The sequence below is a fragment of the Phreatobacter sp. genome, assembly GCF_016793595.1.
Classification (GTDB): Bacteria; Pseudomonadota; Alphaproteobacteria; order Rhizobiales; family Phreatobacteraceae; genus Phreatobacter.
In genome coordinates, this window is sequence record NZ_JAEULY010000023.1 from 55,237 (window position 1) to 110,276 (window position 55,040).

Consider the following 55,040-nt stretch of genomic DNA (forward strand, 5'->3'; position numbering starts at 1 on the left):
CTTGGAGTTCGTGGCGATCTGCTGTTCGACCTGCGAATACTGCACCAGCTGCTGGGTGAACTGGTTGGCATCCATCGGCTGGGTCGGATCCTGGTTCTTCAGCTGCGTCGTCAGCAGCTGCAGGAACGTGTCGAAATTGTTCGACAGCCGCGCCTGCGCAGTCGAAGTCGTCGCGGTGGCGGGATTGCGCGAAACAGCGGAGGTCGTGGCCATGGCTTCCCCCTAGATCCGGATGTCGATGCCGCCGCGCGCCGCGGCAAGGCGTGAATAGGTTGCGGCATTCGCCGCAAGGGTCGCGGTCGCATCGGGGTCCTCGACAGCCGCCTGCCAGGTGCGGGCCGGTCGGTCGCCCTGGCCCTGACGGTCGTTGCCGCCCTGGTCCTTCAGCGAGAATTCGATGCTGCCTTCGGTCGTCTCCAGGCCGGCCTGGGCCAGCGTGCGTTCGAGATTGCGTTGGTCGCGCTGCAAGAGGTCCAGCGTCTCCTGCTTCTCGACCACCATGCGCGACTTCACCCGCCCCTCGCGATCGAGGGTCATCTGCACCTCGATGCGGCCGAGCTCCGGCGGATCGAGCTTGATGTCGAAACGGGTCGAGCCGGTCGAGGCGCGCGCCGCGATGGTGACGGCCAGCGCATGGACCGGGACGACCGAGCCGGCGGCCTGCGTCTGCGCCGCCACCTTCTGCGCCACCTCATGGGCGAAGGAGAACGGGCTTGCCGAGGCCGGCGCCTGGGCCGGCGGCGGCGCTGTCTCCGCCGCTGGAGCTGCAGCCTGCTGCTGCGGAGCCGGCGCCTCGGGGCGCGCCTCCGCACGAACGTCGGCCCGCATCTCCGGGCGCGCCTCGGCCTTCGCCGCGGCCTTCACCTCGGGCTGTGGTTCAGGCGCGGCGGCGACGGCTTCCGGTGCGGGCGCGGTCGGCGGAGTGGCCGCCGGCGCGGTCGCCGAAGCCGAAGGCTTGGCGGTGGCCGGCTGGGCGACAGTGGCCTGCTCGGCGGCGGGAGGTGCTGCCTGCGCGTCCATCGGCTGAGCCGCCACGGGCGCCGGAGCGGCGGCAGCCGCAACGGGCTGAGGGATCTCGGCCTCGGTCGGCGCCACCGGCGTTGCCTCGGCGGTTGCCACGGCAGGCGCGGCGGTCTGGACCGGCGCCGGCGGGGCCTGTTGCGCCGCCTGCTGCACCGCCGCGGCTTGATCGCCCTCGGCGGGCTTTGTTTCCACGGGCTTTGCCGCATCCGTCGCGACACTGGCGTCCGTGGGCACCACGGGCTTGTCGGAGCCCGCCGTCGCCTCGGCCATCGCATCGTCATCGGCGACCGGCTTGTCGTCGGAGAGACGGCGCGAAACCGCGCTGTCGGTGGTGGCACTGATCGCTTCGGGCTGGGCCGTCGAGCGGCGCTGCTGCCGGCTGCGCGCGATCCGGCTGTCCTGCTCGGCCTCGCCAAGGGTGCGCTGCTGCTCGTCGAGCGCCTCCGCGAAGGCCGATGTCGCGCCGCCCTCCCGCGAGGACCGTGCACGCTGCGCGCTGTCGCCCGTGCGGACGCCCTGCGATGAACCTGTTGCCGTCGTCGACGATGCCGCCACGGTATGCCCCACCCGGCCTGAAAACATGACCGGAATGGCATCAGCAAACCCCGGGCCAGTGCAAAAACGAAGAAAAGACAAGTCATTTCAAAGGAGAGGCTCGCGATCCACGGGACGGTCGCGCGGCAGCCCCTGCCGGCGCGGCACAATTTGCCGGGTCTCATTCAAACGGTTAGACCATGGGGACGACCACGAGGATGGGGTATCGCGACATGCTTCTCGGCTGCATCGCCGACGATTTCACCGGCGCGAGCGACCTCGCCAACACCCTCGCCAAGGGCGGCATGGCGACCATGCAGTTCGTCGGCATTCCCGATGGCGCGGCGCCGCCCGACTGCGAAGCCGGCGTCGTCGCGCTGAAGAGCCGCACCATTCCGCCAGCCGAGGCCGTGGCGCAGTCGCTCGCCGCCTGCGAATGGCTGCTGGCGCAAGGGGCGCGGCAGATCCTGTTCAAATATTGCTCGACCTTCGATTCCACCAAACAGGGCAATATCGGCCCCGTGGCCGAGGCGCTGATCGAGCGGCTCGGCGCCGATGTCGCTGTCGTCTGCCCGGTTTTCCCGGCCACGGGCCGGACGCTGTTCATGGGCCATCTCTTCGTCAACGGCGTGCTGCTCAGCGAGAGCGGCATGCAGAACCATCCGCTCACCCCGATGACCGATCCCGACATCCGTCGCTGGCTTGGCCATCAGACCAGGGGCGAGGTCGGGCTGGTGCCCTTCTCGGTGGTCCGACAGGGTTTCGACGCCATCGGTCTTGCCCTTGCCGATGAGGCGAAAGCCGGCCGCCGGCTGGCCGTGATCGACGCGGTCGCCGACGACGACCTGCTCGCCATCGGCGGCGCGCTCGGCGAGGCGAAGCTGGTCACCGGCGGTTCCGGCATCGCGCTCGGCCTGCCCGAGAACTTCCGCAAGAAGGGCCTGCTGACGGGCCGCGGCACCAGCTTCACGAAAGGGCGCGGCGGCGCGGCCGTCCTGTCCGGCTCCTGCTCGAACCAGTCCCGCGCGCAGGTGAAAGCCTATACGGCGAAGCACCCCGGCCTCGCGGTCATGCCCGACGACGTCGTCAGCGGCGCGATGACGGCGAAGGCCGCCTTCGAGCATGTGATGCAGCGCATCGGCCACGCGCCGATGGTCTATTCCTCCGCCGATCCCGCCGAAGTGAGGGCGGCGCAGGAGCGTCACGGCAAGGCGGAGGTGGCCGAGGCCATCGAGGGCTTCTTCGGGGAGCTCGCGGTGATGCTCGTCGATGCCGGCGTCGCCCGTCTCGTGGTCGGCGGCGGCGAGACGTCCGGCGCCGTGGTGACCGCGCTGGAAGTCAACCGCTTCCATATCGGGCCGGAAATCGATCCGGGCGTGCCGGCGCTCGCGGCGGAAGGCCCCCGGCCGATCCGCCTCGCGCTCAAGAGCGGCAATTTCGGCGCGCTGGATTTCTACGAGAAGGCGCTCGCCGCGCTGGGCACGTCATGAATGGCGGGACCATGACCGACGAGGAAAGCCGAGCCCGCGCGGACCTCGTCCGCTGGGGCAAGTCGCTGTTCGACCGTGGGCTGACGCCGGGCTCGTCCGGCAACCTGAGCGTCCGGCTGGCGGACAGCTACCTGTTCACGCCGACCAATTCCTGCCTCGGCTTTCTCGACGCGGCACGCCTGTCGAAGCTCGACGCGGCCGGCAACCATATCGGCGGCGATCCGCCGACCAAGGAACTGCCGCTGCATTTCGCCTTCTATGAGTCGCGCCCGACCGCCCGGGCCGTGGTGCATCTCCATTCGACGCATGCCACCGCCCTCTCCTGCCTCGCCGATACCGACCCGGAGGATGCCATTCCGCCGATCACCCCCTATGTCGTGATGCGTGTCGGGAAAGTGCCGGTGGTCGCCTATACGCGACCCGGTTCGCCAGAGGTCGCGCCGCTGATCCGGGCCAGGGCGCCGCGACATCCGGCGATCCTGCTCGGCAATCACGGCCCCGTGGTCGCGGGCGCGAGCCTCGAGGCCGCCGTCTTCGCCATGGAGGAACTGGAGGAGACCGCGCGCCTCGTCATGATGACGCGCGGCATGGCGATCCGGCCGCTGGGCGCGGCCGAGATCGCGGATCTGGAGGCAACCTTCAGACTGAAGGAATAGGAAGTGGCGTCAGTCGCCCATTCCGCGGTGGTTGTCCTCGTTCTGCTGCTGGCGCGTCGGACCGGTGGAATTGCTGGAGGCGCAGCCGGCGAGCGGTACGAGCAGCAGGAGCAGAATGAGCAGCTTGTTCATGAAAGCGACCTTGATGATGTCCTTTGGCCGGCCCTTATAGACCGAACTGCCGCTTCGTTGTCATCCTGATCCGCCGCATGGCTCAATAGCTCCGCATGCCGCCGCACAGACCACGGAATCAAAAGACCAGACGAGGAAACATGCCCCGCTTCTCCGCCAATCTCGGCTTCCTCTGGCAGGGCCTGCCGCTGCTGGACCAGATCGAGGCCGCCGCGAAGGCCGGCTTCCGGGCCATCGAGATGCACTGGCCCTATGACACCGACCCCAAGGCTGTGCGTGCCGCCTGCGAGCGGCTGGGCCTCGCCATGCTCGGCGTCAACACCGTGCGCGGCGACACCGCGAAGGGCGAGAACGGCCTCGGCGCCCTGCCCGGCCGGCAGGCCGAGTTTCAGGCGGCGATCGATCAGGCGATCGCCTGGCAGGTCGCGGCCGGCGGCACGGCGATCCACGCCATGGCCGGCATCGTCAAACCCGCCGACAAGCCGGAAGCGACCGGCGTTTGGACCGAGAACCTGTCGCTCGCGGCCGACAAGGCGGCGAGGCACGGGCTGACCATCCTGCTGGAGCCGCTGAACCCGCGCGCCTCGCCCGGCTATTTCTATTCGACCCTGCGCGGTGCCGGCGAGATGATCGCCCGCGTCGGCAAGCCGAACGTCAAGATCATGTTCGACGTGCATCACGTCGGCATTGCCGAAGGCGACGTGCTGACCAATCTCGACGCGTGGTGGCCGATGATCGGCCATGTCCAGATCGCCGCCGTGCCGAGCCGCGCGGAACCCGACGAGGGCGAGATCGACTTCCGCGCCATCTTCGCAAGGCTCGACGCCAAGGGTTACGGCGGCTGGGTCGGCGCCGAATACCGCCCGCGCGGCGACATGGAGGCCGGGCTCGCCTGGGTGAAGAAGCTCGGCGTGAGTCTCTAGAGGCTCACGCCTTGGCCAGCGCCTTCGCGAAAGCATAGCTGTCGGGGTAAACCTCGTAGGCGGCGACCAACCCGCTCTCGAAGCGGAAGATGTTCGCGGCGCGCACGTGCAGCTCTTCGCCCGTCGCCTTCACCCGCCAGTGGCCCTTCAGCACGATGGCGACGCTGCCCTCCGCCTCGATCCGGTGGACGGTCTCGATGGCGAGCACGTCGAGATGTTCCGCGACGCGGCGGAAGAAAGTCAGCACCTTCGTCCGGCCCTCCCATGCGCCGGCCCAGGGCACGACCCCCGGCGGGCCGTTCCAGCGCACGGTCACGTCGTCCGTGGTGACGGCGGCAAGGGCGGAGGCATCGCCGGCGCGGATGGCGGCATACCAGCGATCGAGAATGGCGGTGCTCATCCGCCAGTGATGCCGGCTGACAGGGTTCAGCGCAAGACGCGGATGATCCGGGTGAGGTCGAGCAATGTGACCAATGCGGCCGCGACATAGGTCAACGCCGCCGCGCGCAGCACGGATTTCGCCGCCGGCAGGTCGCCGGGTGGCAGGTAGCCGCCCTGGTCGAGGATGGGCAGCGCCTTGCCGAAGCTCGCGTCGAACTCCACCGGCAGGGTGATCAGGTGCATGACGAGCCGCGAGGCCAGCAGCGCCAGCGCCACGACGATCTGAAGGATCACCAGCGGCATGGAATGGACGAAGGCGAGCACCAGCGGCGCGGTGGCGAAGAGCACGGCCGCCGCCACTTCCAGCTTTTGCGCGCCGCCCGCCATGCGGATGCGGGTGACCAGCAGCGGGTCGCCGTCGCGGTGCTGGATCGCATGACCGACCTCGTGGGCGGCGACCGCGACCGCTGTCACCGAGCGGCCGCCATGCACGTCGGGCGACAGGCGGACGACCTTGTCGATGGGGTCGTAATGGTCGCCGGCATCGGTGACCTCGACCTTCACGCCCGAGAGGCCGGCCCGATCCAGAAGATGGGTCGCCAGTTCGCCGCCCGTGCCGGGAAAGTCGGCGCGCTCAGCCGAATGCCGCTTCATCTGGGCCTTGACCCAGAATTGCGGACCGAAGATCAGCGCGAGGAAGGCCAGGATGCCGAGAATGATGAGAACGGGCATGTTGACTATGTAGAAGCGTTGGGTCCGCCTAGCCAGTAACGCTGTGGGGCAGCATCATGGTGAACCAGTATCGAACGAAAGAGTGGCTGACTTTTCGTCAGCAAATTTTTGAATCTGACGGCTGGAAGTGTGTCGATTGCGGCAAGGAAAGCAGCACTGGCAAAGGCCTACAGGTTCACCACGAGATCTACGTGAATGGACAGAAGCCGTGGGAGGCACCTGCTCAGCACTGCCGAACGCTTTGCAAAAAATGCCACGCCATGCAGCACGGAAAAATACGCCCTGACTACGGCTGGGACTTCTACTGCGATGAAGACCTCGGCGACTTGTCTGGAGAGTGTGATCGCTGCGGGAACGACATCCGCTATGTCTTCCATATAGGTCACCCAAATTGGGGGATGATGGAAGTAGGAACAGATTGCTGCGACGAACTGACCGGAACGAGAGAGGCAAGCAGCACTCGAAAAGCGGCACAACGCCTAGAACGCTTTCTGCATTCCAAGCGATGGAAGATCATTGACGGTCTTGAAACGATCAAACAAATGGGCTTCGAGATCAGAATTATCCACGATAGCGAGGGCTATGGCATTAGTGCAAACGGCACTGAGGGGGCAAAGAGATTTCTTGAAGTCAACGAGGCTAAAATTCACGCTTTCCACACGGTAGACGATGGGACGATGGAGAGGTTCTTCAAAAATAGGTCAACTAAGAAATAAGCAAATGGCAGCTACCGCCTACGCCAGCCAGCGCTTGCGCCGCTTGTAGCTCTTCACCTCTCGGAAGCTCTTCTTGTTGCCCTCCGCGACGCCGAGATAGAACTCCTTGACGTCCTCGTTCTCGCGCAGCGACGCGGCATCGCCGTCCATGACGATGCGCCCGGTCTCCATGATGTAGCCGAAGGTGGCGTATTTCAGCGCCATGTTGGTGTTCTGCTCGGCGATCAGGAAGGACACGCCCTCCCTGGAATTGATGTCGCGGACGATGTCGAAGATCTGTTCGACGATCTGCGGCGCCAGGCCCATGGAGGGCTCGTCCAGCAGGATCATTTTCGGCTTCGACATCAGCGCGCGGCCGATGGCGCACATCTGCTGCTCGCCGCCGGACGTATAGCCGGACATCGAATTGCGGCGCTCCTTGAGGCGCGGGAAATAGGCGTAGATCTTGTCGAGGTCGTCCTTGATCGCCCCGCGCCCGTCGCGGCGGGTGAAGGCGCCGGTCAGAAGGTTTTCCTCGATGGTCAGGTGGCCGAAACAGTGCCGGCCCTCCATGACCTGGATGCAGCCACGGCGCACGAGATCGTTGGGGGAGAGGCTCTGCACCTCCTCGCCCTCGAACAGGATCGAGCCCTTGGTCACCTCGCCCCGCTCGGCGTGCAAGAGGTTCGAAATGGCCTTGAGCGTCGTGGTCTTGCCGGCGCCGTTGGCGCCGAGGATGGCGACGATGCCGCCGCGCGGCACGACCAGCGACACCCCCTTCAGCACGAGAATGACGTGGTCGTAGATGACCTCGATATTGTTGACCGACAGGATCGTGTCCTTGGCGGCTTCGGCAGAAGGCGTCGGCTGGGTCTGGGCGGTCATGACGGGCCTCTGCTGCACCCTCCCCTGGAGAGGGAGGGTCGCGCCGCAAGGCGCGGGGAGGGGTGGAATGAAACCGATATCTTCAGGACAGGGCCTTCACCCCAACCCGGCTTGCTCTCGCTCACGCTCGGCAATCCGACCCTCCCCCTCGAGAGGAGGGTAAAACTTGCCGGGAGCCGCGGCGTGCCGCGGCCCCCGTTTCTCTGTCAGAGGCTCACGACCGCTGGTCGCAGGTCTCCGTGCGGCGCGGCCAGCCGGCATTGGCTTCCGCATACTTCTTCGCGGCGTCCTCGATCAGCGGGCGCACGACATCGCGGATCGGCGAGATCCAGTCGGTGTCGCGCACGTAGCGCTGGCCGTCCCAGCGGGCCACGAATACGTTGTTGTGGCCGTTATGGTCGGCGCAGTTGAGCCGCACGGGAGCCGCGAAGCCCTCCATGCCGATCTCCTTCAGCCGCGCCTCGGTGATGTTCAGGGTCTCGAAGCCGCGGCGCACGTCCTCGCCGGTGACCACCTTCTTGCCGGTGAGCTGCTGGGCGTGGCGGATCGCCTCGACCATCAGCATCGAGTTGTAGACGCCACGGTTGTAGAGGTTCTCGCCGATGCGCTCGCGATTGGCGACGCGGGAGAGATTCTTGTCCGCGACATGTCGCAGGATGTCCTGGATCACCGGGAAATTGGTGCCTGCGGCGTGGAACGACAGCGAACGGTAGCCCGCCGCCTGTGCGCCGCCGGCGCGCGCGTCGTCGTCGCCGCCGGCCCACCAGACGCCGACCACCTTGTCGATCGGGAAGTTGTTGCGGATCGCCTCGCGAACAGCGGTGGGGTTCATCGCGCCCCAGCCCTGATTGTAGATGTAGTCGGGGCGATCGCGGCGGATGTTGAGCCAGATGGCGCTCTGGTTCTGCATGTCGGCGGCGGCGACGGGATAGAGCTTCAGGGTGAAGCCGTATTTCTCGGCCATGGCCTGCAGCACCGGGATCGGCTCCTTGCCGTAGGGCGCGTCGAGATGGATGAGGCCGAGCGTCTTGCCGCGCAGCTTCTCGAAGCCGCCCTCGCGCTGGGCCATGTAGGAGACCATCACCGAGGCGCCGTCCCAGTAGGTGGCCGGCGGGTTGAAGATCCACGGGAAGATGTTGCCGTCGGCCGAGGCCGACAGGCCGTAGGCCATGGACAGCATCGGGATGCGGTCGACCGCCGCGCGCGGGATGAGCTGCAGCGTGATGCCGGTGGAATAGGGGTTCACCACCACCGGGCTGCGGCCGCGCAGCGAGTCATAGCACTCGACGCCCTTCTTGGTGTCGTAGCCGGTCTCGCATTCCTCGATGACCACCTTCACGCCGTTGATGCCGCCGTCGCGCTGGTTGATCATTTCGAGGTAGTCGCGCATGCCGTCCGCGATCGGGATGCCCGACGAGGCGAACGGGCCGGTGCGGTAGGTCAGGAGCGGAATGAAGACGGTATCCTGCGCCTGAGCCGGCATGGGCGCCGCCGCGGCGAAGCCGGCGGCAAGGGCCGCCGCGATCGTCCATTTGAAGGCTTTCATCGGTGTTCCTCCTTGGGTGGCCGGGTTGTGCCCGGAGCGATTTGTTGTCTCGTGCCCGCCTTGCCGGCGGGTCTCGTTCTGGCGCGTGACGGACCTCAATAGGGAAAAGGCCAGACCCGCAATTTCTGCTTGGCGATCTGCCACAGGCGCGCGAGGCCGTGCGGCTCGACGATCAGGAAGAAGATGATCAGCGCGCCGACCATCACGTGGGTCAGATGTTCGGCGAAGGCGCCGGTGAGCGGAATGCCGATGGCCGGCACGCCGAACTTCAGGATCGTCGGCAGGGTCGAGATGAAGAAGGCGCCGAAGAACGAGCCGATCAGGCTCCCAAGGCCGCCGATGATGACCATGAACAGCACGTTGAAGCTCTGATTGACGTTGAAGGCATCGTTCGCCTCGCCTCCGCCGTACCAGAGAAACATCATGCAGGCGCCCGCGACGCCGCAGTAGAACGAGGAAACCGCGAAGGCGAGCAGCTTGGTCGGCAGGAGCTTGATGCCCATCAGCTCGGCGGCGATGTCCATGTCGCGCACCGCCATCCAGGAGCGCCCGATGCGGCCGTGAACGAGATTGGACGCGAGCCATGCGAGCACGACGACGATGGAGAGCAGCACAAGGTAGCGCACCTCCGGCGTCGCCCGCGCGCCCGTTATGGCGATGCCGAACAGCGTGCGCTCCGGCACCTCGATCGCGCCCGAGGCATTGTAGTTGTAGAGCCAGGGAATGCGGACGAAGCACCATTGCAGGAAGAACTGCGCGGCAAGCGTCGCGACCGCCAGGTAAAAGCCCTTGATCCGGAGGCTGGGCAGGCCGAACACCACGCCGATGGCGGCGGAGAAGAAGCCGGAGACGACGATCCAGACGATGATGTTCACGCCCGGGAAGATCGTCGTCAGCTTGTAGCAGGCATAGGCGCCGACCCCCATGAAGGCGCCGGTGCCGAGCGAGATCAGGCCGGTATAGCCGGTGAGGATATTGAGCCCGATCGCGGCGAGCGCGAACACGAGGAAGGGCACCATCACCGACAGGATGATGAATTCGGACGCCAGCAGCGGCACGCCGATGAAGGCGATGGCGAGAATGGCGATGATGCCGATGCGGTCCTGCACGAGCGGGAACACCGCCATGTCGGCCTTGTAGGTCGTCTTGTACTGGCCGGCTTCACGATAGAACACGGGCTTCTCCTCAGATCCGCTCGATGATCTTGTCGCCGAACAGGCCCTGCGGCCGGAACATCAGGAAGGCGAGCGCGATGACATAGGCGAGCCAGCTCTCGATGCCGTTGCCGAACAGCGGGCCCCAGTAGAACTCGCCGATCTTCTCGCCGATGCCGATGATCAGGCCGCCGACGATGGCGCCGGGGACGGACGTGAAGCCGCCGAGGATCAGCACCGGCAGCGCCTTCAGCGCGATGGTCTGGAGGCCGAACGACACGTCCGAGCGCGCGCCCCACATGATGCCGGTGATCAGCGCCACGATGCCGGCGGTGAACCAGACGATGATCCAGATCTGGTTCAGCGAGATGCCGACCGAGAGAGCCGCCTTGTGGCTGTCGGCAACCGCGCGCAGCGCCCGCCCGATCCGTGTGTACTGGAAGAAGAAGGCGAGCATCGCGATCATCGCCACCGCGATGACGGCCGCCGCGATGTCGAGCTTCTGGAGCGTCACGCGCCCGCCGAGAATGTCGAAGTCGATGGCGCCCTTCGGCAGGCCCAGCTGGTCCGCGATCATCACCTTGGCCGAACCGCCGAAGATCGTCTCGCCGAGGCCGATCAGCAGGTAGGTGAGCCCGAACGTCGCCATGAACAGGATGATGTCCGGCTGGTTGACCAGCGGCCGCAGCACCACGCGCTCGACCGCCACCGCCAGCAGGAACATGACGCCGAGCGCGACGATGACGGCCAGATAGGCCGCGATCATGCCGGTGAAGCCGAAGCTCGCGAATTTCTCGTAGACGCCGACGAGGGTGAGGCCGGCGAAGACGACCATGATCCCCTGCGCGAAATTGAACACGCCGGACGCCTTGAAGATCAGCACGAAGCCGAGCGCGATCAGCGCATAGAGCACGCCGCCGACAAAGCCCTCCCAGATGGTCTGCACGAACAGGTCCGGCAGATCGACCATGTCGACGAAAGGCTTGATCAGCGCGCCGTGCAGCAGCGAGCCTTTCGGCATCAGCCCGGCCGCATTGGCCAGCACGATGGCGGCGACGACCGCGACGATGCTGCCCGCGGTGACGGCCCATTTCGGGATCGGCCGGGCCTGGCGGGCGGTGATGGTGGCGTCCGTCATCGTCCGCTCCCGCTCTTCTTGCTGTTCCGCACTTTCTTCACGCGAACCGCTCCCCACTTCGCTTGAAAATGCGCTAGTGCGCCACGCCGAGATAGGCGTCGATGACCCGCTGGTCGCGCTTCACCTCGTCCGGCGTGCCGTCGGCGATCTTGCGCCCGTATTCGAGCACGACCACACGATCGGACAGGTCCATCACCACGCCCATGTCGTGCTCGATCAGCGCGATGGTCGTGCCGTACTGATTCGACACGTCGAGAATGAAGCGGCACATGTCCTCCTTCTCCTCGAGGTTCATGCCGGCCATCGGCTCGTCCAGCAGCAGCACATCCGGCTGCATGGCGAGCGCCCGGCCGAGCTCGACGCGCTTCTGCAGGCCGTAGGGCAGCTTGCCGACCGGCACCTTGCGGATGTGCTGGATCTCGAGGAAGTCGATGATCTCCTCGACGAACTTGCGGTGTTCGATCTCCTCGTCCATGGCCGGGCCGTGGCGCAGGATCTGCCAGAAGAAGCTCCTGTTCATCTTCAGCGTGCGGCCGGCCATGATGTTGTCGAGCGTCGACATGCCCTTGAACAGCGCGACGTTCTGGAAGGTGCGGGCAATGCCGCCGGCCGCCGCCTCGTGCGGGCGCATCTTGGGGCGCGTCTTGCCCTTGAAGGTGATGCGCCCCTCGGTCGGGTGATAGAAGCCGTTGATGCAGTTGAGCATCGAGGTCTTGCCCGCGCCGTTCGGGCCGATGATGGCGCGCACCTCGCCCTTGCGGATGTCGAAGGAGACATCGGTCAGCGCCTTCACGCCGCCGAAGCCGAGCGAGACGTTCTCGACCGCCAGGATCACCTCGCCCGCGGCGATGTCGGTTGCCGACGGAGCCCTCATTCGGCCGCCTCCCGGAATGGTTCAGCCGCGCCATGGGCCGGCATGTCGACGATGGCGACATTGCCTTCGATCACGCCCTTGCGGCCGTCCTCGAAGGTCACCTCGGTACGGATATGGCCGCGCTTCGAGCCGTCGTAGAGCGCGGTGACCAGCGGCGCGTAGCGTTCGGCGATGAAGCCGCGCCTGACCTTCTGCGTGCGGGTCAGTTCGCCGTCGTCGGCGTCCAGTTCCTTGTGCAGGATCAGGAAGCGGCGGATCTGCGCGCCCGCCATCATCGGCTCGCCGGCGAGCGACCGGTTCACCTCGTCGACATGCGCGGTGAGGGTCTTGATGACCTCGGGGTGCCCCGCCAGTTCCTGATAGGAGCCATAGGAGACGTTGTTGCGTTCCGCCCAGGAGCCGACCGCCGTCAGGTCGATGTTGAGGAAGCAGGTGGCGAAGTCCTGATCCTGTCCGAAGGCCACGGCCTCCTTGATGTTCGGATAGAACTTCAGCTTGTTCTCGATGTATTTCGGCGCGAACAGCGCGCCCGACCTGAGCTTGCCGACATCCTTGGCCCGGTCGATGATCTTGAGGTGCCCGGTCTTCGGATCGAAGAACCCGGCATCGCCCGAGCGCACCCAGCCGTCCGGCGTCTTGGTCTCGGCGGTCTTCTCGGGGTCCTTGTAGTAGCCGAGGAAGACGCCGGGCGAGCGGTAGAGCACCTCGCCGTTCTCGGCGATCTTCACCTCGACATCGATGTTCGGCTTGCCGACGGTGTCGGCGTGGATCTCGCCGTCCGGCTGCGCGGTGATGTAGACGCTGGCTTCCGTCTGCCCGTAGAGCTGCTTCAGGTTGATGCCGAGCGAGCGGAAGAAGCGGAAGATCTCCGGTCCGATGGCCTCGCCCGCCGTATAGCCGACACGGATGCTGGTCAGGCCGAAGCGGTTCTTGAGCGGCCCGTAGACCAGCACCTCGCCGAGCGCATATTTCAGCCGGGCGACGAGCGGCACCGGCTCCTTGTTGAGGATCTTCTCGCCCCACTCCTTCGCGACGCCGAGGAAGTAGTGGAACATCTTCTTCTTGAATGGCCCGGCATCCTCCATCCGCACCATGGTCTGGGTCAGCAGGTTCTCGTAGACCCTCGGCGGCGCGAATGCGTAGGACGTGCCGACCTCGCGGCGGTCCTCGACCACTGTCGCGGCGCTTTCCGGGCAGTTCACGCAGAAGCCCAGCACATAGGACTGGCCGTAGGAGAAGATGTTGTCGCCGACCCAGGCGAGCGGCAGATAGGCGATCGTCTCCTCGTTCTCGTTCAGCCCGTCGAACAGGCCGCCGTTCCGCGCGGAGATGATGACATTGTCGTTGGACAGCATCACGCCCTTCGGCCGCCCGGTCGTGCCGGACGTGTAGAGCATGATGGCGAGGTCCGAGCCCTTGCTGGCGGCGATCTCGTCATCCAGCGCCTTCGCCTGCGCCGGATCGGACGCGGCCGCCCGGCCGTTCGCCTGAACCTGCTCGAACGAGTGCATGCGCGAATGGTCGTAGTCGCGCAGGCCCCGCTCCTCGTCATAGATGATGTGGGTCAGCTTCGGCAGCCGGTCGGAGATCGACAGCAGCTTGTCGACCTGCTCCTGATCCTCGACCACGGCGATGGAGGCCTCGGCGTGCTCCAGCACGTAGGCCATCTCGTCCGCGACCGAGTCGGCATAGACCGGCACGGGCACGCCGCCCCAGCTCTGCACCGCCGCCATCGACCAGTAGAGGCGCGGCCGGTTGCTGCCGACAATGGCGACCTTGTCGCCGCGCTTGAGGCCGAGCGCGCGCAGGCCGAGCGCGAAATGGCGGACGATGTCGCGGACCTCGCTCCAGGTCCACGAATGCCAGATGCCGAGATCCTTGTGGCGCGTCGCGGGACGCGTCCCGAACCGCTGCGCATTCAGCGCCAGCAGTTTCGGGAACGTGTCGTGAGCGCCGGAAACGGCGCGATCGTCGGCGTGGTTTGCCACGGCCGGCGTCCTCCCTGGTTACCTCGCCGGAGCCCTTGGCGGGCGCCGGTCTTCGTTCCCTCGTTCGGCCCGGTTTCCGGGCTCGCTGCGACCGTCATGCGACCGCAATCCGCCGTTGGCCGGCGAATGGGCGGATAGTTGAACGCGCGGTCGACGAAATCAAGGGGACGAAAGAGGGAGTCGGCTCGGCCCAATGGCGGATAGGTGTCGGCAGCCGGCGGCGAGGCCCGATTTCCTGCCCGGTCCGGACCGGTTCCATGCTAGAGCGTCGCCATGGATGGCGTGCCCCTGCAGCCGGAAGCAATGAGCATGATGCCGCTCGGCGAAGGCGAGACGGCGCGCTTCTTCGCGGCCAGCCGGCTCAGCGGCATCGACTGCCTGACCGCCACCTTCCGCACCCACGTCTATCCGCCGCATACCCATGAGACCTATGTCGTCGGGACCATCGAGACGGGCCGCGACATCGTCTCCGCGCGCGGCTTCCGCGGCCATGCCGGCCCCGGCGACATCATTTTCATCATGCCGCAGGACGTCCATGACGGCGCGCCGGTCGATGGCGGCTACTCCTACCGGATGAGCTATCCGGGCGAGGACTTCATGCGGATGGTGGCGGAGGCGGTGTCTGGCCGCCCGGTCGCCGCCGCGCCGTTCTTCCGCTCCCCCATGGTTCATGATCCCGAGGGCGCGCGGCTGTTCGGCGCCGCCCACCGGGCGCTCGAATCGTCAGCGGACGGGCTCGCCGGCGAAGAGTTGCTGCTGCGCGCCTATGCCCGCTGCCTCGTCCTGCATGCCGACATTCCCGAGGCTGCGCCGGGCCGCGAGGAAGGGCCGATCCGGCGCGTGCGCGCGCTGATCGAGGCGCGCTATGCAGAGGATCTCCGGCTCGACGAACTGGCCGCCACGGCCGGCTTCTCGACCCATCACCTGATCCGCGCCTTTCGCCGCGAGGTGGGGCTCACCCCGCACGCCTATGTCATCGATGCGCGCGTGCGCCGCGCGCAGGATCGGTTGCGGGCGGGCGCCGCGCCGGCGGAAGTCGCGGCCGATGTCGGCTTTGCCGACCAGGCGCATCTCACGCGTGCCTTCAAGGCGCGGGTCGGCGTCACGCCGGGAGCCTATCGGCGGGCCGTCACCGCCTGAGGCGCGCACCCCGCGCAACGCGCCGTCGATGTCGATGTCGATGTCGATGTCGATTTTGTTCAAGAGCCGGCCGGCAGGCCCTGACATGATCGCGCCATGTCCGAGATATCTACCGATTCCTGGTCCGAGTTCCGCGACGGGCTGGTCGAACTGTCGCCGGCCATGATCGCCGCCGCGCCGATCGCCCTGCTCTATGGCGCCATCGCCACGTCCAAGGGCCTGTCGCCGCTGGAGGTGGCCCTCTCCTCGGCGCTGGTCTTCGCCGGCGGCGCGCAGCTTGCGGCCATCGAACTCTGGACCAACCCGGTGCCCGTCGCCGCACTCGTGCTCTCCACCTTCCTGATCAACGCCCGCTATATCCTGATGAGCGCCTCGCTCGCCCCGAAGGTGGCCCATCTGCCGTTCTCCGCGAATCTCCTCGGCTTCCACGTATTGGCCGACGAGAACTGGGCATTGGCCGAACGACGCGCGGCCCGCAGGCGCATCACGGCCGCCTATTTCTTCGGGATGGGCGCGGTGTTCTGGCTCAACTGGGTACTGTGGTCCTGGGCCGGCACGGTGCTCGGCCCGCTGCTCGGAGACCCCAGGCGGTTCGGCGCCGATTTCGCGTTCACCGCCATTTTCATCGGCCTCGTCGCCGGCTTCGTCACGACGCGGCATCACGGCATCGTGGTGGTCGCCAGCGCGCTCGCCGCGACCGCGGCCTACGTCGCCTTCGGCTCGCCATGGCACGTCCTGGCCGGCGCTTTCGCCGGCATGGCGGCGGCGGTGATCTTCTGGCACGAGGAGAAGGCCGCATGAGCCTCGATCCGGTCACTCTCGCCGCCATTCTCGGCATGGCGCTCGCGACCTATGCCTGCCGCTTCGGCGGCCTGATGATCGGCGGGCGGCTCGCCCCCACCGGGCGCACGAAGGCGGCGGTCGATGCCATTCCGCCGGCCGTGCTGACGGCGGTCATCGCGCCGACCCTGCTGGCGACCGGCTGGCCCGAGACCATTGCCGGCGCGCTGACGATCCTCGCGGCGACGCGCCTGCCCCTGATCGGCGTCATCGGCGTCGGCGTCGCCAGTGTCGTCGCGCTGCGCTTCCTCGCCGGCGGGTGACGGGACCTCAGCCTCTGGATCGGCCGATGCCAAGCGCGACGCAGAGGCCGGACACGACCACCAGCCCCATGCCGGCAAAGGTCATGAGGTCCGGCCGCTCGCCGAAGAACGCCACGCCGAAGGTCAGCGCGAAGAACGACTTGGTATAGTTGAACGGCCCGACGTCGGCGACCGAACCGAGCCGGAACGCGAGCATCACGGCTGCCTGCCCGCCCGCGAGCAGGACCCCGGACAGGGCGAGCTGAAGCACTTCCTGCCGGGTCATCGGCACGAAGCCCTGGGCGGTTGCCACGGCGGCGGCGATGATCATCACGACGCCGACGGTCGAGAGCGTCACCGCGGTATTCGAGATGCTCAGCGGCAGGCGGCGGGCGGTCAGGTCGCGGAAAGCGAAGCAGACCAGCGTGATCAGCACGAGACCCATGGTCGGATCGAAACCGGCGGCTGTCGGCTTGGCGATCAGGAGGATGCCGAAGAAGCCGAGCAGCACCAGGCCCCACTGCGCCAGCGTGATCCGCTCCTTCAGGACGATGGCGGCCGCCGGCAGCAGCAGCAGCGGCACGGATTGCGACACCGCCGTCACGTCGCCGATGGGCAGGCGCGTGAACGCGACGATCAGGCAGAAGATGCCGAGCGCCTCCGAAAGCGAGCGCAGCGTGACGAGCGGGCTGGCAACGCCGGAAAAGGCCGATTTCGGCCGTGCGACGGCGATGAAGGCGAGCACGGCAAGGGTCGCGAACAGGCCTCTCACGGCCATGGTCTGCGCCACCGGCACGGTGACCGCCGTCGCCTTGACCAGTGCGTCGTTGGAGGCGAACAGGCCCATGGCCAGCGTCATCGACGCCATGCCGAGCCGGGCGCTGCGCCGGGCCGTTTCCTCGCTCACGCCACACCCGCGCGCAGCAGGTCGTGCACGTGCAGGATGCCGACCGGGCGGCCGTCCTCGACCGCGAAGAGCGCGGTGATCTTAGTGCGGTTGACCAGTTCCAGCACCTCGCTGGCGAGCTGATCGGGCCGCGCCGTCTTGGGCGTGCGGTTCATCACCTCGTCGACCGGTCGCCCGAGCAGGTCGGCGGCCATATGGCGGCGCAGGTCGCCGTCGGTGACGATGCCCGCGAGGCGCCCCGCCGGATCGGTGACGCCGCAGCAGCCGAAACCCTTGCGGGTCATCTCGATCAGCACGTCGGCCATCGGCGTGCCGAGGGGCTTCAGCGGCAGGGCTTCGCCGGAATGCATGACGTCGCGCACCTGCGCCAGCAGCGCGCCGAGCTTGCCGCCGGGGTGGAAGTCGCGGAAATCGGCTGCGGTGAAGCCGCGCTGCTCGAGAAGAGCGATGGCCAGCGCGTCGCCGATGGCGAGCTGCATCAGCGTCGATGTGGTGGGCGCAAGACCGTTCGGGCAGGCTTCCTCGGCGCGCGGCAGCACGAGCGCGATGTCGGCGGCCTTGCCGAGGGCGGAATCCGCCGCCGCCGTGATCGCCACGAGCCCGACGCCGAACCGGCGGGAGAAGGCGACGAGGTCGCGCAGTTCCGCCGTCTCGCCGGACCATGACAGCGCCAGCAGCACGTCGTCGGGGGTCACCATGCCAAGGTCGCCGTGGCTCGCCTCGCCGGCATGGACGAAGAAGGCGGGCGTGCCGGTGGAGGCAAGCGTCGCGGCGATCTTGCGCCCGACATGGCCGGACTTGCCCATGCCGGTGACGATGACTCGGCCCTTCGCGGCCTTCAGCCGCGCCACGGCCGCCGCGAAGGGCTCGCCGAGCCCGTTGGCAAGCCCCACCTGCAGGGCCGCGAGCCCGGCGGCCTCCACGGCGAGCGTGCGGAGCGCCGAGGCAAGGGGGCTGGACGGGCTGTTATCCGTGGACATCGAACCTAATTCGCTCGGGGGGAGGCCGTCCGTCTAACACGACCGCTCTCGCGGCGCATCCCTCGCGCTGCGGAGGTGCGATGCCGGCGTCAACCCGCTGTTAACCACGGCTCTTTACCTCTTGTTGAGAATTTCAGCAGGGGAACCGCCGATCGTGGGCCGAGCCGCCCGCCGCATTCTCGGTATCGTCGTCACCGCGCTCGTCCTTGGCTGGGCGGGTGCGTCGGCGCATGCCCAGCGGCTGCGCACGATTCCGCCGGCCCCATCCTCGGACGATACGTCTCGCACGGAAGCCTGGCAGGGCCTGCCGCAGGTCGAGCCCGAATCTCCCGCCCCGGCCGCGCAGCCGCGCACCGACGCGGAGGCGGCAGGACTGCGCACGACCCGGCCGGCGGCGCCCGCGGCAGCGCGCACTCTCGGCGCGCAGCGCGATGCCGAGCGCGCGCAGTCGCGCCGCGCGCCCTGGACCGCGACGCCCGCGCGCCCCGCCCCCCTCGCGCCGGATGCCGGCGTCGCGCCGCCGCCGCCCGACAGCGCGGCCGCCCGCCGCCCGACATCCCAGCCCGCCCCGATGGCGAGCCGCCGGACCGGGCGGATGCCACGCCGGCCGGCCGAACCGGCAGCGAGCCAGACCGGCCGCCTCGTCGGCCTGCGCACTTTCACCACCACCGCCCCTTCCGCGCGCGCGCCGAGCCAGCTGGCGCCGGGCCGCGACGACGGTCGCGCGCTCGACCGGGGTCTGCGCGGCGTCGCCGTGCCGGTCCAGCCGCGCCGTCCCGTCGACGTGCCCATCGTCACCGAGCGCAGCCAGCAGCCGGCAGGCCGGGTGCTGCCCAACGCCAATCCCCTCGGCCGCAACACGATCATCGATCCGCGCACCGGCGAGGTCATCTCCTATGATCGCCGGCCGCAACAGGAGGCCGACCCGTTCGCGCCCGCCGGCCTGCGCGTCGGCACCTTCATCGTGACGCCGACGGTCGATGCCACGCTCGGCTACGATTCCAATCCGCGCCGCCTGCCGTCCGGCGGGCAGGGCTCGCTGTTCACCCAGTCCTACGGTGAGTTGCAGGCGCGCTCGGACTGGTCGCGTCATGAGCTCACCGCCCGCATCCGCGGCACCTATTCGGCCTATTTCTCCGATCCCGGCGTCAACCGGCCCGACCTGAACGCCGTCGCCACCGGCCGGATCGACGTTTCGCGCGACACGCGGATCGAAACCGAGGCCCGCCACAACCTGACCGCGACCTCGCCGGGCTCGTCGAACCTGCCATCGTCCCCGGACGGCCTGCGCAACCTGCCGCTGATCCGCCAGTTCGGCGCCTCCGCCAGGCTCGTGCAGGACATCGGCCGCTTGCAGGTCTCGCTGCGCGGCACGTTCGACCGCTACACCCACGACGATGCCGTCACCAATGCCGGCGCGGTCATCCCGCAGGCCGAGCGCGACTACAACGCCTATGGCGGCCGGCTTCGCGTCTCCTACGAGGCGACGCCGGGGCTGCGTCCCTTCGTCGAGGCGGGAATCGAGCAGCGCCATTTCGACCGCCTCGTCTCCTCGGGCGGCACGTTGCAGGGCTCGACGGCGACCACCTACCGCATCGGCTCGACCTTCGAGCTGACGCGCCTGATCACCGGCGAGATTTCCGCCGGCTACCTGATCCGCGACAATCGCGAACCGACCTTCGGCGACATCCGCGTTCCCGTCTTCGACGCGGCGCTCACCTGGACGCCGACAGCCCTGACCACCGTGCGCCTCACCGCCAGGTCGATCATCGACGAGAGCTTCACCACCGGCGCGTCCGGCCTCCAGCGCCGCGACGTCGCGGTGGAGCTGGAGCATTCGTTCCGGCGCTGGCTGATCGGCACCGCGCGGCTCGCCTACGGGCAGGACATCTATCAGGGCACGACGCGCGTCGACCAGCGCATGGTGGCCTCGGTCAATCTCGTCTATCGCGCCTCGCGCAACATGCAGATCCGGGGCGAGGTGCGCCGCGAGGCGCTGTTCTCGAACCAGGCCGGCCAGAGCTACTCGGCCAATGTCGTGCTGCTGGGCCTGCGCCTCCAGCGCTGACGCTTCCTCCCCACCATCGCCGCCAATGACTGAATAGGAACAAAATGTGAGATATTGCCCATATTAGTGCTTTATTCAACCTTACCGTGCATAATCGTTGAATGACACGGCTTGCGACAGGCTGGCATGACCTCGGAACGCGCAACGATGGCGCGGCGGCGGTCGAGTTCGCGATCATCATCCCGGTCTTCCTGATGATCGTCTTCGGCATCATCACCTTCGGCGCCTATCTCAGCGTCGTCCACAGCGTCCAGCAGCTCGCGGCCGAAGCCGCCCGCGCCTCGATCGGGGGCTTGAGCGACGCCGAACGCGTGACCCTCGCCGAGGCGAATATCCGCAACCATGTCGGCGCCTATATCCTCATCGAGCCGGCAAGACTGGTGGTCGAACAGGCGACGACCGATTCACTGACTGCCACCTTCTCCGTTCGGCTGCGCTACGACGCCGCCGGCATGTTCATCTTCCAGCTCCCCAACTTCGTGCCGATGCCGCCGCCGCAGATCGTCCGTTCCGCGGCGATCCAGCGCGGCGGCTACTGACTGGAGGTCGCGATGCGCATGCGCCTTCGACAGTTCCGGCAGGACCGGCGCGGCTCCGTCGCCGTGATCTCGGCCGGCACCACCATCGCCATCATGGGGTTCGCGGCCCTCAGCGTCGATCTCGGCAAGGTCTCCGTCGACCGGCGGCGCGCCCAGAGCGTCACCGACCTCGCCGCGATCGCCGCCGCGAGCGACATGGCCCGTGCCGCACGCGCGGCGACCGCCACGACCGCGCGCAACGCTCTGCCCGACGGAACCACGGTGGGGGTGGAGACGGGGCTCTACACGCCGGATGCCTCGGTGCCGGCGGCACACCGCTTCCGGCCGATGACGGGGCCCGGCGCCAATGCCGCGCGGGTCACGCTCGATACCGAGAGCGAGTTCCTGTTCGCCCGCATGCTGACCGGCCAGCGGGCCATGGCCATCCGCACCACCGCCACGGCCGCGACGACCTCGTTCGCCGCCTTCGCCATCGGTTCGCGCCTGCTGGCGCTCGACGGCGGGCTGCTCAACAATCTGCTCGGCGCGCTGCTCGGCACCAGCGCCTCGCTCTCCGTCATGGACTATCAGGCTCTCGCCGACGCCCGCATCGACCTGTTCCAGTTCCTTCCCGCGCTGGCGCGCCAGACCCGCATCGAGGCCGCGACCTACGACCAGCTGCTCGCCTCCAACGTGAAGCTCGTCGATGTCGTTGGCGCCATGGCGGCGAGCACGCTGGGGCCTGCCGGCGCGCCGACCACCGCGAGCCGGGCGCTCGGCCAGATCGCGCTAGGGTTGCGCGGCACGACGACGACCATGCCGCTGTCCTCGCTGGTCAATGTCGGCCCCTACGGCGCCATCCCGGTGGGACAGGCGCCGGCGGCCGGCGTCGCGGTCTCGGCCCTGGACCTCGCGACCGCCGCGGCGCAGATCGCCAATGGCGCGCGCCAGGTGGAGGTGGCGCTCGGCGCCAACCTGCCCGGCATCGCCTCCGCGTCTCTCAAACTCGCCATCGGCGAACGGCCGGTCGGCACGAGCTGGGTGACGGTCAGCGCCATCGGCGCGAGCGTCCACACCGCGCAGACGCGCCTCATCCTCACGGCGAGGCTGCTCGGGACCGGCAACATCGCCTCCGTCAACCTGCCGCTCTACGTCGAGATCGCCTCGGCGACAGCACGGCTCACGGCCATCCAGTGCGGCTTCCCGGACGCCTCCTTCTCGACCATGACGCTCGGCGTGACGCCGGCCGTGGTCGACGCCTGGATCGGCGACGTTCCCGCCGCGCAGTTCATCAATTTCCGGACGCCGCCGACCGCAACGCCGGCCGCGCTCGTCGATACGTTGCTGCTGAAGGTGCGTGGCCGCGCCCATGCGACCGTCACCAACATGGCCCCGCAGCCGGTCACCTTCTCGATGGCCGAGATCGCGCGGCGGACGAAGAAAACAGTCGGCACGACCGACTTCACCCGCTCGCTGCTGATGCGGCTCATCGCCGATCTGTCGCTGGACGTGGAACTGCTTGGCCTGGGGCTTGGCCTGCCCGGCGCGGTCGAGGGCACGGTGGTCGGGATCGTCAACACCGCGACGCCCTCGCTCGACCAGTTGATCAACCAGGTTCTGGCCACGCTCGGCATCGGCCTCGGTCAGGCCGACGTCTGGGGTCTTGGCCTTAGATGCGACGGAGCGGTGCTGGTGCACTAGCGAGCCGAAGCGAGACTTCTCCCCGGCGACCTGTCCAGCAAGCCGGGTTGAGCGGAAGGGGGCCGGACGTCGAGCACCCGGCCCCCTTCCAAACTCTCCGGAAATCAGCCCTTCGCCAGCCGCGCGATCTCCGCCTTCAGCGGGCCGGACAGGTCGTCGCGGCGCATGGCATAGGCGAGATTGGCGGTCAGGAAGCCGAGCTTCGTGCCGGTATCGTGAATCTCGCCGTCGAAGGTGAAGCCGAAGAACGGCTGCTGGTTCTTGAGCTTCAGCATGCCGTCGGTGAGCTGGATCTCGCCGCCTGCGCCGCGCTCCTGGGTCTCGAGAATCCTGAAAATGTCCGGCTGGAGGATGTAGCGGCCGGAGATCGCGATGTTCGAGGGCGCGGTGCCCTTCGGCGGCTTCTCGACCATCTCGCCGATCTCATAGGCGCCCGCCGCGGCCGGCTTGCCCTTGCCGATGATGCCGTACTGATGCGTCTCGCTGTCCGGCACCTCGTAGCCGGCGATATAGTTGCCGCCGGTGGCGTTGTAGGCCTCGATCATCGCGGCGATGCAGCCTTTGCTGCCGGCCTTGGCGAGGTGCAGCATGTCCGGCAGCAAGAGGGCGAAGGGCTCGTCGCCAACGATGTCGCGCGCGCACCAGACCGCATGGCCGAGGCCCAGCGGCTCCTGCTGGCGGGTGAAAGAGGTCGCGCCGGCGGACGGCAGATCGCGCTTCAGCTCTTCCAGCTGCGACGTCTTGTTGCGCGCGGCCAGCGTCGTGTCGAGCTCGAAAGCCTTGTCGAAATGATCCTCGATCACCTGCTTGTTGCGGCCGGTGACGAAGACGAAATGCTCGATCCCCGCCTCGCGGGCCTCGTCCACCACGTGCTGGATCACCGGGCGGTCGACGACGGTCAGCATTTCCTTCGGGATCGCCTTCGTGGCGGGCAGGAAGCGCGTGCCGAGACCGGCGACCGGAAACACGGCCTTGCGAATGCGACGAACCATGAAGGAGACCTCGTGGACTGATATGCGCGCTCATCTAGCGCGACAAAGCTGAACGCCGGGTGAGCGGAAATGTACCGCCTCTAGCCCTGGGCCGGCAATGTCAGCAGCTTCCAGGCGCACCAGAGCACGATGGCCGCCAGCGCGACGCCGCAGAGCGCGAACCATGCCATGTTGAACCAGTACGATCCCGGCCTGTCGCCGCGCGCGACCATCTCGCGCCAGACCGCGAACTCGCCCTTTCGCCAGCCGTCGAGGACCTGCCAGAGCGTCAGGCCGGCCAGCGGCGCCGCCAGCAGGATCGCGATGACGAAGGGCGCCGCCGGGTGGCCCGACGCGGCCGCGACGCCCGCATAGAGGGCAAGACCAAGACTGCCGGACAGGACCGCGGTCATGGCGATCCGCCGGAGGATCGCGGCGAGACCGTCCGGCTCGGGCATGTCGTTCGTCATTTCTGGATCACGGCCGGCGGCAGCGGCGGCGGCGCCGCGCGGAAGGCGTTGAACACCATGTCCGGGGCGGAGGTATTGTGGCGCGAGGCGACGAGACGCCCGGCCCAGAGATCGGTCGCATTGGCCCGCCGGAACGGCATGATCGCCTCCTCGCGCCAGCCGGGCGCGTCCCTCTCGCGCACGGCGATGCGCGCGACATCGGCATTGAACTCGGTGACATACATCGAGCGCAGCGCCGCGAACGGCGCGCCGGTCACCGGCCGCGCAAAGGCGACGTCGAGGCCGATCAGCTCCTGATTGAGCGTCGAGAGCCGGACGGTCGCCGCATTGCCGTCCGGATAGGTCAGCGTGAAGGTCTTCATTGCAGGGTCGAAGGCGACGCGGCTGATCTTCACGATCGGCCGGCCCTCGACCACCACCGGACCGATCAGGAACGACGAGCCATAGGCGGTCCAGCGCAGGTTGGACGGCGGCAGCGGCCGGGCGCGCCAGTAACCATCCATCGGATAGAGGACCAGCACCTCCTCGGCGCGGTCCTGGAAGCGGTACCAGATCTGGATCAGGTGGATGTTGCGCTCGGTGCGTTCGCCCACGGTCACGGTCGTATCGGAGGCGCGCCAGAAGCCCTGCTCGCGATAGCCGACCACCTGCCACTCCACCGTCTCGTAGAGCGTGATCCGCTGCGGCATGGGCTGGGCCAGCGCCTCCTCCTTCATCGGGCACGCCGTCCAGTCGGGCGCGAAGCGGTCCACCGCGAGCGAGCCGATATAGGCGGGATGCGCCGCCTCGATGCGGAAGGCGCGGACCTCGGGATTCGTCAGATTCAGCGTGACATTGTCCTTCTCGGCGCAGAGCACCGGCTCGGACGTGTTGGTGATCTCGACCGGTAGGCCGTCGAGGGACGCGGCATGGGCGCTGGCGGCAAACAGGAGGCCGGCGGCAAGGGCGGCAAGGCGCATGAGATCAATCCCCGGCGATCACGGCATAGACATCGCCGGAATTGGCGGCGTGCGGAAGTGCGGCGAGATGCGCGGCTATCTCGTCCTTCGACACGAACCGGCCGAAAGTCAGGCTCTGGCTCTCGCCCAGCGCGACATCGAAGCGATAGGGCCCGAGCGCCGCGAGCCGGTCGAGGCAGGCGAAGGCGACATCCCGCTGGATGGTGGTGAACTCGAAGGACAGCGCGGGCAGCGCCTGCGACAGCCCCGCCAGCACGTCGGCCTCGAAGCCCTCCACGTCGATCTTCGCGAAGGCCGGCATGCCGTGGTCGGCGATCAGCCGGTCCAGCGTCAGGCACGGCACGACGATCTCGCGGTCCCAGACCTGCCCCTGCCAGCCCTCCGCGCCATCGGCCGAGGCGACGAAGGCCGCCGAGGCGGTCGTCACCGTCGGATTGGCCGTATTCACCCTCAAGGTGATCTCGCCCTCGGTCGCGCCGCAGGCCGCCTGAACCAGCCTCACCTGCCCGTCGCCCTCGAACAGGCGCGCGATGACGCCGGCCGGCCCCGGCTGCGGTTCCAGCGCCACGACACTGGCGCCGAGGCGGCGGAAGCTCGCGACACGGTCGCCGACATGGGAGCCGATGTCGAAGGCGAGATCGCCCGGTTTCACGAAACCGGCATAGAGCGCGTCCATGGCGGCGTTCTTGGCGGGGTCGCCGTGATAGGTGACGACCGACCGCGCGACGGCGACGGCTTCGGCGATGCGCTGGGCAAGATCCATGTCAGCCCCGCGCCCTTGCCGCCGCGATCTCGGCCGGCGTCTCGAACTCCTCGGGGATTCCGCAGAGTTTCCGTCGCACGAAGAACCGGCCGAGGGCGGGCGATGCGGTCAGCACCGCGAAGGGCACCGCGATCAGGAAGCCCGCCGTCAAAGGCAGCGACCAGTAGGCGGCGGCGGGCGAGGCCAGCCACAAAAGCCCGAACACCGCCCAGCCGAAGGCCATTTGCGGCCAGAAGGCGTCCCACGCCTCGCGCCATGTCAGCGCCATGGCGTCGCGCTGCTGGCCGCCCCAGGTGACCGATTTGCCCAAAGCCAGCCCGATCATGAACACGGAGATGCGGAACGAGGTCAGCGCGCCGAGCAGGAACGAGAAGACGAGCTCGATGGCCGCGGCGGTCAGGAACCGTGCCCGCCCGCCATAGCGATCCGTCGCGCCCTCGGTGATCAGGATGTCGATGAACCCGGCGATCTTCGGCATGAGGTACATCAGGAAGAAGGCGATATAGACCGTGATCGCGAAGCCGACCGGGAAGGCCGCCCGGCTCGGCCCGTGCCACGCGAGGAACGGCGAGAGCGCGATCATCAGCGTCCAGGCGGGCACGCCGACGAACATCAGGATCGCCCAGACGAGCTGGAACCGGCTGATCGGCTTCAGCCCCGGCTGATCCAGCAGCTTCAGATATTGCATGTTGCCCTGGCACCAGCGCACGTCGCGGCGCGAGAATTCGAGGATGGTCGGCGGGTTCTCCTCCCACGACCCCTCCTCCTCCGGCAGCACGCGCACCTCGTAGCCGGCGCGGCGCATGAAGGTCGCCTCGACCTGGTCGTGCGAGAGGATATGCCCGCCGAGCGGCGGCTCGCCGGGCAGCATCGGCAGGTGGCAATGCTCCATGAACGGCTTGATGCGGACGAGGGCATTGTGGCCCCAGAACGGCCCGCAATCACCAACCCACCACGCCTGCCCCATCGTATAGGAGCGCATGCCCTGCCGCATGCCGAACTGGAAGACGCGCGCGAAGGCCGACGCGGAAGGCATGCCGACCACGAGGCTCTGGAGGATGCCGAGCTTCGGATAGGCCTGCATCATCCTGACGTGCCGGACGATGGTCTGGCCCGACATCAGGCTGTCCGCGTCGAGCGGCAGCATCAGCTCGTAGCGCGCGCCCCACCGATCGAGGAAGTCGCGGACGTTGCCGGCCTTGAAGCCGGCATTGTCGGTGCGGCGGCGATAGACGACGCGGTCGCCGCCCGCCTCGGCCGCAAAAGCGGCGGCGGCGCGCTCCTCGCGCTCGGCGACGTCGGGACGGTTGGTGTCTGAAAGGATGAAATAGTCGAACTGGCCGCCCTGCCCCGTCCGGTCGATGCTGTCCTTGACGATCTTCAGGCGGTCGATCGCCCGTTCCGGGTCCTCGTTGCGCAGCGTCATGAACACGGCGGTGCGCACGGTCAGCGGCGTGTCGCTGTCGCCGGCCTTCGCGAAGGGCGCGACCTCGGCCAGCGGATCGTCGAATTCATGCAGCACCCACAGGCCGATCAGCGCGTTCCAGAAGCCGAGCACCGTCCACGGAGTCGCGATGGCGAAGCAGAGCGCGAGGACGATATCGACGATGGTCCAGCCGCCGGAACCAAGGATCGACCAGGCCGCCGCGTTCAGAAGCCACCACGTCACCACGTTCAGCGCCAGCACGATCCAGCGCCGCTTCCGCAATTCGGCCGTGGACTGGATACCCGCCGGCGTCGTAGAGCCGTTGGGCGGCAGCGTGCCGCCTTGCGCCGGAAACGGGGTGAGATCGTTCATTCGCAAACCTCCGTCGCCCGGCGGGCGGCGCAGAAAGTGGGTTCGACATGGCCTCGGCGGCACGTGCGCTCTGGTATGCCTCGCGCGGCAAGGTAGAACTGCGCGATGAAACGCTGGATGAACGCCGTCCGGCCGATGCTCTCGTCCGCATGCTCTATAGCGGCATCAGCCGGGGCACGGAACGGCTGGTGTTCAACGGCCTGATGGCTGCGCCGGAGCGGGAGCGCATGGCCTGTCCGCTTCAGGACGGCGAATTCCCCTTCCCCGTCAAATACGGCTACTGCGCCGTCGGCACGGTCGAGGACGGGCCGGAGGCGCTGGCCGGCAAGACCATCTTCACGCTCGGGCCGCATCAGGACCGCCTCCTCGTTCCCACCGACCGCGTATCGGCGGTGGAAGTACCCGCGAACGTGCCGGCCAGACGCGCCATCCTCGCGGCCAATATGGAAACGGCGCTGAACGCGGTCTGGGATTCGGGCGCCGGCCCCGGCGACCGCATCGTCGTGGTCGGCGGCGGCGTGGTCGGCCTGCTCGTCACCTACATCGTCTCGAAACTGCCCGGCGCCGATGTGACGCTGGTCGATCTCGATCCGGCCCGCCGGCATTTCGCCGAGCTCTTCGGCGTCCGCTTCTCGAAACCCCTCGATGGCCCCGGCGACTGCGACATCGCCTTCCATGCCTCCGCGACCTCGGCGGGCCTTGCCTGCGCGCTCGCCTGCTGCGGCGACGAGGCGACGGTGGTCGAGCTCTCCTGGTTCGGCGACAGCGATCCCGTCGTGCCGCTCGGCGCTGCCTTCCACGCGAAGCGGCTGAAGCTGATTTCGTCGCAGGTCGGCATGGTCGCCGCATCCAGACGGCCGCGCTGGACGTACAAGCGGAGGCTTGAAAAGGCCGTCGCGCTGCTCGCCGACGACCGGCTCGACCAGCTCATCACGGCCGAGGTCGCCTTCGCCGACCTCCCCGCCGAACTGCCACGCATCCTGACGCCGGGCGCGCCCGGCCTCATGACCGCCGTCAAATACTGACCGGAGCCGCATCCATGTATTCCGTCGAGGTCCGCGACCGCATCATGATCGCCCATTCGCTGCCCGATCCGTTCTTCGGACCGGCGCAGGGCAAGCACGGCGCGAGTTTCGTGGTCGATGTCGCCTTCTTCCGCGAGAAGCTGACCGCTGAGAATGTCGTGGTCGATATCGGCGCGGCGCTGGATGCCCTGTCGAACGCGCTGAAGCGCCTCGCCTATCAGGATCTCGACACGCTGCCGGAATTCAAGGGCAAGCTCACGACCACCGAATTCCTCTGCAAATATGTCTTCGACTGCATGATCGAGGCGGCGAAGGCCGGCGCGCTCGGCAAGGATGCCGACGGTCTCGCCAAGATCCGCGTGACCCTGCACGAGCACGATCTCGCCCGCGCCGCCTTCGAGGGCTCGCTACCGTGAAGCGCCGATGACGAGACGCCGATGATATCAGCGGCCTTCGCCATTCCCGGGGATATTGCCACCCCGACAGGCGGCTATCGCTACGACCGCGAGGTCCTGGCGAGGGTCGGTGCCCACGGCGTCGCGCTCGATCATCTCGCCCTCCCGGCCTCGTTCCCCACCCCCTCCGACGACGACCTTTTGCGCACCGCCGGCGCGCTGGTGTCGCTGCCGCCGGACCGCATTCTGCTGGCGGACGGCCTCGCCTATGGCGCCCTGCCCGAGAGCATCTGCGCCTCGATCCGCTGCCCCATCGTCGCGCTGATCCATCATCCGCTGGCGCTCGAAAGCGGCATCGGGGCCATGGCCGCGGGTCATTTGCGGCATAGCGAAACCGTTGCGCTGACCCATGCGGCAGCGGTGATCGCGACGAGCCGGGTGACGGCCCGCACGCTCGTCGACGACTACGACGTCCAGCCGGACCGGATCACCGTCGCCGAGCCCGGCACCGATCCCGCCCCCCGCGCGACGGGCTCGGGCGGCCCCGGGAAGCTGATCCTCGCCGTTGGCGCCGTGTCCCATCGCAAGGGCTACGACGTGTTGATGGACGCCCTCGGCGAGCTCGTCGACCTCCCGTGGAAACTCGTCGTCGTCGGCGCCACCGACCGCGATGCCCCGGCCTACCAGGCCGCGCGCCGGGCGATCGACCGGAACGGGCTGGCGCAGCGCATCAGCTTCGCCGGCTCGCTCTCCGACGAGGCCCTCGCCGGCCTCTATGGCCGCGCTGATCTCTTCGTCATGCCCTCCCGCTACGAGGGCTACGGCATGGTTCTGGCCGAGGCCATGGCGCGCGGCCTGCCCATCGTCGCGACCACCGGTGGGGCCGCCGCCGAGACGGTGCCCGATGCCGCGGCGCTCAAGGTTCCGCCCGGCCATGCGGCGGAACTGCGGGCGGCCATTGCCCGCGCGCTCGGCGACGACGCATTGCTGAACCGGCTCGCGGACGCTTCGTGGGCGGCGGGTCGGAAACTGCCCCATTGGGACGACACGGCGCGGATCGTTGCCGCCGTCCTCACGCGGATCGGCGCCGGCCGGCCCGGCAAAGGCTCTCACAAGGGACAGGTCGCATGAGCTTCTCGCCGGAATGGCTGGCCCTGCGCGAGCCGGCCGATCACGCCGCGCGCTCGCAGGAACTGCTCGCGAAGCTCGCCGCGCATTTCGCCGGCCGCACGGCGATCAGCGTGGTCGATTTCGGCTGTGGCGCGGGGTCGAACCTGCGCGGCACCTGGGCCGCGCTGCCCGACAGCCAGAACTGGCGTCTCGTCGACTACGACCCGAACCTGCTCGCCGCCGCCCGCGACCGGCTGGCGGCATGGGCGGATTCGAGCCGCGCGGACGGCGAGGCGCTGCACCTGTCGAAAAGGGGCAAGTCGCTCGTCGTCTCCTTCGTGCAGGCCGATCTGACGCGCGACCTCGACAAGGTGTTGCCGGCCAGCACCGATCTCGTCACCGCGGCCGCCCTGTTCGACCTCGTCTCGGAAAGCTGGATCGCCACCTTCGCCGCCGCATTGAAGCAGCGGCGCCTGCCATTCTACACCGTGCTGACCTATGACGGCACCGAGCACTGGGAGCCGCCGCATCCCGCCGACGCCGCCATGCTCGCTGCCTTCCACGCCCATCAGGCGACCGACAAGGGCTTCGGGCCCGCCGCCGGCCCGCGCGCGACCGGGGTCATGGCGGACGCCTTCGCGGCCGCCGGCTACCGCGTCGAACGGGCAGCCAGCCCCTGGCGCCTCGGGTCTGACTTCGCGGAGCTGGCCCGCGAGCTGGTCGCCGGCTTTGCCGGCGCCGTCCGCGAGACCGGAACCGTCCCGTCGATCGACATCGATGCATGGCTTGCTGCGCGCCGCACCGGCGTCACCTGCCATGTCGGCCACGAGGATCTGCTCGCCGTCCCCGTCTGACCGCGAAATGGGCTATTGCCTGTTTCGCAGGCGCGAGATTTTATTGTGCGACGCAGCAAGAAGACAAGTTTCGTCAAGCTGTTACGCAATCTCGTTGCGCCGGCCCCGCAGAGAACGAAATCGACAGAACGATTCCAATGTGACAGCGTTCTTGACCTGGGGGCCACGCATTCCATCTGAGTAGATGGGTGCTTTTCAGGTTCCCGGACCTGCGCCCTTGGCGCCCAGAGGTTTGAGGAGCGCGCGATGGCCAAGACCGACGGCATCAAGACCGACGGCGCATCGTCCGAACTCGCCAATGCGATCAATTTCGACGACGTCTCGCTGGACGATAAGTACGATCTGACGAAGAAGCGCATCTTCGTCACCGGCGTCCAGGCGCTGGTGCGTCTCGGCCTGATGCAGAAGGAGCGCGACCGGCTCGCCGGCCTCAACACGGCGGGCTTCGTCTCCGGCTATCGCGGCTCGCCGCTCGGCGGTCTCGATCAGGCCTTCTTCAAGGCGCAGCGCAACCTCGCCGCCTCCGACATCGTCTTCACCTCCGGCCTCAACGAGGATCTTGCCGCCACAGCCGTCTGGGGCGCGCAGCAGGCCGAGATGCGCGGCGAGGGCAAGTTCGATGGCGTCTTCGGCGTCTGGTACGGCAAGGGCCCTGGCGTCGACCGCTCCGGCGACGTGTTCCGCCACGCCAACCTCGCCGGCACCTCGCCGAATGGCGGCGTGCTCGCCCTGATGGGCGACGACCACACGGCTGAATCCTCCACGGTCGCGCACCAGTCCGAATTCCACTTCATCGACGTGATGATGCCGATCCTGAACCCCGCCGGGGCACAGGAGATTCTCGACTACGGCCTCTATGGCTGGGCGCTGTCGCGCTATTGCGGCTGCTGGGTGGCGCTGAAGGTGATGAAGGACACGGTGGAATCCACCGGCGTCATCGATGGCTCCATCGACCGCGTGAAGGTGGTCATCCCCACCGAAGACCAGTTCCAGATGCCCGAGGGCGGCCTGTCGATCCGCCCGAACGACGACCGGCACGAGCAGGAACGCCGCCTGCACATGTACAAGCGCGCCGCCGCGCTCGCCTTCGTCAAGGCCAACAAGATCAACCGCATCATCACGGCCGGCGGTCGCAAGCCGAAGATCGGCATCATCACCACGGGCAAGAGCTATCTCGACGTCCGGCAGGCCTGGGACGAGCTCGGCCTCGACGAGGTGAAGGCCAACGATCTCGGCATCCGCCTGTTCAAGATCGGCTGCCCCTGGCCGCTCGATCCCGGCGAGCTGCGCGACTTCGTCCATGGCCTCGACCTCGTCATCGTCATCGAGGAGAAGCGCTCGCTGATCGAGGTGCAGGTCCGCGAGGAGCTCTACGGCAATCCCGAACAGCCGGTCGTCATCGGCAAGCGGGACGAGGAGGGCAACTGGCTGTTCCCCGTCCACGGCGCGCTCGACTCCAACGACGTCGCCATCTGCATCGGCGAGCGCGTCCTCAAACATGTCGGCCATGTCGAGGAGATCGCCCAGAACGTCGCACGCCTGAAGGCCGCGCAGGACGTGCTGAAAACCACGCCGATGATCGCGACGCGCATCCCCTATTTCTGCTCGGGCTGCCCGCACAACACCTCGACCGTGGTCCCCGAGGGCATGCGCGCCTATGCCGGCATCGGCTGCCACTACATGGCGCTATGGATGGACCGGAACACCGAGGGCTGCACCCAGATGGGCGGCGAGGGCGCCAACTGGGTCGGCGAGGCGCCGTTCTCGAAACGCGGCCACGTCTTCCAGAACCTCGGCGACGGCACCTATAACCATTCGGGATCGCTGGCGATCCGCTTCGCCATCGCCTCCAAGGTCAGCATCACCTACAAGATCCTGTTCAACGACGCCGTCGCCATGACCGGCGGCCAGCGCCACGAGGGCGGGCTGACCATGCCGATGATCGCCGCGCAGATGCGCGCGGAAGGCGTCGAGCGCATCGCCATCGTCACCGACGAGCCCGGCAAATATGCGGGCCTCGGCATCTCATTCCCGGTCGCCACGAGCATCGACCACCGCGACGATCTCGATGCCGTCCAGAAGGAACTGGCGGGCGTCCCCGGCGTCTCCGTGCTGATCTACGACCAGACCTGCGCCGCCGAGAAGCGCCGCCGCCGCAAGCGCGGGACCTTCCCCGATCCGGTCAAGCGCGTCATCATCAACGAGGCCGTCTGCGAGGGCTGCGGCGATTGCGGCGTCGTCTCGAACTGCGTCTCGGTCCAGCCGCTCGACACCGAGTTCGGCCGCAAGCGCACCATCGACCAGTCGTCCTGCAACAAGGACTATTCCTGCGTGAAGGGCTTCTGCCCGAGCTTCGTCACCGTCCACGGCGCGGAGCTGAAACGCGGCAAGGCGCTCGGCGTTGCCGCCGACATTTCCGGCCTGCCGGAACCGACCCTCCCCTCCTTCGCCCACACCTACAACGTGCTGATCGAGGGCGTTGGCGGCACGGGTATCGTCACCGTCGGCGCCATTCTCGGCATGGCCTGCCACCTCGAGAAGAAGGGCGTCGGCCTGATCGACATGGCCGGCCTTGCCCAGAAGGGCGGCGAGGTCTTCTCGCACATGCGCATCGCCCGCACGCCGGAGGACATCCACTCCATCCGCGTCCATGCCGGCTCCGCCGATCTCGTCCTCTCCGGCGATATCGTCATCGCCGGCGGCAAGAAGTCGCTGGCCTCGATGAAGCCGGACACCAAGGTGGTGGTGAACACCATCGAAATGCTGCCCGGCCAGTTCACCCGCGACGCCAATTTCTCGCTGCCCTCCGAGCGGCTGAAGCGCGCGATTATCGGTCATGCCAGCCGCGAGACGACGCATCTCGTCGATGCGCAGCGGCTGGCGACGGCGCTGATGGGCAATTCCATCGCCACCAACCTGTTCCTGGTCGGCTACGCCTACCAGATCGGCGGCCTGCCGCTCGCCGCTGCCTCGATCGAGCGGGCGATCGAGCTGAACGGCGAAGCCGTCAAGATGAACATCACCGCTTTCCGCTGGGGCCGGCTCTGCGCCCATGACCGTGCGGCGGTGGAGAAGCTCGTCGCCCCGATCACCGCGCCCATCGGCGTCGAGCGCCTGTCCGGCTCGCTGGACGAGATCATCGCGCGCCGCGTCGAGCAGCTCACCGCCTATCAGAACGCCGCCTATGCCGGGCGCTACGCGGCACTGGTCGCTCAGGTGAAGAAGGCGGAGGCCGACAAGGCCCCCGGCAAGCAGGGCCTGACCGAGGCGGTCGCCCGCTATCTCTACAAGCTGATGGCCTACAAGGACGAGTACGAGGTCGCCCGCCTCTATACCGACGGCAGCTTCCTCAAGCAGGTCGCCAAGACCTTCGACGGGCAGGACCTGAAGTTCGAGTTCCACCTCGCGCCCCCGCTTCTGGCGAAGAAGGACCCGGCCACCGGCGTTCCCCGCAAGATCAGCTTCGGCCCGTGGATGATGACCGGCTACAAGGTTCTCGCGAGGCTCAAGGGCCTGCGCGGCACCCGCTTCGACATTTTCGGCTACACCCACGAGCGGAAGACCGAGCGCCAGCTCATCACCGACTACGAGGCGCTCGTCGCCGAGATCGTCGCGAAGCTCTCGCCGGACAACCACGCGCTGGCCGTGGGCCTCGCCAATATCCCCGAGAAGATCCGCGGCTTCGGCCATGTGAAGGCGCGGCACCTCGACGTGGCGAAGAAGGAAGAGGCGGCCCTGCTCGCCGAGTTCCGCGCCGGCCCGAAGCCGGAGATCAAGCTGGCGGCCGAATAGATCGCGAAATCGTCTCGAACTCGTCATGCCCGGCCTTGTGCCGGGCATCCACGAATTTCCATTTCAGCTTGTCTTCAAGCCGTCATGGCCGGGCCTGTCCCGGCCATGACGGCAACGGACAACACTTCTGTTGTGCCGGCCGGACCTTTGCGATCAGGGACCTTGATGAAGCGCGCCGCCGATGAACATGGCTTGATCACATGACCTCGTCCAACGCTGATGCCAGTCTCAACCCACCTCATCCTGAGGTGCGAGTGTAGCGAGCCTCGAAGGACGCACTTTATCGATGCAGGGTTCAGCCCTGACGGGTTGGCAAAACGGGCGGCGCCGCCCCGAGATGCCGCAGGCGCAATTGCCGAACCTGCCTGAAACATACCCGACCAGCGTTACGCTGTCAAGGACTTTGATCCTATTATAGGATGACACTGGCGCTCCTGTGCCGGAGCGGGTTGCGCAAGGACCTCTGTTCCCTGCGGCTGTATCATGCGACAGACAGGTCCACCGCCGCATCGATCCCGGACCGCCCCATGGCCTCGACCTTCCTACCCTCGCCCGTCTCCGCCGGCTGGGAACGCGCCGCCCCCGCCGATGCTGGCTTCGACCTGGACAGGCTCAAGGCCGCCGCCGCCTTCGCGGAAGACGCCGAGAGCCCCTGGCCGATGAGCCTCTACTATCCCGACGGCCGCTATGTCGGCATCGTCGAGTGGAACGAGACCGGACCGTGGAGCGAGATCGTCGGCCCGGTCATTCCGCGCGGCAAGCCGGCGGGCGTCATCGTCAAGGGCGGGAAGATTACCGCCGAATGGGGCGACGTCGCCCGCGTCGACATGACCTTCTCCATCGCCAAGAGCTATCTGGCGATCCTCGCGGGCCTTGCCCATGACGACGGCCTGATCCTTCTCGACGATCCCGTCTCGAAGACCCTCGACGACCCGCATTTCTCCGGCGAGCGCAATTCCTTGATCACCTGGCGGCATCTGCTCGTGCAGTCCAGCGAGTGGCAGGGAACGATCTTCGAGAAGTCCGATCAGGTCGACCACAACCGCCAGATCGGCGCTGGCGCCGACAACAGCCGCAAGGGCCATCTGCGCGACCTTCGCGAGCCCGGCAGCTTCTACGAATACAACGACGTGCGGGTGAACGTCCTCTCCTACGCCCTGCTCCGCGCCTTCGGGCGCGCCCTTCCCGAGGTGCTGAAGGAGCGGATCATGGATCCGATCGGCGCGTCCGACACGTGGCGGTGGCACGGCTACCGCAATTCCTATGTCGACATCGCGGGCAAGCAGGTGCAGTCGGTGCCGGGCGGCGCGCATTGGGGCGGCGGCATCTTCATCTCCGCGCTCGACCATGCCCGCCTCGGGCTCCTGATTGCCCGCAACGGCGAATGGGGCGGCCGCCAGCTTCTCTCGAAGGGCTGGATCGCCGACATGCTGTCGCCCTCGGCCACCAATCCCGATTACGGTTTCCTGTGGTGGCTGAACCGTGGCCGCGGCCGTTTTCCGAACGCCACCGCGTCAAGCGTCTTCGCCCTCGGCGCCGGCTCGAACATCATCTGGGTCGAACCCGAGAACGACATTGTCGCGGTCGCTCGCTGGATGAACCAGACGCAGTTCGACGCCTTCTTCGGCAAGGTGCTCGGCGCGCTTCGCTAGAGCATGATCCCGAAAAGTGGGAACCGGCTTTCGGGATCATGCTCCATCAAAAAAATGAAACGGTGCGCCTGCTCAATCGGAAGGCAGCTTGCCTCACCGCCCCGTCAGCAGCATCACGCCGAGCGCGGTGAGGACCGGCAGCGGCAGCGATGCCGCGACGCGCAGCCAGACGACGCGCGCCGGCATGACCGGGATCTCCCAGACGAACAGGCGCTGCACCGCGAACAGCGCCCAGGCCGTGACATAGGCCATGACGGCGAGATAGCCCGCACCGCTCTTCAGCGCGGATGCGCCGATGGCGAAGCCGATCACCGGACCGCCCGGCGTCAGCGCGCCGGCAAGCGTCGCGAGCAGCAGTCCCGCGATTCCGGAATCGGGCCCGAGCCAGGAGCGCACCACATCCTGCGGCAGGAGTGCCGCGAGGAAGCCCGCGCCGATCACGCCGATGGCAAGCCGTGGCAGCAGGTAGAGGAAGTCGAGCACGCCGCTGCGGGTGGAATCCGCCAGCACCCTGCCGCCGCGCCGCCATGCAAGGAGGCCGAGCACGGCGACGATGACCCAGAGCAGCACGGCGATGGCGACATTCGCGGTCATCGCGGCCCACCCGGCACATAGCGCGCGAGAAACGCCGCCCCCAGCCCCGCAACGACCGGCAGCGGCAGCGACACCAGCATGCGCGTCGTGACGAAATCGACGCCGAGGAAGGGCACTTCCCAGATGATCGCCCGATTGAGGCCGATCAGCGTCCAACTCGTCACGAAAGCGACTGCCGGGCCGACCCCCGCGCCGATCGCGAGGAAGGCCCCCGCCAGCGGGTAGATGGTGAACGGGCCGCCCGGCATGATCGCGCCGATCAGCGTCGCGATGACGAGGCCGGTCAGGCCGGAATCGCCGCCCACCCAACGCGACACCAGTTCGCGCGGCAGCAGCACCGCGACGAAGGCGCCGATCAGGCAGCCGGCGAGCACCTTGGGCAGGATGTCGAGGAACAGCCAGGCGTCCTCAGCCAGAACATGCGCGATGCCGGCAAGGCCCTCGCGGCGATAGACGACCGCCGCGCCGGCGAGCACCAGCACAAGGACGACCGCCGTCGAGGCGTCGACCAAGTTGCGGGACTTCTTCGGCGGCGGAGGGGCGGAAGCGGAGGACAAGCAGGGGCCGGATGCGGAAAGGGCGGACCCCGTCAAGGATCCGCCCCGGACACTAGATGTCGCAACCCCGCACAGGAAGCCCCACGCGCGGCGCGGCTGGCCTGCGCCGGTCAGGCTCCGCGCGCCGCCTTGGCCTCGGCGGCGGCCTGATCGAGATGGGCGACGAGTTGCGGCTCCAGCCCCAGCGCTGCGGCGAAGTCCTTCAGGAATCTGGCCTCGGCCGCATTATCGACATTCATGCCGAGGTGAGCGGCGATATAGGCCTGCGCCTTCATCTCGTCGGTAACGCAGGAGGCCGCGATGATCTTCATGCTGACCGGCGCCGCGAGCACGCCGTCGAGATAGGATTTCTCGGCCGTGCCGAGGCCCATCGATTCCAGCTGGCCGACGATCATCTGCCGCTCGTCGGGGGACATCTCGCCATCGGAATAGGCGCCCGCCACCATGGCGCGCAGCAGGATTTCCGCCGTGTCGTCGATCGTCCCCGCCGCCTCCGCGAAGCCCTGCGGCGCCTTGCCGAGGCCGAGGATGGCCGAGACATCGTCGATCGTGCCCTGCACGACCGGCTTGCCCTGCTGGAAGTTGCGCAGCGCCACATAGGCGAGGCCGCCGATGGCGGCGAGACCGCCGAGCCGCGCCGCGGTGCCGGCGATCTGCCGCCCGGCGCCGGTGCCGAGCAGCAGGCCGGCCAGCGTGCCGGCCGCGGCGCCGCCAGCGAAGCCGCCCGCATTCTTCTGGAGCACTTCGGCCGCCTGTCCGAACATGCCGCCGAGGCCGCCCTGCCCGCCCATCTGCGCCTGCGCGCCCTGCAGCGTCGCCATCAGCTGGTCGAGCAGGTTGCCGCCCGGCGCGCCGCCGCCTCCGCCCGGAGGCGGGGTGGGCGCGGCATTGCGTGTCTGCGCGCTGCCAGCCTGCGCCTGCCGAAGGGCCGCCGAAAGCTGATCGAGGAGCGAGCCGTTCGCGGCCGGCGGAGCTCCGCCCGCGCCGGGCTGCTGACCGCCGCCCGCAAGACCGCCGAGCAATCCGCCGAGGCCACCAAGACCGCCCACGCCGCCCTGCCCTCCCTGCTGCGCCATGCCGGCGAGCTGGCCGAGAAGCCCGCCTCCGCCGCCCTGCTGGGTTCCGCCGGACAGGACGGACGTCAGAATCTTGGAAATATCGGTCACTGGCTTCTCCTCCGGGAACGCCCACCCTGCGGCGAGACCTATTCATTCCGCATCGCGGAGCAAGAGGGACAACTAAGCCGGTTTCATGTCAGCGGCGCTACGCCGCACCCGGTCAGGGCCGCAGGGCCCGCGCGGCGCGGGCCAGATCCTCGATGCGTCTGAAGTCGCCGCTCGCGATGGCATCGGCCGGCGCAACCCATGATCCGCCGACCGCGCCGACATTCCTGAGCGCGAGATAGGCCGCCGCATTGGCGGCGTCGATACCGCCGGTCGGGCAGAAGACGAGGCCCGGCAGCGGCCCCTGCAGCGCCTTGAGGAAGGCGACGCCGCCCGATGGTTCGGCGGGGAAGAACTTCAGCACGCCGAAGCCGAGCTCGGCCAGCGCCATGGCCTCGCTCGCTGTCGCGGCGCCTGGCAGCACCGGCACCGGTACATGCGCCAGCGCGGCGGCGAGCTTCGCGGGCGTGCCCGGCGAGACGAGAAACTGCGACCCCGCCGCCGTCGCCGGCTGGATGTCCTCCTCGCGCGTGATCGTGCCGGCCCCGACGATGGCGCCGGGAACCTCGCGGCTGATCTCGCGGATGGCGTCGAGCGCCTCCGCCGTGCGCAGCGTGACCTCGAGCACCGGCAGGCCGCCGGCGACGAGCGCGCGCGCCAGCGGCACGGCGCTCTCGACCTGGCTGATGGTGAGGACAGGGATGACGGGGGACTGGGCGAGCAGCGGACGGGCGTCGATCGGCATGGGCGGCCTCGGATGCGGGTGATGAGACTTACCACCGCCCGTTCGCCGCTGGAATGGCGGCCGCTCATCCGGCCGGCGGTTTCGCGGTGACAGTCGCCGGATCGTAGAAGAACCGCTCGCGAACGATCTTCTCGCCTTCCCAGGTCTGAAGAGCCATCTCGTCGAAACGGCGGGTCGAGCCATCCGGCAGCGTGAAGTCGAAGATCCAGTGGATCGCCACATGGTCGCCGTCGACGAGGAAGGTCGTCACCGCATGCGTGTGGACGCTGGCGACGCGCCCTAGCGCCGCCTTCTCATGCGCGACCAGCACGGCGCGGCCGACGCGCGGCGGAGCAAGATTCTCCTGCATCGAAGCGTCTTCGGCATAGAACTCCTCGATGGCCCGGACATGGTCGTTGGACGAGACCATGGCGATGAAGCATTCGACGGTTTCGCGACGTGGCATCCCGAGGTCCTCCCAACCATCGATCCGATCGTCGCTTCATACGCGCCAGCGATCCGAATTCCGGCAGGAACCAGCGGCCCGTCAGTTCCGGTTGGGCAGGCCGTTGGCGCGGCGGCCTTCCCGGATGCGGTCGGCCTCGGCGATGATCCGGCGCCGCAGCGTCTCCATGCCCTCGCGGTTCGCGCGCAGGGCGTCGGGAAATTCCGTGGGCGAGGTGAACGTATCGGGAAAGGCGAGGTCGAATGCGAGCACCTGCGCGATCGTACGCTCGAGGGCGGAAATATCACCGAAGGCATATTCGTTGATCGGCCGGCCAATCGATTCCGACAGCGAGGCGAAGAGCGCGGGATCGCCGCCCTGCGGAAGGTTCGGGCGCGCTCGGAGGTGGGTGCGGTAACGAAGTTGCCCGAGGTAGAACAGGAACACGGCTTCATCCTGCCTGCCGATCCGGAACAGGTTGGCCGCCTCCTGATAATAGGCTGAGGGATGCTTGCCGGCGAAATGCGCCGCCACCCCCGCCGCGCCGGATTGCCGGGCGCGAACAGCCTGCGGCATGAGCGCTGTCAGCCCGGCGCACGCCAGCAGGGTTCGGCGGCTGATGCAGGCGAAATCGCCGGCTGATGCAATGGGCATGGAGCAGTTCCAGGCGATTCGAGGCGCGCCCACACATCGGGGCGAAGCATTTCAGTCGCATTGCTTCGCCCCCGGAGGCGGGCCTCGCCGTCACCGCCCGAGTGGCAGGCGCGGATCGTCCTTGAGCGTTTCCAGCACGATGGATGATCGCACGCGCGCGACGCTCTCATGCGGCAGCAGCACCTCGTTGACCAGCGTCGACAGGCCCTTCAGGTCGCGGACCACGAGCTTCAGGAGGTAGTCGGCATCGCCGGTCATGGCGTGCGCCTCCTGCACCTCCGGCATGGCGCGCACGAGGTCGGCGAAAAGCTTGGCATTGAGGCCGGAATGGGTGGCGAGCGAGACGAAGATGAAAACGCTGACGCCGAAGCCGAGACGCCCGGCATCCAGGTCCGCGCGATAGCGGCGGATCAGCCCCGTCTCCTCCAGCCGCTGCCGGCGGCGCGACACCTGGCTCGGCGACAGGCGGACGAGATCGGCGAGTTGCTGGTTGGTTCGCGCGCCGTCGGCCTGCAGCGCATCCATGAGGCGCAGGTCAAACCCGTCGATCGCGGCTACATCGTTCATCCCGGCATATAATCATGCATGTTTCGTGCGCGCAATGATCAAATCACCACGCGCTTCGCACGCCCTTTGCGCGAATTCCGCACGATACTGCGTCCATCGCACTCCACTGCCGAGGAGACAGCCATGGGTCCCTTCCCCCACGACGCACCGCCCGCCGAGATCAGCGCCCACAACCCCATGGGCACTGACGGCTTCGAATTCGTCGAGTTCGCCCATCCAGATCCCGCCGCGCTGAAAAAGGTGCTGGAACTGATGGGCTTCACCGTCGTCGCCCGGCACCGCTCGAAAAACGTCACGCTCTACCGGCAGGGCGACGCCAACTACATCGTCAATGCCGAGCCGGACTCCTTTGCCGCCCAGTTCGCCGCCGAGCATGGCCCCTGCGCCTGCGCCATGGCGTTCCGGGTCATGGATGCGAAGCACGCCTATGAACGCGCCCTGTCTCTCGGCGCCGAGCCCTATATCGGCAAGGTCGGCCCGAACGAGCTGACCATCCCCGCCGTCAAGGGCATTGGCGGCTCGCTGCTCTATTTCGTCGACCGCTACGGCGACAAGGGCTCGATCTACGATGTCGATTTCGTTTGGGAACGCGAGCGCGACCCGCATCCCGAGCCGGCCGGGCTCTACTACCTCGACCACCTCACCCATAACGTCCATCGCGGCCGCATGGACCATTGGGCGGGCTGGTACGAGAAGCTGTTCAACTTCCGGGAAATCCGCTTCTTCAACATCGAGGGCAAGCTGACGGGGCTGATCTCCCGCGCGCTGACGTCGCCCTGCGGCAAGATCCGCATCCCCATCAACGAGAGCCTCGATGACAAGAGCCAGATCGAGGAATACCTCGCGCTCTACAAGGGCGAGGGCATCCAGCACATCGCCTGCGGCTCGCGGGACATCTACAGGACCGTCGAGGCGCTGCGCGCCAATGGCCTGCCCTTCATGCCCTCGCCGCCGGCGACCTATTACGAGAAGGTCGATGCGCGCGTGCCCGGCCATGGCGAGCCGGTGGAGCGGATGCAGGCCAACGGCATCCTGATCGACGGCGAGGGCGCGGTGGCGGTCGGCGAAAAGGAGGGCCGCATGTCGCGTGTCCTTCTGCAGATCTTCTCCGGCACGGTGCTCGGCCCGATCTTCTTCGAATTCATCCAGCGCAAGGGCGACGACGGCTTCGGCGAGGGCAATTTCCGCGCCCTGTTCGAGTCGATCGAGGAAGACCAGATCCGCCGCGGCGTCATCGGCGGCAAGGCCGCCTGAACCTCCGGACCCGCTCAGATCAGCGGGAAGACCGTTCCGATCCAGGGAATGACCGCGACGGTCGCTGCCGCGGTCAGGGTCAGTCTGCTTTCGGGCTGGATATCGCCGGCATCCTCGATGGGCCCGGTCGTCGAGAGAATCTGCGCCGCGGCCAGCAGCACGAAGCAGAGCGCCATGTTGCCGAGGTGGCGGGCATAATCGAAGGTGACAATGTTCGTCGCGAGGAAACCGCCGAGAATGACGACGGCGCCGATGACGAAAGCCTGATGCGCCGCGCGATGCGTCGTTGCGAGCGGCGCGAGCCGCCGCCAGAAGAAGACGATGATCGGCAAGTGGATCAGCACGAAGGCCGCGTAGAGCGGCAGCCGCAGGATATGCTCCGGCAGGACCGCGAACGAACCGGCCATTTCCTGCCCGACCGTCGAGTACCACATGTTCGCGTGATGGTCCGGGAACGACCGGAGCGAACGCTCACGCATCCCGTCGAGAAATGCATCCGCCTCGAGGGCGGGAACGCCGAACACCAGCAGGCCCACGAAGACGCAGGCCAGAAGGCCGATCGACGCCGCGAGCGCGCCCAGGTCGCCGGCATCGAAGCCACCGCTGGCATTGACCATGCGCACCAGCAGGATCGCGTAGATCGTCGGAATGTAGATGGTCGCGTGCAGGTGGTGGACGAAGAGCAGCACCACGCAGAGCGCCCAGACGATGCCGAACGTGCGCGCCCGCAGCGGCATCAGCACGGCCAGCATGGCGACGATGGCGCCCCAGGTGTCGAACTTGCCGAGATTGCCGATGAAATTCTTGAACAGCAGCGGCGAGCCAATCAGGAAACAGGCGATCAGCAGCGTATCCGTGCCGCGCCCGGGAAGCAGCCGCCGGAACACCATAACGAACAGGCCGAGCGCCACCGCCACGAAGGCGAAGGCCTCGATACGGATCACCCATTGGGGGACCACCGACAGGAGCCGGGAATAGATCTCTCCGACCAGCGCCCGGCGGATCAGACCGTCGTCATAGGTGACGAGCCGGTGGACGTATTCCGACGCGGGAACCGGGGTCAGGCAGCGGTGAAGGATGATCACCGCGAAGCCGGCGAGGCACAGGCCGGCAATGCCCCAGACAAGGCGCGATTCCGCCGTCGCGGATGTATGGATATGCACTTTCGTCCCCATGCCCTTGCGGAACCGCCTAGCACCGAAGCAACCTCACGTACAAGGGAATGTCAGTACGATCTTACCGTGCGGTTATCACGCCGCGTGGCGCGCATCGCAATGATCATGTTTCCGGCGCGGCCGGCTTCGACCACGGCCTATTTCTGGCTTGGCAGCGACTCGCCGACACTGCTCCTGATGCTGGCTGCGCTGGCCCCGGACGCCGCCCATTGGCGGCTGGTCTGGCCAGCATCCGGTTCGGACTGCAGTATTTCGAGCGGGCATCATGGGCCTTTCGGCTTGCACCATGGCGAGGCTGACCACCCCGCGCCTCGGCGGGTAGCAGGTCTACCCGCGGCGAACCGCAGCCGAGGCTTGGCTCATGATCTGGCTGCTGGTGCCGACGGCCTGGGTGATCGGAGGAACGCCGCCCTGGTCCGTGCTTCCCTGTGATATCGTCTATGCGGCTCACAAACTGTTCGGGTGGTTCGCCTTGCCGGAGGGCAAGATCTCCGAATGGCCCATCGGCTTCCGGTAAGTTTGGCCAAGGCCCCCGCTTTTCAGCTACATGCCTGCCGCAAAACTCTCTGACCGCCCGACTGCTGCCCTGGATACCCGCATGAAAGCCCTCAGCCTCGTCGAAGGCGCCATCTTCGGCTGGACGCGCACCCGCTTCCTCGCGGTGCTCTTCACGATCATGTTCGTGAAAACCGGGATCTGGCACATCCCCAATCTCGGTTCCTCGATCCGCATCGCACAGAACCCCTTCATCCTCTGGGAGCCTCGCGCCTCCGAGCAGTACATCTTCACGAGCTGGCTCGCTCCCTTCCTCGCCTGGCTCATCGGCGCGACTCAGGACGGGCTGTTCCTGCTCCTCCACCTCGGCTTCTCGCTCGCCTTTACCACTCTGGTCGCCTGGCTTGCCTTCACGCGGCTCGAAGAAGCTCAGGCGCGCGCCTCCATGATCATATTCGCGGTCATGCCGGTCTCGGCCACCGCCTATTTCTGGATCGGCAACGATTCCCTGACGCTGCTCCTGATGGCTTCCGCGCTCGCCTTGCGCGACCGCGCGCCCCTCGCCGCTTGCGTTGGCGTGCTGCTCGGCTTGCAGCATTTCGAGCAAAGCATGTTCGGCTTCGCCGCGCTCGCCGTCGCGAGCTTCGCGACGCCGCGCTTCGGTGGCCCGGCCATCTATCCGTGGCGCAGCGCGGTTGCCGTCATCGGCGGCGTCATCGCGGGCAAGCTTGCGCTGATGCTGATCTTCCACCTCTCCGGCATGCAGGTCACCGGGCGCACCGGCTGGTTCCTCACCTATCTCACCACCATGCTCGGGCAGTTCTGGTTCCACAGCCAGTACGTGGTCTGGACGGTCCTCGGCGCCGGCTGGCTGGTCGCCATCCGCTATGCCGATCGCGGCCGGGCCGCGATTCCATTCCTCGTCTGCCTTCTTGGCCTGCTTCCCTTGCTGATGGTCGTCAACGACCAGACGCGGGTGCTGGCCATCGTCACCTTCCCGCTGGTCTTCGCCTTCTGGCTGGCCGAACCGGACTTCCTGTCGAGCCTGTCGCGCCGCGAGGTCGCCGCTCTCGCCATCGTCTGGCTGATCGTGCCCTGGGCATGGGTCTATGAGGGCATCCCGACCTGGTCGATATTGCCCTATGACCTCGTCTATATCGCCAACAAGGCATTCGGCTGGTTCACCGTGCCGGACGTCAACGTCTCCGGCTGGCCCTTCGGGAAAAGGTAGAGCACGGTCTCACGCCGCGAGGCGCCCTTCCGCGACGGCGTGGCAGGCGACCGTGCCGAGCCCGTCCGTCATCGCCGCCGGCATTTCGGTGCGGCAACGCCCGTTGGCGAGCGGGCAGCGCGGATTGAACGGACAGCCCGGCGGCGGAGTGATCGGATTCGGGATCTCGCCGTCCACCGGCTTGCGCGCGCGGCCGGTCATTTCGAGGTCGGGCACCGCGTCGAGCAGCATGCGCGTATAGGGATGACGGGGCGCCGCGAACATCTGCCGCGCCGGCGCGACCTCGACGAGGCGGCCGAGATACATCACGCCGATGCGCGTCGCCATGTGCCGGACGACGGCGAGATTGTGCGAGATGAACAGGTAGGTCAGGCCGAACTCGTCCTGCAGGTCGCGCATCAGGTTGAGGATCTGCGCCTGCACCGACACGTCCAGCGCCGAGGTCGGCTCGTCGCAGACGATGAATTCGGGCTTGGAAGACAGCGCGCGGGCGATGGCGATGCGCTGGCGCTGGCCGCCGGAGAACTCGTGCGGATATTTCGCGCCGTCGGCGGGGTCGAGACCCACCGTGCGCAGGAGGCGGCCGACCTCCGTCTCGATCTCGCGATTGTCGCTCATCAGCCCGAAGGCGCGGATCGGCTCGGCGATGATCCGGTCGACCCGCCAGCGCGGATTGAGCGAGGCATAGGGCGACTGGAAGATCATCTGGATGCGGCGGCGCAGCGCCTTCAGCTTCTGCGCGTCGGCGGGCTTGGCGATGTCGACCCCGTCGATGATCACCGAGCCGTTGGTCGGCGGCAAAAGGCCGACGACCATGTTCGCGACGGTCGACTTGCCCGAGCCGGATTCGCCGACCAACGCGAAGGTCTCGCGCGGCGCGATGGTGAAGGACACGTCCTGCACGGCACGCAGCAGGCGCTTTTCCTCGCGCTCGATGACGCGGTTCAGCCAGGGCTTCGAGACATCGAAGGTGCGCGACAGGTTGCGGACGGAAACGAGGGGTTCGGTCATGACGCGGGCCGCATCTCGGTGGAGGCCGGCGCGGCATCCGCAAGCACGGAACCGCCGGCATTGTCGTAAAGCCAGCAGGCGACGGATGTCGCGCCGACGGCGATGGGGTCGGGGCGCTCGACGCGGCAGCGGTCGAACACTTTGGGGCAGCGCGGATTGAAGGCGCAGCCGCGCGGAATCGCGGTCAGCCGCGGCATGGAGCCGGGGATCTGGACGAGGCGCTCGGAATCGCTGTCCAGCGAGGGGATCGAGCCCATCAACCCCTCGGTATAGGGATGGCGGGCGCGCTTGATGACATCCTGCACCGGGCCGATCTCGGCGATCCGGCCGGCATACATGACCGCGACGCGATCGGCGGTTTCGGCGATCACGCCCATGTCGTGGGTGATCAGCATGACCGCCGTGCCGTGGTCCTTGCAGAGCTTCTTGAGCAGCGAAATGATCTGCGCCTGCACCGACACGTCGAGCGCCGTCGTCGGTTCGTCGGCGATCACCAGTTCGGGCTCGGCGCAGAGCGCCAGCGCCAGCACCACGCGCTGGCGCATGCCGCCAGAGAACTGGTGCGGATAGTTGTCGATGCGCTTGTCCGGCGCGGGAATGCCGACCTCGGTCAGGAGGTCGATCGCGCGTGTGCGGGCCTGCGCGTGCGTCAGGCTGGTATGGGTCCTGATCGTCTCGATCAGCTGCTCGCCGACCGTGTAGAGCGGATTGAGCGAGGTCAGCGGGTCCTGGAACACCATGCCGATCCGCTTGCCGCGGAGGCGCCGCATCGATTCCGCGTCGAGATTGTCGATCCGCTCGCCCTTCAGCAGTACTTCGCCGCCGGTGATGCGGCCGGGCGGTTCCAGAAGCCCGATGACGGCCGTGCCGGTCATCGACTTGCCGGCGCCGGATTCGCCGACGACGCCCAGCACCTCGCCCGGCGCGATGTCGAACGAGATGCGGTCGACCGCGGTCAGCGCCCCTCGTCGGGTCGGGAACTGCACGACCAGGTCGCGCACGGAAAGGACGGGAACAGTCATCGCAACATCAACGCAGCTTCGGATTGAGGGCATCGCGCAGCCAGTCACCCAGAAGGTTGATCGACAGCGCGAGAAGAACGAGGGAAAGCGCGGGGAACAGCAGGATCCACCACTCGCCGGAGAACAGGTATTGCTGGCCGAACCGGATCAGCGTGCCGAGCGAGGGCTGGGTCGCCGGCACGCCGACGCCGAGGAACGACAGCGTCGCCTCCTCGATGATGGCGAGCGCCAGATTGATCGTGGCGATCACGAGAACCGGCCCGGTGACGTTGGGCAGCACGTGGCGCAGCATGATGAAGAAGGGCGAGCGGCCCATGACGCGCGAGGCCTGCACATATTCCTTGTTGCGCTCGACCATGGTCGAGCCGCGCACGGTGCGGGCATATTGCGCCCAGTTCGACAGGCCGATGGCGACGATCAGCACCCAGATCGCCATCTGCTCATGGTGCGCCGGCGGGATGACGCCGCGCGCGACGCCGAAGAACAGCAGCGCGATCAGGATCGCCGGAAACGACAGCTGGATGTCGGCGACGCGCATGATGAAGGCGTCCGTGCGCCCGCCGAGATAGCCGGAGACGAGGCCGAGGCCGACGCCCATGACAACCGAGAAGGCGACCGAGGAGAAGCCGACGAACAGCGACACGCGCGAGCCGTAGAGGATCGCCGAGAACAGGTCGCGGCCCTGATTGTCGGAGCCGAGCATGAACACCGTGTTGGAGCCCATGCCGGCCTCGCCCGGCCGGGTATAGGCGTCGAGCAGGTTGAGCGCCGCCGGGTCGAAGGCGTCCTGCGGCGCGATGAAGTTGGCGCAGAGCGAGGCGGTCAGCAGGATCACCGTCATCGCCGCGGCGACGATCGCCACCGGCGAGTGCCGGAAGCTCCAGGCGATGTCGGAATCCCAGGCGCGCGCCAGCCGCTGGCCGAATGTCGGCGCGGACTTGGTCTTGATGTCGTCGGCGAGAGCCATGGTGCCCTCAATGAGCCGCTGCCGCGCCCGTGCCGCGCAGGCGCGGATCGAGCGCGAAATAGAGAAGATCGACGACGAGGTTGGTGACCACGAAGACGAAGGCCACGAACATCAGATAGGCCGCCATCACGGGTATGTCGACGAACTGCACGGCCTGCACGAACAGCGCGCCGAGCCCCGGCCACTGGAACACGCTCTCGGTGACGATGGCGAAGGCGATGACGCCGCCGAGCTGCAGGCCGGCAATGGTCATGACCGGAACCATCGTGTTCTTCAGCGCGTGGCGGAACCAGATCACCCGCTCCGGCACGCCGCGGGCGCGCGCGAACTTCACATATTCCGTCCGCATCGTTTCCAGCATCTCGGCGCGCACGAGGCGCATGATCAGGGTCAGCTGATAGAAGCCGAGGGTGAGCACCGGCATGACCAGCGACTTCAGGCCCGAAACGGTCAGCAGCCCGGTGGTCCACCAGCCGATCTTCACGGTGTCGCCGCGCCCGAAGGACGGCAGCCAGCGCAGTTCGACCGCGAACAGCCAGATCAGGCCGATGCCGATCAGGAAGGTCGGCAGCGATACGCCGACCAGCGACACTGACAGGATCAGGTGCGAGAGGATGCCGTCCCTGCGGATCGCCGTATAGACGCCGAGCGCTATGCCGACCAGCAGCGCGAAGAGGGCGGAGAGAACCGCGAGCTCGACGGTCGCCGGCAGGCGTTCCGCGATGAGGTCGGAGACCGGCCGTCCCTGCCGGTAGCTGACGCCGAAATTCAGCCGCGCGGCATTGCCGACGAAACGCGCGAACTGGATCGGGAACGGGTCCATCAGGCCGAGCTCGCGGGCCAGCTCCTCGCGATCCTGGATCGTCGCCTCCTGGCCGACCAGGTTCGAGACGGGATCGCCGATGAAGCGGAACATGGAGAAGGCGACCAGCGCGACCGCCAGCATGACCATCGCCGCTTGGGCAAGGCTCTTGACGATATAGGCGATCATGGAACGCGGAACCGGTCTTCAGGGCCGGCGCGAGGCCGGACGATGCAGGCGGCCTCCTCGGCAAGAGGAGACCGCCCAAGCTTGGCTGCGATCAGGAGCCGGCGAAGCGGAACAGCTTGAACCAGGCGCCCGCATCCGGATGGACCGGCACCTCGATGCCGCCGCGCGAGGCGTGGCTGATCGACTGCAGGTGCAGCGGAATGTAGATCGCCTCGTCGCGGAGCTGCTTCTGGATCGCCGCGAGTTCGGCATTGCGGCGCTGGATGTCCGGCATGGTCTGGAGCGCCAGCATCCGCGTGTCGAGCGCCGGGTTGGAATAGCGCGTGCCGTTCCAGGTGCCGTTGCTCGCCGTCCGCGTGTGGTAGAGGAAGGTCAGGATATATTCCGCGTCATAGGTCGGGATGCCCCAGCCGACGAGGAAGAAGTCGAGTTCCTCGCGCTGCAACTCCGGGAAGTGCTGCGCCGCCGGCTTGGCCACGAGGTTCGCCCGGATGCCGAGCTGGCCCATCATGGCGACGACCGCCTGACAGATGTTCTCGTCCGAGACATAGCGGTTGTTGGTGCACTGGAGCGTCACCGAGAAGCGGGTATTGCCAGCCTCTGGGCGGCGGCGGACACCCGCTTCGTCCAGCGCGCGGTTGGCGGCGGCGGGATCGAAGCGCGGCACGGCCGCCAGTTCCTGCGAATAGCCGGAGATGAACGGCGAGCCGACATAGCCGATGGGCTGGCCCTGTCCGCGCATCACGACGCGGGTAATGGCGTCGCGGTTGATGGCGCCGTTGATGGCGTTGCGCACGCGCGCATCGGCGAAGGGGTTGCGACCCTTCAGGTCCGAGGACTTCAGCTCGGCCTGCCCGACATTGAAGCCGAGGAAGATGACGCGGTTCTCGGGGCCGGTCGTCACCTTGATGCCCTGGCTCTGGGCGAGGCGGGCGATGTCCTGCACCGGCACGTCGTGGACGACATCCACCTCGCCGGAGAGCAGCGCGGCGATACGGGTCGCGTCCTGCTGGATCGGCACGAGGATCAGCTCGGACACTTCCAGCGGAAACTGGCCCTTGCCCCAGTAGCCGTCGAACCGGCGCATCACCGTGCGCACGTCCGGCTCGCGCGAGACGAGTGTGAACGGCCCGGTGCCCATGGCGTTGCGCGTCGCGCCGTTCTCCTGGCGCTCGCGGATGTTCTGCGGCTCAAGCGCGTTGTTCGCCTCGGCCCAGGCCTTGGACATCATGAAGATGTTGGTGAGGTTCTCCGGCAGCAGCGGATTCGGCGCCTTGGTCTTGACCCGGATCGTATGGGCATCGACCTTGGTGACGCTCTCGATCGAGGTCAGAAGACCGCGATAGTCGGATGTCGGGCGGCGCGCGCGATCGAAGGAGAACACGGCATCGTCGGCGGTGAAGTCGGTGCCGTTGTGGAACTTGACGCCCTGCCGGAGCTTGAACTCCCAGACGGTCGGATCGTCGGGCAGGATGCGCCATTCGGTGGCCAGCGTCGGCACCAGCTTGCCGTCATAGCCGCGGATGACGAGCGTCTCGTAGATCTGATGGGCAAGGTTCGAGGTCGGGCCGATATTGGCCGACATCGGATCGAGCGTCTGGGCGTCGACCGAGCGCGCCCAGCGCACGGTGCGGGCCTCGGCGACCGTCACGAAAGCCGCGGCTGCGAGCAGCGCGCCGGCAAGGAGCTTTGATCCAAAACGCATCCAACGTCTCCGCAAAGCAGATGGCGGCCGGGCCCCTCGCCCGGCTCATTGGAGCGATCATAAACAGGCCTTTCGGCACTGTCACGGAAGCGTTGTGGACGAAATGCCGCGCAAACGGGCGTGTTCGCGGCCTAGGCAGCGGGTTTCGGGGGCGGCCCCTGCGGCTTGATCTCGATCTCGATGAACGCGAAGTCGCGGCCGGAAATGTTGATGATGTTGTGCTCGACGCCCTCCTGCCGGAAATAGGGCTCGTGCGTCTTCATCTCGTACTCGCCCGAGGTGCCGCCCGGCAGTTCGGCGATCAGCTTGCCGTCCGCCAGCGGCACGACGACATAGTCCCAGCCGTGGCGATGCCAGCCGGTCTCCGCGCCGTCGGTGAAGTTCCATTGGGTGACCTTCACCTTGTCGTTGTCGATAAGAACCTGCGGGTCGGCCGGCGGGCGGCAGGTGAAGGTCATGGCGAGGTCCTTTCGATATGCGTCAGGCCAGCCGAGCGGCCGGCGATGAGCCAGTAGACGAAGCCGCCGGCAAGGCCCGCGACGAGCGCCACGATCACCTTGGTCGCGGTGATCGCCTGTTCGGCGCCGAGGATCGGGTCGGGCGGCTCGGAGCTTGCCTGCGCCCAGGCGAAGACCAGCGTCGCCACCGCGCCGAGCAATCCGACGCCGAGGTGGAAGGTGAGCGAGCGCCAGCGCATGGCCTCGGCGACGAATTCGACCATCAGCAGCGGCCACATGAACCGCGCGGCCTGAAATGTCAGGAAACCGACCATGACGCCGCCGGCCAGCGGCTCGGGCACACGGCCGCGATTGAGGTCGAACAGCAGCACGATGGCCGCGCCGACGGCGATCGCCAGAATGAAGCCGGCCGCGACGATCAGCAGCCGGACGAGGTAGTGAAGGAATCGCCCCATCATGGGCGGCGACCTTAGTCGCCGCCACCGCTACGCGGAAGCGCTGCCTTGGAAGCGCAGGCCTGCGCCGTGCTGCTCAGCGCACCAGCGCCCCGTAGATCAGGTTCTTGAACAGCATGCGCGTGTGCACGCGGTTCGAGGGGCCCTGCGCCATCAGGATGCCGACCACGCCCTCGCGCGGATCGATGGTGAAGCTGGTGCCCCAGGCGCCCGCCCACATGGCATCGCCGGTCGAGCCCGGCGCCACCGCGAAGCCCTCCTGCAGCCTCACCGCGAAGCCGAGACCGAAGCCGTAGCCGGGCCCGGTCGAGGCGGCGGTCGAGCCACCCATGCCGACGAGGTGGTTCGACAGCATGAAGTTCACCCAGCGCGAGGACAGCAGCCGCGCGCCCTCGAACTCGCCGCCGTTCAGGATCATCTGCGCGAAGCGGAAATAGTCCTCGGCGGTCGAGACCATGCCGGCGCCGCCCCGCAGGTACTGGCCGTTTTCCGCCGGATTCTCTAAGATGCGATAGGCCGAAATGAACGGCGCCTTCAGAGGGTCGCTGTCCAGCGCCTCGGCGAGGCGCGAGCGGCGCGCCTCCGGCACGAACCAGGCGGTGTCGCGCATGTCGAGCGGGTCGAGGATCATCTCCTTGACCAGCACGTCGAGCCGCTTGCCGGTGACGCGCTCCAAGAGCAGGCCGAGCACGTCCACCGAGATCGAATATTCGAAATTCGTGCCGGGCTGCTGGGTCAGCGGAATCTGGCCGAGCCGGCGCAGCATCTCGTCGCCGGCGATGTTCGCCGTGCGGCCCTCGATGTTCTGGTCGTCAAGGAGCTGCTTGATGCGCGGCGAGCGCACCGCGCCGGCATAGGTGAAGCCGGCGGAATGCCGCAGCAGGTCCTGCACGGTGATCGGCCGCGTCAGCGCGACATCCTCCGATGTCGTCGTGCCGTCGGGATTGGTGCGGCGCACCTCGACCTTGAGGTCGCGCAGCTCGGTCAGCCAGTTGGTGATCGGGTCGGAGAGCTTCATCCGCCCCTGCTCGATCAGCATCACCGCCGCCGTCGAGACGATCGGCTTGGTCATCGAGGCCAGCATGAAGATCGTGTCGCGGGTCATCGGCTGCGTCTTGGCCGCATCGCGGAAGCCATGCGCCTCGAAATGGATGATCCGGCCGCGCCGGGCGATCAGCGTCACCGCGCCGGGGAACATGGCGCGCTCCACCTCACCGCGCATGACCGGGCTGATCCGGCCGAGCCGCTCGCGCGAGAAGCCCATCACCGTATCCTCGCGGAGCCGGCGGCCTTCGCGCCCGCGCCGGTCGAGGCGCTCGCCGCGCTCCAGCCGTGGGTCGCGATCGAAGCCCGGTCCGCCATCGCGCTCGAAACGGCCGCCGGGGCCGGGCCCCGGCCCGAACTGCGCGGATGCGGTGGTCGTGTGGGTCAGGCTGCCGGCAAACGTCAGAACCAGCGCCGCAGCGCCGTGTCGCATGAACCGCATGGGTTCCTCCCGCATCGTGATAGCTTGCCCGGTCTTGCCGCCGGTCGGGCCAAGCTCACCATTGCGGGCGCGGCGGGGTCAAGGGCCGCGCTCGCGCGCCGGCCCTCGCGCCACGCGTTCAGTCCACCATGCTCATCGCGCGGAAGGCGTCCTGTTCGGCCTTGGACATCAGCTCCGCCCGCTCCTTGGCGCGCAGCTTTTCCGTCTCGCTCTTGAGCTGGCCGCAGGCGGCGAGGATGTCGCGCCCGCGCGGCGTGCGTACGGGTGAGGAATAGCCCGCGTCAAACACGATTTCCGAAAAGCGCTCGATCTGCTCCCAATCCGAGCACTCGTATTTCGAACCCGGCCACGGGTTGAACGGGATCAGGTTGATCTTGGCGGGAATGCCCTTCAGCAGCCGCACCAGCCGCTTCGCGTCGTCGATGGAATCGTTGACGCCCTTGAGCATCACATATTCGAAGGTGATGCGGCGGGCGTTCGACGCGGCCGGGTAGTTGCGGCAGGCGTCCAGCAGGTCGGCGATGGGGTATTTCCGGTTCAGCGGCACCAGTTCGTCGCGCAGGGTGTCGGTGACCGCGTGCAGCGAGATCGCCAGCGAGACGCCGGTCTCCTCGCCGACCCTGCCGATCTCCGGCACGACGCCCGAGGTCGACAGCGTGATGCGCCGTTTCGACAGCTGCAGGCCGTCCTGATCCAGCAGCACTTTCAGCGCTGCTGTGACGTTCTCGACATTGTAGAGCGGCTCGCCCATGCCCATCAGCACGATGTTCGAGACGAAGCGCCCGCCGTCATCGGGCACGAAGGCGCCTTCGGGCGGCTCCTGTCCCGGCCAGTCGCCGAGCCGGTCGCGCGCGACGATGATCTGCGCCACGATCTCGGCGGCGGTGAGGTTGCGCACCAGCTTTTGCGTGCCGGTATGGCAGAACGAGCAGGTCAGCGTGCAGCCGACCTGGCTGGAAATGCACAGCGTGCCGCGGTCGCGCGTCGGGATATAGACGGTCTCGATCTCGTGCCATTTCTCGCCGGCGATGCTCGGCGGAATCCGCATCAGCCATTTGCGGGTGCCGTCCACCGACACCTGCTCGACCACGACCTCGGGCCGGTCCAGCGTATAGTTCTCCACGAGCGCCGCGCGCAGGTGCTTGGAGACGTTGGACATCTCCTCGAACGTCTTGGCTCCCCGCTGGTAGATCCAGCCCCAGAGCTGGGAAACGCGCATACGCGTCTCCTTACCCTCGATGCCGATGGCTTCGAGCGCGGCCTTCAGCCCGGCGCGGTCGAGACCGACCAGCGAGGGCTTCAGGGGCAGGGCTTGCGCCGGCGCGGCGCCTGCGGCGGCGGCCTTCGCAACGGGCTTGGCATTCGCGAGATCGAGCGTCGGCATCGGGTCAAACGTCCTAGCAAGCGCGCGCCTATAGCACGAAAGCCGCGCTCAGGCAGCAATTCTGCCGCCGGGCGATCAGTTCGTCGGCGCGCCGTCGGCGCATTCACGCCGGGCATGGTCGAGGGCGGCGGCAAATCCGTCGAGCGAATAGGTGTCGGTCGTCGCCTCGCCCAGCTCCGAGAGCGACTGCACGCTCATCCATGGATAGCGGCGCATGGCGGCGACCAGTCGCGTCTCGTCGGCAAGGTCGGCGATCCAGGCGCCCTGGCTGTCGCCGGCAAGGGCGAAGGTCTCGCCGCCGATGTCGACGTTCGAGCGACGCGCCACCTCGAAACCGAACATGATCGATATCTCGTCACGCACCCG

At 67.6% G+C, this 55,040-nt stretch carries 55 protein-coding genes (2 of these 55 only partly in view); 19 read left to right on the forward strand and 36 right to left on the reverse strand.

What is annotated here, in order from left to right:
- Both JNK84_RS20765 and JNK84_RS20770 read right to left on the reverse strand, forming a co-directional pair.
- Nucleotides 1-213, reverse strand: partial view of a flagellar hook assembly protein FlgD gene (locus JNK84_RS20765; RefSeq protein WP_293427767.1) — the 5' portion only. It extends 441 nt beyond the left edge of the window; 213 of the gene's 654 nt are visible here — the first part of the coding sequence; the start codon lies at nt 211-213; its stop codon lies beyond the left edge, outside the window.
- 9 nt (nt 214-222) lie between these two features.
- Nucleotides 223-1,578: a flagellar hook-length control protein FliK gene (locus JNK84_RS20770; protein WP_293427770.1), complete on the reverse strand. Its 1,356-nt coding sequence runs from the start codon at nt 1,576-1,578 to the stop codon at nt 223-225.
- A gap of 179 nt (nt 1,579-1,757) precedes the next feature.
- On the opposite strand from JNK84_RS20770, the gene otnK reads away from it, so the two are divergent.
- Together otnK and otnC are read left to right on the forward strand one after the other, a co-directional pair.
- Complete coding sequence (gene otnK, locus JNK84_RS20775; RefSeq protein ID WP_367272372.1) at nt 1,758-3,047, forward strand: 3-oxo-tetronate kinase; 1,290 nt, start codon at nt 1,758-1,760, stop codon at nt 3,045-3,047.
- A gap of 11 nt (nt 3,048-3,058) precedes the next feature.
- On the forward strand, nt 3,059-3,703 hold the full coding sequence (otnC, locus tag JNK84_RS20780; RefSeq protein ID WP_293427773.1) for a 3-oxo-tetronate 4-phosphate decarboxylase: 645 nt from the start codon (nt 3,059-3,061) through the stop codon (nt 3,701-3,703).
- A gap of 9 nt (nt 3,704-3,712) precedes the next feature.
- On the opposite strand, the gene JNK84_RS20785 is transcribed toward otnC, so the two are convergent.
- Nucleotides 3,713-3,835, reverse strand: a complete 123-nt coding sequence (locus JNK84_RS20785; RefSeq protein WP_293427776.1) for a hypothetical protein — start codon at nt 3,833-3,835, stop codon at nt 3,713-3,715.
- A gap of 140 nt (nt 3,836-3,975) precedes the next feature.
- Here JNK84_RS20785 and JNK84_RS20790 point away from each other — a divergent pair, with 140 nt between their 5' ends.
- On the forward strand, nt 3,976-4,758 hold the full coding sequence (locus JNK84_RS20790) for a hydroxypyruvate isomerase family protein (protein WP_293427779.1): 783 nt from the start codon (nt 3,976-3,978) through the stop codon (nt 4,756-4,758).
- Between the two features lie 4 nt (nt 4,759-4,762).
- Here JNK84_RS20790 and JNK84_RS20795 read toward each other — a convergent pair whose 3' ends face one another.
- On the reverse strand, nt 4,763-5,158 hold the full coding sequence (locus JNK84_RS20795; RefSeq protein ID WP_293427782.1) for a nuclear transport factor 2 family protein: 396 nt from the start codon (nt 5,156-5,158) through the stop codon (nt 4,763-4,765).
- A 26-nt stretch (nt 5,159-5,184) separates the two neighbouring features.
- Entirely contained in the window at nt 5,185-5,871 is a 687-nt protein-coding gene (locus tag JNK84_RS20800) for a zinc metallopeptidase (RefSeq protein ID WP_293427785.1), read from the reverse strand.
- 56 nt (nt 5,872-5,927) lie between these two features.
- On the opposite strand from JNK84_RS20800, the gene JNK84_RS20805 reads away from it, so the two are divergent.
- Nucleotides 5,928-6,587, forward strand: a complete 660-nt coding sequence (locus JNK84_RS20805; RefSeq protein ID WP_293427788.1) for an HNH endonuclease — start codon at nt 5,928-5,930, stop codon at nt 6,585-6,587.
- An 18-nt stretch (nt 6,588-6,605) separates the two neighbouring features.
- On the opposite strand, the gene JNK84_RS20810 is transcribed toward JNK84_RS20805, so the two are convergent.
- The 6 genes from JNK84_RS20810 to JNK84_RS20835 form a co-directional block, all read right to left on the reverse strand.
- Nucleotides 6,606-7,451 carry an ABC transporter ATP-binding protein gene (locus JNK84_RS20810; protein WP_293427791.1) on the reverse strand — a complete coding sequence of 282 codons (846 nt, stop codon included), beginning with the start codon at nt 7,449-7,451 and terminating at the stop codon, nt 6,606-6,608.
- 214 nt (nt 7,452-7,665) lie between these two features.
- On the reverse strand, nt 7,666-8,997 hold the full coding sequence (locus JNK84_RS20815; RefSeq protein WP_293427794.1) for an ABC transporter substrate-binding protein: 1,332 nt from the start codon (nt 8,995-8,997) through the stop codon (nt 7,666-7,668).
- Nucleotides 8,998-9,092: 95 nt separating this feature from the next.
- Nucleotides 9,093-10,172, reverse strand: coding sequence for a branched-chain amino acid ABC transporter permease (locus JNK84_RS20820; RefSeq protein ID WP_293427797.1), 1,080 nt, complete (start codon nt 10,170-10,172; stop codon nt 9,093-9,095).
- Between the two features lie 10 nt (nt 10,173-10,182).
- Nucleotides 10,183-11,172, reverse strand: coding sequence for a branched-chain amino acid ABC transporter permease (locus JNK84_RS20825; RefSeq protein ID WP_441343284.1), 990 nt, complete (start codon nt 11,170-11,172; stop codon nt 10,183-10,185).
- Nucleotides 11,173-11,362: 190 nt separating this feature from the next.
- Nucleotides 11,363-12,163: an ABC transporter ATP-binding protein gene (locus tag JNK84_RS20830; protein WP_293427800.1), complete on the reverse strand. Its 801-nt coding sequence runs from the start codon at nt 12,161-12,163 to the stop codon at nt 11,363-11,365.
- A complete protein-coding gene (locus tag JNK84_RS20835; protein WP_293427803.1) occupies nt 12,160-14,151 on the reverse strand; it encodes an AMP-dependent synthetase/ligase in 1,992 nt (663 codons plus the stop codon). The genes JNK84_RS20830 and JNK84_RS20835 overlap by 4 nt, the downstream gene beginning before the upstream one ends.
- A 273-nt stretch (nt 14,152-14,424) precedes the next feature.
- Between JNK84_RS20835 and JNK84_RS20840 the strand changes: the two genes are divergently transcribed.
- The 3 genes from JNK84_RS20840 (at nt 14,425) to JNK84_RS20850 (ending at nt 16,394) form a co-directional block, all read left to right on the forward strand.
- Nucleotides 14,425-15,291, forward strand: a complete 867-nt coding sequence (locus tag JNK84_RS20840; RefSeq protein WP_293427806.1) for an AraC family transcriptional regulator — start codon at nt 14,425-14,427, stop codon at nt 15,289-15,291.
- A 96-nt stretch (nt 15,292-15,387) separates the two neighbouring features.
- On the forward strand, nt 15,388-16,092 hold the full coding sequence (locus JNK84_RS20845) for an AzlC family ABC transporter permease (RefSeq protein WP_293427809.1): 705 nt from the start codon (nt 15,388-15,390) through the stop codon (nt 16,090-16,092).
- Nucleotides 16,089-16,394 carry an AzlD family protein gene (locus JNK84_RS20850; RefSeq protein ID WP_293427812.1) on the forward strand — a complete coding sequence of 102 codons (306 nt, stop codon included), beginning with the start codon at nt 16,089-16,091 and terminating at the stop codon, nt 16,392-16,394. The genes JNK84_RS20845 and JNK84_RS20850 overlap by 4 nt, the downstream gene beginning before the upstream one ends.
- A gap of 7 nt (nt 16,395-16,401) precedes the next feature.
- Here the strand turns inward: JNK84_RS20850 and JNK84_RS20855 are convergent, their stop codons facing one another.
- Nucleotides 16,402-17,280: a DMT family transporter gene (locus JNK84_RS20855; RefSeq protein WP_293427815.1), complete on the reverse strand. Its 879-nt coding sequence runs from the start codon at nt 17,278-17,280 to the stop codon at nt 16,402-16,404.
- Nucleotides 17,277-18,260: a KpsF/GutQ family sugar-phosphate isomerase gene (locus JNK84_RS20860; RefSeq protein ID WP_293427818.1), complete on the reverse strand. Its 984-nt coding sequence runs from the start codon at nt 18,258-18,260 to the stop codon at nt 17,277-17,279. The genes JNK84_RS20855 and JNK84_RS20860 overlap by 4 nt, the downstream gene beginning before the upstream one ends.
- 154 nt (nt 18,261-18,414) lie before the next feature.
- On the opposite strand from JNK84_RS20860, the gene JNK84_RS20865 reads away from it, so the two are divergent.
- From JNK84_RS20865 to JNK84_RS20875, 3 genes are all read left to right on the forward strand, one after another.
- Nucleotides 18,415-20,328, forward strand: a complete 1,914-nt coding sequence (locus JNK84_RS20865; protein ID WP_293427821.1) for an outer membrane beta-barrel protein — start codon at nt 18,415-18,417, stop codon at nt 20,326-20,328.
- Nucleotides 20,329-20,429: 101 nt separating this feature from the next.
- A complete protein-coding gene (locus tag JNK84_RS20870) occupies nt 20,430-20,867 on the forward strand; it encodes a TadE family protein (protein ID WP_293427824.1) in 438 nt (145 codons plus the stop codon).
- A gap of 12 nt (nt 20,868-20,879) precedes the next feature.
- Nucleotides 20,880-22,547, forward strand: a complete 1,668-nt coding sequence (locus tag JNK84_RS20875) for a pilus assembly protein TadG-related protein (protein ID WP_293427828.1) — start codon at nt 20,880-20,882, stop codon at nt 22,545-22,547.
- Between the two features lie 104 nt (nt 22,548-22,651).
- On the opposite strand, the gene JNK84_RS20880 is transcribed toward JNK84_RS20875, so the two are convergent.
- From JNK84_RS20880 to mdoH, 5 genes are all read right to left on the reverse strand, one after another.
- Nucleotides 22,652-23,539 (reverse strand): UTP--glucose-1-phosphate uridylyltransferase, encoded by an 888-nt coding sequence (locus JNK84_RS20880; RefSeq protein ID WP_293427831.1) that lies wholly within the window; start codon nt 23,537-23,539, stop codon nt 22,652-22,654.
- A gap of 80 nt (nt 23,540-23,619) precedes the next feature.
- On the reverse strand, nt 23,620-23,988 hold the full coding sequence (locus JNK84_RS20885; RefSeq protein WP_293427834.1) for a hypothetical protein: 369 nt from the start codon (nt 23,986-23,988) through the stop codon (nt 23,620-23,622).
- Nucleotides 23,985-24,947 (reverse strand): hypothetical protein, encoded by a 963-nt coding sequence (locus JNK84_RS20890; protein WP_293427837.1) that lies wholly within the window; start codon nt 24,945-24,947, stop codon nt 23,985-23,987. The genes JNK84_RS20885 and JNK84_RS20890 overlap by 4 nt, the downstream gene beginning before the upstream one ends.
- Nucleotides 24,948-24,951: 4 nt before the next feature.
- On the reverse strand, nt 24,952-25,710 hold the full coding sequence (locus JNK84_RS20895; protein ID WP_293427840.1) for an FkbM family methyltransferase: 759 nt from the start codon (nt 25,708-25,710) through the stop codon (nt 24,952-24,954).
- Between the two features lies 1 nt (nt 25,711).
- Nucleotides 25,712-27,508 carry a glucans biosynthesis glucosyltransferase MdoH gene (mdoH, locus tag JNK84_RS20900; protein WP_293427843.1) on the reverse strand — a complete coding sequence of 599 codons (1,797 nt, stop codon included), beginning with the start codon at nt 27,506-27,508 and terminating at the stop codon, nt 25,712-25,714.
- Between the two features lie 47 nt (nt 27,509-27,555).
- Between mdoH and JNK84_RS20905 the strand changes: the two genes are divergently transcribed.
- The 6 genes from JNK84_RS20905 (at nt 27,556) to JNK84_RS20930 (ending at nt 36,336) form a co-directional block, all read left to right on the forward strand.
- Entirely contained in the window at nt 27,556-28,533 is a 978-nt protein-coding gene (locus JNK84_RS20905; RefSeq protein ID WP_293427846.1) for a zinc-dependent alcohol dehydrogenase, read from the forward strand.
- A 14-nt stretch (nt 28,534-28,547) separates the two neighbouring features.
- Entirely contained in the window at nt 28,548-28,949 is a 402-nt protein-coding gene (locus JNK84_RS20910; RefSeq protein WP_293427849.1) for a 6-pyruvoyl trahydropterin synthase family protein, read from the forward strand.
- Between the two features lie 21 nt (nt 28,950-28,970).
- Nucleotides 28,971-30,059, forward strand: coding sequence for a glycosyltransferase family 4 protein (locus JNK84_RS20915; protein ID WP_293427852.1), 1,089 nt, complete (start codon nt 28,971-28,973; stop codon nt 30,057-30,059).
- Nucleotides 30,056-30,892, forward strand: a complete 837-nt coding sequence (locus JNK84_RS20920) for an SAM-dependent methyltransferase (RefSeq protein ID WP_293427855.1) — start codon at nt 30,056-30,058, stop codon at nt 30,890-30,892. The genes JNK84_RS20915 and JNK84_RS20920 overlap by 4 nt, the downstream gene beginning before the upstream one ends.
- A 246-nt stretch (nt 30,893-31,138) precedes the next feature.
- Nucleotides 31,139-34,684 (forward strand): indolepyruvate ferredoxin oxidoreductase family protein, encoded by a 3,546-nt coding sequence (locus JNK84_RS20925; RefSeq protein ID WP_293427858.1) that lies wholly within the window; start codon nt 31,139-31,141, stop codon nt 34,682-34,684.
- Between the two features lie 527 nt (nt 34,685-35,211).
- Nucleotides 35,212-36,336 (forward strand): serine hydrolase domain-containing protein, encoded by a 1,125-nt coding sequence (locus tag JNK84_RS20930; RefSeq protein WP_293427860.1) that lies wholly within the window; start codon nt 35,212-35,214, stop codon nt 36,334-36,336.
- Nucleotides 36,337-36,429: 93 nt separating this feature from the next.
- On the opposite strand, the gene JNK84_RS20935 is transcribed toward JNK84_RS20930, so the two are convergent.
- The 7 genes from JNK84_RS20935 to JNK84_RS20965 form a co-directional block, all read right to left on the reverse strand.
- The gene (locus tag JNK84_RS20935) at nt 36,430-36,930 is read right to left on the reverse strand and encodes a hypothetical protein (protein WP_293427862.1); all 501 of its coding nucleotides are present in this window, start codon (nt 36,928-36,930) and stop codon (nt 36,430-36,432) included.
- Nucleotides 36,927-37,442, reverse strand: coding sequence for a permease (locus JNK84_RS20940; RefSeq protein WP_293427864.1), 516 nt, complete (start codon nt 37,440-37,442; stop codon nt 36,927-36,929). The genes JNK84_RS20935 and JNK84_RS20940 overlap by 4 nt, the downstream gene beginning before the upstream one ends.
- A gap of 155 nt (nt 37,443-37,597) precedes the next feature.
- The gene (locus JNK84_RS20945) at nt 37,598-38,653 is read right to left on the reverse strand and encodes a tellurite resistance TerB family protein (RefSeq protein ID WP_293427866.1); all 1,056 of its coding nucleotides are present in this window, start codon (nt 38,651-38,653) and stop codon (nt 37,598-37,600) included.
- A gap of 112 nt (nt 38,654-38,765) precedes the next feature.
- Nucleotides 38,766-39,395 carry a bifunctional 4-hydroxy-2-oxoglutarate aldolase/2-dehydro-3-deoxy-phosphogluconate aldolase gene (gene eda / locus JNK84_RS20950; protein WP_293427868.1) on the reverse strand — a complete coding sequence of 210 codons (630 nt, stop codon included), beginning with the start codon at nt 39,393-39,395 and terminating at the stop codon, nt 38,766-38,768.
- 64 nt (nt 39,396-39,459) lie between these two features.
- On the reverse strand, nt 39,460-39,840 hold the full coding sequence (locus tag JNK84_RS20955) for a nuclear transport factor 2 family protein (RefSeq protein WP_293427870.1): 381 nt from the start codon (nt 39,838-39,840) through the stop codon (nt 39,460-39,462).
- A gap of 81 nt (nt 39,841-39,921) precedes the next feature.
- On the reverse strand, nt 39,922-40,473 hold the full coding sequence (locus JNK84_RS20960; RefSeq protein WP_293427873.1) for a hypothetical protein: 552 nt from the start codon (nt 40,471-40,473) through the stop codon (nt 39,922-39,924).
- A gap of 90 nt (nt 40,474-40,563) precedes the next feature.
- Entirely contained in the window at nt 40,564-41,040 is a 477-nt protein-coding gene (locus JNK84_RS20965; RefSeq protein ID WP_293427875.1) for an Lrp/AsnC family transcriptional regulator, read from the reverse strand.
- 123 nt (nt 41,041-41,163) lie between these two features.
- Here JNK84_RS20965 and hppD point away from each other — a divergent pair, with 123 nt between their 5' ends.
- Entirely contained in the window at nt 41,164-42,294 is a 1,131-nt protein-coding gene (gene hppD / locus JNK84_RS20970) for a 4-hydroxyphenylpyruvate dioxygenase (RefSeq protein WP_293427877.1), read from the forward strand.
- A gap of 14 nt (nt 42,295-42,308) precedes the next feature.
- Here the strand turns inward: hppD and JNK84_RS20975 are convergent, their stop codons facing one another.
- Entirely contained in the window at nt 42,309-43,457 is a 1,149-nt protein-coding gene (locus JNK84_RS20975) for a hypothetical protein (protein ID WP_293427879.1), read from the reverse strand.
- Nucleotides 43,458-43,830: 373 nt separating this feature from the next.
- Between JNK84_RS20975 and JNK84_RS20980 the strand changes: the two genes are divergently transcribed.
- Both JNK84_RS20980 and JNK84_RS20985 read left to right on the forward strand, forming a co-directional pair.
- Nucleotides 43,831-43,986 (forward strand): hypothetical protein, encoded by a 156-nt coding sequence (locus JNK84_RS20980; RefSeq protein WP_293427881.1) that lies wholly within the window; start codon nt 43,831-43,833, stop codon nt 43,984-43,986.
- A gap of 81 nt (nt 43,987-44,067) precedes the next feature.
- Entirely contained in the window at nt 44,068-45,195 is a 1,128-nt protein-coding gene (locus JNK84_RS20985) for a hypothetical protein (protein WP_293427883.1), read from the forward strand.
- Between the two features lie 9 nt (nt 45,196-45,204).
- On the opposite strand, the gene JNK84_RS20990 is transcribed toward JNK84_RS20985, so the two are convergent.
- From JNK84_RS20990 to JNK84_RS21035, 10 genes are all read right to left on the reverse strand, one after another.
- A complete protein-coding gene (locus tag JNK84_RS20990) occupies nt 45,205-46,206 on the reverse strand; it encodes an ABC transporter ATP-binding protein (RefSeq protein ID WP_293427885.1) in 1,002 nt (333 codons plus the stop codon).
- Complete coding sequence (locus JNK84_RS20995; protein WP_293427887.1) at nt 46,203-47,228, reverse strand: ABC transporter ATP-binding protein; 1,026 nt, start codon at nt 47,226-47,228, stop codon at nt 46,203-46,205. Before JNK84_RS20995 ends, JNK84_RS20990 begins: the two co-directional genes overlap by 4 nt.
- A 7-nt stretch (nt 47,229-47,235) precedes the next feature.
- Entirely contained in the window at nt 47,236-48,195 is a 960-nt protein-coding gene (locus JNK84_RS21000; RefSeq protein ID WP_293427889.1) for an ABC transporter permease, read from the reverse strand.
- 7 nt (nt 48,196-48,202) lie between these two features.
- Nucleotides 48,203-49,186 (reverse strand): ABC transporter permease, encoded by a 984-nt coding sequence (locus JNK84_RS21005; protein WP_293427891.1) that lies wholly within the window; start codon nt 49,184-49,186, stop codon nt 48,203-48,205.
- A 91-nt stretch (nt 49,187-49,277) separates the two neighbouring features.
- Entirely contained in the window at nt 49,278-50,891 is a 1,614-nt protein-coding gene (locus JNK84_RS21010) for an ABC transporter substrate-binding protein (protein WP_293427893.1), read from the reverse strand.
- Nucleotides 50,892-51,022: 131 nt separating this feature from the next.
- Nucleotides 51,023-51,349, reverse strand: coding sequence for a cupin domain-containing protein (locus JNK84_RS21015; protein WP_293427895.1), 327 nt, complete (start codon nt 51,347-51,349; stop codon nt 51,023-51,025).
- Nucleotides 51,346-51,807, reverse strand: coding sequence for a hypothetical protein (locus JNK84_RS21020; RefSeq protein WP_293427897.1), 462 nt, complete (start codon nt 51,805-51,807; stop codon nt 51,346-51,348). Before JNK84_RS21020 ends, JNK84_RS21015 begins: the two co-directional genes overlap by 4 nt.
- A gap of 73 nt (nt 51,808-51,880) precedes the next feature.
- Nucleotides 51,881-53,290 (reverse strand): serine hydrolase domain-containing protein, encoded by a 1,410-nt coding sequence (locus tag JNK84_RS21025; RefSeq protein ID WP_293427899.1) that lies wholly within the window; start codon nt 53,288-53,290, stop codon nt 51,881-51,883.
- A 118-nt stretch (nt 53,291-53,408) separates the two neighbouring features.
- On the reverse strand, nt 53,409-54,674 hold the full coding sequence (gene rlmN, locus JNK84_RS21030) for a 23S rRNA (adenine(2503)-C(2))-methyltransferase RlmN (protein ID WP_293427901.1): 1,266 nt from the start codon (nt 54,672-54,674) through the stop codon (nt 53,409-53,411).
- Nucleotides 54,675-54,749: 75 nt separating this feature from the next.
- Nucleotides 54,750-55,040, reverse strand: partial view of a hypothetical protein gene (locus JNK84_RS21035; RefSeq protein WP_293427903.1) — the 3' portion only. 255 nt of this gene lie beyond the right edge of the window; only the last 291 of its 546 coding nucleotides appear in the window; its start codon lies off the right edge, out of view; its stop codon occupies nt 54,750-54,752.

What these genes read in the sequence shown, in the direction of transcription:
- otnK (WP_367272372.1), top strand. Translation starts at nt 1,758, where the DNA reads ATGGGGACGACCACGAGGATGGGGTATCGCGACATGCTTCTCGGCTGC.
- otnC (WP_293427773.1), top strand. Translation starts at nt 3,059, where the DNA reads ATGACCGACGAGGAAAGCCGAGCCCGCGCGGACCTCGTCCGCTGGGGC.
- JNK84_RS20785 (WP_293427776.1), bottom strand. Translation starts at nt 3,835, where the DNA reads ATGAACAAGCTGCTCATTCTGCTCCTGCTGCTCGTACCGCTCGCCGGC.
- JNK84_RS20790 (WP_293427779.1), top strand. Translation starts at nt 3,976, where the DNA reads ATGCCCCGCTTCTCCGCCAATCTCGGCTTCCTCTGGCAGGGCCTGCCG.
- JNK84_RS20795 (WP_293427782.1), bottom strand. Translation starts at nt 5,158, where the DNA reads ATGAGCACCGCCATTCTCGATCGCTGGTATGCCGCCATCCGCGCCGGC.
- JNK84_RS20800 (WP_293427785.1), bottom strand. Translation starts at nt 5,871, where the DNA reads ATGCCCGTTCTCATCATTCTCGGCATCCTGGCCTTCCTCGCGCTGATC.
- JNK84_RS20805 (WP_293427788.1), top strand. Translation starts at nt 5,928, where the DNA reads ATGGTGAACCAGTATCGAACGAAAGAGTGGCTGACTTTTCGTCAGCAA.
- JNK84_RS20810 (WP_293427791.1), bottom strand. Translation starts at nt 7,451, where the DNA reads ATGACCGCCCAGACCCAGCCGACGCCTTCTGCCGAAGCCGCCAAGGAC.
- JNK84_RS20815 (WP_293427794.1), bottom strand. Translation starts at nt 8,997, where the DNA reads ATGAAAGCCTTCAAATGGACGATCGCGGCGGCCCTTGCCGCCGGCTTC.
- JNK84_RS20825 (WP_441343284.1), bottom strand. Translation starts at nt 11,172, where the DNA reads ATGCCGAAAGGCTCGCTGCTGCACGGCGCGCTGATCAAGCCTTTCGTC.
- JNK84_RS20830 (WP_293427800.1), bottom strand. Translation starts at nt 12,163, where the DNA reads ATGAGGGCTCCGTCGGCAACCGACATCGCCGCGGGCGAGGTGATCCTG.
- JNK84_RS20840 (WP_293427806.1), top strand. Translation starts at nt 14,425, where the DNA reads ATGGATGGCGTGCCCCTGCAGCCGGAAGCAATGAGCATGATGCCGCTC.
- JNK84_RS20845 (WP_293427809.1), top strand. Translation starts at nt 15,388, where the DNA reads ATGTCCGAGATATCTACCGATTCCTGGTCCGAGTTCCGCGACGGGCTG.
- JNK84_RS20850 (WP_293427812.1), top strand. Translation starts at nt 16,089, where the DNA reads ATGAGCCTCGATCCGGTCACTCTCGCCGCCATTCTCGGCATGGCGCTC.
- JNK84_RS20860 (WP_293427818.1), bottom strand. Translation starts at nt 18,260, where the DNA reads ATGTCCACGGATAACAGCCCGTCCAGCCCCCTTGCCTCGGCGCTCCGC.
- JNK84_RS20870 (WP_293427824.1), top strand. Translation starts at nt 20,430, where the DNA reads ATGACACGGCTTGCGACAGGCTGGCATGACCTCGGAACGCGCAACGAT.
- JNK84_RS20875 (WP_293427828.1), top strand. Translation starts at nt 20,880, where the DNA reads ATGCGCATGCGCCTTCGACAGTTCCGGCAGGACCGGCGCGGCTCCGTC.
- JNK84_RS20880 (WP_293427831.1), bottom strand. Translation starts at nt 23,539, where the DNA reads ATGGTTCGTCGCATTCGCAAGGCCGTGTTTCCGGTCGCCGGTCTCGGC.
- JNK84_RS20885 (WP_293427834.1), bottom strand. Translation starts at nt 23,988, where the DNA reads ATGACGAACGACATGCCCGAGCCGGACGGTCTCGCCGCGATCCTCCGG.
- JNK84_RS20890 (WP_293427837.1), bottom strand. Translation starts at nt 24,947, where the DNA reads ATGCGCCTTGCCGCCCTTGCCGCCGGCCTCCTGTTTGCCGCCAGCGCC.
- JNK84_RS20895 (WP_293427840.1), bottom strand. Translation starts at nt 25,710, where the DNA reads ATGGATCTTGCCCAGCGCATCGCCGAAGCCGTCGCCGTCGCGCGGTCG.
- mdoH (WP_293427843.1), bottom strand. Translation starts at nt 27,508, where the DNA reads ATGAACGATCTCACCCCGTTTCCGGCGCAAGGCGGCACGCTGCCGCCC.
- JNK84_RS20905 (WP_293427846.1), top strand. Translation starts at nt 27,556, where the DNA reads ATGGCCTCGGCGGCACGTGCGCTCTGGTATGCCTCGCGCGGCAAGGTA.
- JNK84_RS20910 (WP_293427849.1), top strand. Translation starts at nt 28,548, where the DNA reads ATGTATTCCGTCGAGGTCCGCGACCGCATCATGATCGCCCATTCGCTG.
- JNK84_RS20915 (WP_293427852.1), top strand. Translation starts at nt 28,971, where the DNA reads ATGATATCAGCGGCCTTCGCCATTCCCGGGGATATTGCCACCCCGACA.
- JNK84_RS20920 (WP_293427855.1), top strand. Translation starts at nt 30,056, where the DNA reads ATGAGCTTCTCGCCGGAATGGCTGGCCCTGCGCGAGCCGGCCGATCAC.
- JNK84_RS20925 (WP_293427858.1), top strand. Translation starts at nt 31,139, where the DNA reads ATGGCCAAGACCGACGGCATCAAGACCGACGGCGCATCGTCCGAACTC.
- JNK84_RS20930 (WP_293427860.1), top strand. Translation starts at nt 35,212, where the DNA reads ATGGCCTCGACCTTCCTACCCTCGCCCGTCTCCGCCGGCTGGGAACGC.
- JNK84_RS20935 (WP_293427862.1), bottom strand. Translation starts at nt 36,930, where the DNA reads ATGACCGCGAATGTCGCCATCGCCGTGCTGCTCTGGGTCATCGTCGCC.
- eda (WP_293427868.1), bottom strand. Translation starts at nt 39,395, where the DNA reads ATGCCGATCGACGCCCGTCCGCTGCTCGCCCAGTCCCCCGTCATCCCT.
- JNK84_RS20955 (WP_293427870.1), bottom strand. Translation starts at nt 39,840, where the DNA reads ATGCCACGTCGCGAAACCGTCGAATGCTTCATCGCCATGGTCTCGTCC.
- JNK84_RS20960 (WP_293427873.1), bottom strand. Translation starts at nt 40,473, where the DNA reads ATGCCCATTGCATCAGCCGGCGATTTCGCCTGCATCAGCCGCCGAACC.
- JNK84_RS20965 (WP_293427875.1), bottom strand. Translation starts at nt 41,040, where the DNA reads ATGAACGATGTAGCCGCGATCGACGGGTTTGACCTGCGCCTCATGGAT.
- hppD (WP_293427877.1), top strand. Translation starts at nt 41,164, where the DNA reads ATGGGTCCCTTCCCCCACGACGCACCGCCCGCCGAGATCAGCGCCCAC.
- JNK84_RS20980 (WP_293427881.1), top strand. Translation starts at nt 43,831, where the DNA reads ATGATCTGGCTGCTGGTGCCGACGGCCTGGGTGATCGGAGGAACGCCG.
- JNK84_RS20985 (WP_293427883.1), top strand. Translation starts at nt 44,068, where the DNA reads ATGAAAGCCCTCAGCCTCGTCGAAGGCGCCATCTTCGGCTGGACGCGC.
- JNK84_RS20990 (WP_293427885.1), bottom strand. Translation starts at nt 46,206, where the DNA reads ATGACCGAACCCCTCGTTTCCGTCCGCAACCTGTCGCGCACCTTCGAT.
- JNK84_RS20995 (WP_293427887.1), bottom strand. Translation starts at nt 47,228, where the DNA reads ATGACTGTTCCCGTCCTTTCCGTGCGCGACCTGGTCGTGCAGTTCCCG.
- JNK84_RS21000 (WP_293427889.1), bottom strand. Translation starts at nt 48,195, where the DNA reads ATGGCTCTCGCCGACGACATCAAGACCAAGTCCGCGCCGACATTCGGC.
- JNK84_RS21005 (WP_293427891.1), bottom strand. Translation starts at nt 49,186, where the DNA reads ATGATCGCCTATATCGTCAAGAGCCTTGCCCAAGCGGCGATGGTCATG.
- JNK84_RS21010 (WP_293427893.1), bottom strand. Translation starts at nt 50,891, where the DNA reads ATGCGTTTTGGATCAAAGCTCCTTGCCGGCGCGCTGCTCGCAGCCGCG.
- JNK84_RS21015 (WP_293427895.1), bottom strand. Translation starts at nt 51,349, where the DNA reads ATGACCTTCACCTGCCGCCCGCCGGCCGACCCGCAGGTTCTTATCGAC.
- JNK84_RS21020 (WP_293427897.1), bottom strand. Translation starts at nt 51,807, where the DNA reads ATGATGGGGCGATTCCTTCACTACCTCGTCCGGCTGCTGATCGTCGCG.
- JNK84_RS21025 (WP_293427899.1), bottom strand. Translation starts at nt 53,290, where the DNA reads ATGCGGTTCATGCGACACGGCGCTGCGGCGCTGGTTCTGACGTTTGCC.
- rlmN (WP_293427901.1), bottom strand. Translation starts at nt 54,674, where the DNA reads ATGCCGACGCTCGATCTCGCGAATGCCAAGCCCGTTGCGAAGGCCGCC.